The organism is Brevundimonas sp. RM1 (genome assembly GCF_052907225.1).
In genome coordinates, this window is record NZ_JBRERY010000004.1 from 166088 (window position 1) to 219996 (window position 53909).

Annotated in this window: 59 protein-coding genes (1 of these 59 cut by a window edge); 29 read left to right on the forward strand and 30 right to left on the reverse strand. The window is 66.6% G+C overall.

The annotated features are described in order from the left end of the window. Window positions 1–89 precede the first annotated feature (89 nt). Window positions 90–395 (forward strand): SCP2 sterol-binding domain-containing protein, encoded by a 306-nt coding sequence (locus ACU5AP_RS06340; protein WP_024354161.1) that lies wholly within the window; start codon window positions 90–92, stop codon window positions 393–395. A 76-nt stretch (window positions 396–471) separates the two neighbouring features. After that, a complete protein-coding gene (locus tag ACU5AP_RS06345; RefSeq protein WP_128720203.1) occupies window positions 472–1674 on the forward strand; it encodes an acyl-CoA dehydrogenase family protein in 1203 nt (400 codons plus the stop codon). 13 nt (window positions 1675–1687) lie between these two features. Here the strand turns inward: ACU5AP_RS06345 and ACU5AP_RS06350 are convergent, their stop codons facing one another. Both ACU5AP_RS06350 and ACU5AP_RS06355 read right to left on the reverse strand, forming a co-directional pair. Beyond that, window positions 1688–1888: a hypothetical protein gene (locus tag ACU5AP_RS06350; RefSeq protein WP_046654165.1), complete on the reverse strand. Its 201-nt coding sequence runs from the start codon at window positions 1886–1888 to the stop codon at window positions 1688–1690. A 59-nt stretch (window positions 1889–1947) separates the two neighbouring features. Continuing rightward, window positions 1948–2559, reverse strand: a complete 612-nt coding sequence (locus ACU5AP_RS06355) for a sigma-70 family RNA polymerase sigma factor (protein WP_223850864.1) — start codon at window positions 2557–2559, stop codon at window positions 1948–1950. Window positions 2560–2755: 196 nt separating this feature from the next. On the opposite strand from ACU5AP_RS06355, the gene egtB reads away from it, so the two are divergent. Next, on the forward strand, window positions 2756–4921 hold the full coding sequence (egtB, locus tag ACU5AP_RS06360) for an ergothioneine biosynthesis protein EgtB (RefSeq protein ID WP_128720202.1): 2166 nt from the start codon (window positions 2756–2758) through the stop codon (window positions 4919–4921). Between the two features lie 77 nt (window positions 4922–4998). Here the strand turns inward: egtB and ACU5AP_RS06365 are convergent, their stop codons facing one another. Further along, the gene (locus ACU5AP_RS06365; protein ID WP_003165326.1) at window positions 4999–5232 is read right to left on the reverse strand and encodes a general stress protein; all 234 of its coding nucleotides are present in this window, start codon (window positions 5230–5232) and stop codon (window positions 4999–5001) included. Between the two features lie 185 nt (window positions 5233–5417). On the opposite strand from ACU5AP_RS06365, the gene ACU5AP_RS06370 reads away from it, so the two are divergent. Next, window positions 5418–5714 carry a hypothetical protein gene (locus ACU5AP_RS06370; RefSeq protein WP_003165325.1) on the forward strand — a complete coding sequence of 99 codons (297 nt, stop codon included), beginning with the start codon at window positions 5418–5420 and terminating at the stop codon, window positions 5712–5714. Window position 5715: 1 nt separating this feature from the next. Here the strand turns inward: ACU5AP_RS06370 and ACU5AP_RS06375 are convergent, their stop codons facing one another. Next, window positions 5716–6417, reverse strand: coding sequence for an MBL fold metallo-hydrolase (locus tag ACU5AP_RS06375; protein ID WP_446680971.1), 702 nt, complete (start codon window positions 6415–6417; stop codon window positions 5716–5718). A gap of 172 nt (window positions 6418–6589) precedes the next feature. Here ACU5AP_RS06375 and tig point away from each other — a divergent pair, with 172 nt between their 5' ends. From tig to ACU5AP_RS06395, 4 genes are all read left to right on the forward strand, one after another. Continuing rightward, the gene (gene tig / locus ACU5AP_RS06380; protein WP_003165323.1) at window positions 6590–7933 is read left to right on the forward strand and encodes a trigger factor; all 1344 of its coding nucleotides are present in this window, start codon (window positions 6590–6592) and stop codon (window positions 7931–7933) included. 102 nt (window positions 7934–8035) lie between these two features. Next, window positions 8036–8941 carry a hypothetical protein gene (locus ACU5AP_RS06385; protein ID WP_128720199.1) on the forward strand — a complete coding sequence of 302 codons (906 nt, stop codon included), beginning with the start codon at window positions 8036–8038 and terminating at the stop codon, window positions 8939–8941. A gap of 112 nt (window positions 8942–9053) precedes the next feature. Next, window positions 9054–9695: an ATP-dependent Clp protease proteolytic subunit gene (locus ACU5AP_RS06390; RefSeq protein WP_003165321.1), complete on the forward strand. Its 642-nt coding sequence runs from the start codon at window positions 9054–9056 to the stop codon at window positions 9693–9695. Between the two features lie 105 nt (window positions 9696–9800). Next, window positions 9801–10343 carry a cytochrome b gene (locus ACU5AP_RS06395; RefSeq protein WP_128720198.1) on the forward strand — a complete coding sequence of 181 codons (543 nt, stop codon included), beginning with the start codon at window positions 9801–9803 and terminating at the stop codon, window positions 10341–10343. Between the two features lie 47 nt (window positions 10344–10390). Here ACU5AP_RS06395 and ACU5AP_RS06400 read toward each other — a convergent pair whose 3' ends face one another. From ACU5AP_RS06400 to ACU5AP_RS06410, 3 genes are all read right to left on the reverse strand, one after another. Beyond that, entirely contained in the window at window positions 10391–12490 is a 2100-nt protein-coding gene (locus ACU5AP_RS06400) for a DNA topoisomerase IV subunit B (protein WP_076222672.1), read from the reverse strand. Between the two features lie 88 nt (window positions 12491–12578). Next, window positions 12579–13826, reverse strand: a complete 1248-nt coding sequence (locus ACU5AP_RS06405) for an O-antigen ligase family protein (RefSeq protein WP_312991102.1) — start codon at window positions 13824–13826, stop codon at window positions 12579–12581. Beyond that, window positions 13823–16159, reverse strand: coding sequence for an ATP-dependent helicase (locus ACU5AP_RS06410; protein WP_128116644.1), 2337 nt, complete (start codon window positions 16157–16159; stop codon window positions 13823–13825). The genes ACU5AP_RS06405 and ACU5AP_RS06410 overlap by 4 nt, the downstream gene beginning before the upstream one ends. Before the next feature lie 174 nt (window positions 16160–16333). On the opposite strand from ACU5AP_RS06410, the gene ACU5AP_RS06415 reads away from it, so the two are divergent. The 3 genes from ACU5AP_RS06415 to ACU5AP_RS06425 are packed head-to-tail and all read left to right on the forward strand — an operon-like array spanning window position 16334 to window position 17191. Beyond that, the gene (locus ACU5AP_RS06415) at window positions 16334–16531 is read left to right on the forward strand and encodes a hypothetical protein (protein ID WP_003165316.1); all 198 of its coding nucleotides are present in this window, start codon (window positions 16334–16336) and stop codon (window positions 16529–16531) included. Further along, complete coding sequence (locus tag ACU5AP_RS06420) at window positions 16528–16839, forward strand: hypothetical protein (protein WP_164917947.1); 312 nt, start codon at window positions 16528–16530, stop codon at window positions 16837–16839. Before ACU5AP_RS06415 ends, ACU5AP_RS06420 begins: the two co-directional genes overlap by 4 nt. Window positions 16840–16843: 4 nt before the next feature. Beyond that, window positions 16844–17191 carry a DUF488 domain-containing protein gene (locus ACU5AP_RS06425; RefSeq protein WP_003165314.1) on the forward strand — a complete coding sequence of 116 codons (348 nt, stop codon included), beginning with the start codon at window positions 16844–16846 and terminating at the stop codon, window positions 17189–17191. Window positions 17192–17215: 24 nt separating this feature from the next. On the opposite strand, the gene ACU5AP_RS06430 is transcribed toward ACU5AP_RS06425, so the two are convergent. The 3 genes from ACU5AP_RS06430 to ACU5AP_RS06440 are packed head-to-tail and all read right to left on the reverse strand — an operon-like array spanning window position 17216 to window position 18519. Continuing rightward, on the reverse strand, window positions 17216–17947 hold the full coding sequence (locus ACU5AP_RS06430) for an SIMPL domain-containing protein (RefSeq protein ID WP_003165313.1): 732 nt from the start codon (window positions 17945–17947) through the stop codon (window positions 17216–17218). Next, a complete protein-coding gene (locus ACU5AP_RS06435) occupies window positions 17944–18183 on the reverse strand; it encodes a ribbon-helix-helix domain-containing protein (RefSeq protein WP_040345615.1) in 240 nt (79 codons plus the stop codon). Before ACU5AP_RS06435 ends, ACU5AP_RS06430 begins: the two co-directional genes overlap by 4 nt. A gap of 3 nt (window positions 18184–18186) precedes the next feature. After that, entirely contained in the window at window positions 18187–18519 is a 333-nt protein-coding gene (locus ACU5AP_RS06440) for a YbaY family lipoprotein (protein ID WP_446680972.1), read from the reverse strand. A 209-nt stretch (window positions 18520–18728) separates the two neighbouring features. Between ACU5AP_RS06440 and ACU5AP_RS06445 the strand changes: the two genes are divergently transcribed. Next, window positions 18729–19673 (forward strand): DMT family transporter, encoded by a 945-nt coding sequence (locus ACU5AP_RS06445; RefSeq protein WP_232464007.1) that lies wholly within the window; start codon window positions 18729–18731, stop codon window positions 19671–19673. Here ACU5AP_RS06445 and sseA read toward each other — a convergent pair whose 3' ends face one another. Next, window positions 19674–20519, reverse strand: a complete 846-nt coding sequence (gene sseA, locus ACU5AP_RS06450) for a 3-mercaptopyruvate sulfurtransferase (RefSeq protein WP_128720195.1) — start codon at window positions 20517–20519, stop codon at window positions 19674–19676. It lies immediately after the preceding gene. Window positions 20520–20643: 124 nt separating this feature from the next. On the opposite strand from sseA, the gene kdsA reads away from it, so the two are divergent. From kdsA to ACU5AP_RS06470, 4 genes are read left to right on the forward strand one after another with little or no spacing between them, the layout of a single operon-like run. Then, a complete protein-coding gene (gene kdsA / locus ACU5AP_RS06455; protein WP_223850863.1) occupies window positions 20644–21546 on the forward strand; it encodes a 3-deoxy-8-phosphooctulonate synthase in 903 nt (300 codons plus the stop codon). An 18-nt stretch (window positions 21547–21564) separates the two neighbouring features. Beyond that, window positions 21565–23025: a D-glycero-beta-D-manno-heptose 1-phosphate adenylyltransferase gene (gene rfaE2 / locus ACU5AP_RS06460; protein ID WP_128720194.1), complete on the forward strand. Its 1461-nt coding sequence runs from the start codon at window positions 21565–21567 to the stop codon at window positions 23023–23025. After that, window positions 23022–24023 carry an ADP-glyceromanno-heptose 6-epimerase gene (gene rfaD / locus ACU5AP_RS06465; RefSeq protein ID WP_446680973.1) on the forward strand — a complete coding sequence of 334 codons (1002 nt, stop codon included), beginning with the start codon at window positions 23022–23024 and terminating at the stop codon, window positions 24021–24023. The genes rfaE2 and rfaD overlap by 4 nt, the downstream gene beginning before the upstream one ends. Further along, entirely contained in the window at window positions 24023–25132 is a 1110-nt protein-coding gene (locus ACU5AP_RS06470; protein WP_128720193.1) for a DUF3089 domain-containing protein, read from the forward strand. The genes rfaD and ACU5AP_RS06470 overlap by 1 nt, the downstream gene beginning before the upstream one ends. A 21-nt stretch (window positions 25133–25153) precedes the next feature. On the opposite strand, the gene ACU5AP_RS06475 is transcribed toward ACU5AP_RS06470, so the two are convergent. From ACU5AP_RS06475 to ACU5AP_RS06505, 7 genes are all read right to left on the reverse strand, one after another. Beyond that, window positions 25154–25531 carry a response regulator gene (locus ACU5AP_RS06475; protein ID WP_040345610.1) on the reverse strand — a complete coding sequence of 126 codons (378 nt, stop codon included), beginning with the start codon at window positions 25529–25531 and terminating at the stop codon, window positions 25154–25156. After that, the gene (locus tag ACU5AP_RS06480; protein ID WP_223850861.1) at window positions 25528–27033 is read right to left on the reverse strand and encodes an HWE histidine kinase domain-containing protein; all 1506 of its coding nucleotides are present in this window, start codon (window positions 27031–27033) and stop codon (window positions 25528–25530) included. The genes ACU5AP_RS06475 and ACU5AP_RS06480 overlap by 4 nt, the downstream gene beginning before the upstream one ends. Before the next feature lie 94 nt (window positions 27034–27127). Continuing rightward, on the reverse strand, window positions 27128–28255 hold the full coding sequence (locus tag ACU5AP_RS06485; protein WP_128720191.1) for an endo-1,4-beta-xylanase: 1128 nt from the start codon (window positions 28253–28255) through the stop codon (window positions 27128–27130). Window positions 28256–28413: 158 nt separating this feature from the next. After that, the gene (gene bcsS / locus ACU5AP_RS06490; protein ID WP_081461886.1) at window positions 28414–29139 is read right to left on the reverse strand and encodes a cellulose biosynthesis protein BcsS; all 726 of its coding nucleotides are present in this window, start codon (window positions 29137–29139) and stop codon (window positions 28414–28416) included. A 92-nt stretch (window positions 29140–29231) separates the two neighbouring features. Beyond that, window positions 29232–30413 (reverse strand): NAD-dependent epimerase/dehydratase family protein, encoded by a 1182-nt coding sequence (locus ACU5AP_RS06495; protein ID WP_312120000.1) that lies wholly within the window; start codon window positions 30411–30413, stop codon window positions 29232–29234. After that, window positions 30379–31824: a glycosyltransferase family 2 protein gene (locus tag ACU5AP_RS06500; RefSeq protein ID WP_040345609.1), complete on the reverse strand. Its 1446-nt coding sequence runs from the start codon at window positions 31822–31824 to the stop codon at window positions 30379–30381. Before ACU5AP_RS06500 ends, ACU5AP_RS06495 begins: the two co-directional genes overlap by 35 nt. Window positions 31825–31903: 79 nt before the next feature. Then, window positions 31904–32932, reverse strand: coding sequence for a UDP-glucuronic acid decarboxylase family protein (locus ACU5AP_RS06505; protein WP_046654134.1), 1029 nt, complete (start codon window positions 32930–32932; stop codon window positions 31904–31906). 395 nt (window positions 32933–33327) lie between these two features. Between ACU5AP_RS06505 and ACU5AP_RS06510 the strand changes: the two genes are divergently transcribed. Further along, window positions 33328–33666 (forward strand): DUF2834 domain-containing protein, encoded by a 339-nt coding sequence (locus tag ACU5AP_RS06510; protein WP_317984215.1) that lies wholly within the window; start codon window positions 33328–33330, stop codon window positions 33664–33666. 112 nt (window positions 33667–33778) lie between these two features. Here the strand turns inward: ACU5AP_RS06510 and ACU5AP_RS06515 are convergent, their stop codons facing one another. From ACU5AP_RS06515 to ACU5AP_RS06525, 3 genes are read right to left on the reverse strand one after another with little or no spacing between them, the layout of a single operon-like run. Next, the gene (locus tag ACU5AP_RS06515; RefSeq protein WP_128720188.1) at window positions 33779–34468 is read right to left on the reverse strand and encodes a VIT1/CCC1 transporter family protein; all 690 of its coding nucleotides are present in this window, start codon (window positions 34466–34468) and stop codon (window positions 33779–33781) included. Window positions 34469–34502: 34 nt separating this feature from the next. Then, entirely contained in the window at window positions 34503–34703 is a 201-nt protein-coding gene (locus ACU5AP_RS06520) for a DUF2842 domain-containing protein (protein WP_138141303.1), read from the reverse strand. Beyond that, entirely contained in the window at window positions 34703–34954 is a 252-nt protein-coding gene (locus ACU5AP_RS06525) for a hypothetical protein (RefSeq protein ID WP_003165294.1), read from the reverse strand. Before ACU5AP_RS06525 ends, ACU5AP_RS06520 begins: the two co-directional genes overlap by 1 nt. A 141-nt stretch (window positions 34955–35095) precedes the next feature. Between ACU5AP_RS06525 and ACU5AP_RS06530 the strand changes: the two genes are divergently transcribed. Beyond that, a complete protein-coding gene (locus tag ACU5AP_RS06530; RefSeq protein ID WP_088409804.1) occupies window positions 35096–36151 on the forward strand; it encodes a COX15/CtaA family protein in 1056 nt (351 codons plus the stop codon). A 60-nt stretch (window positions 36152–36211) separates the two neighbouring features. Here ACU5AP_RS06530 and cobS read toward each other — a convergent pair whose 3' ends face one another. Then, entirely contained in the window at window positions 36212–37222 is a 1011-nt protein-coding gene (gene cobS / locus ACU5AP_RS06535) for a cobaltochelatase subunit CobS (protein ID WP_181409289.1), read from the reverse strand. A gap of 75 nt (window positions 37223–37297) precedes the next feature. Continuing rightward, window positions 37298–37726, reverse strand: a complete 429-nt coding sequence (locus ACU5AP_RS06540; RefSeq protein WP_088409803.1) for an organic hydroperoxide resistance protein — start codon at window positions 37724–37726, stop codon at window positions 37298–37300. Between the two features lie 142 nt (window positions 37727–37868). Between ACU5AP_RS06540 and ACU5AP_RS06545 the strand changes: the two genes are divergently transcribed. Then, window positions 37869–38141, forward strand: coding sequence for a hypothetical protein (locus ACU5AP_RS06545; protein WP_003165290.1), 273 nt, complete (start codon window positions 37869–37871; stop codon window positions 38139–38141). Here ACU5AP_RS06545 and ACU5AP_RS06550 read toward each other — a convergent pair. Beyond that, a complete protein-coding gene (locus ACU5AP_RS06550; RefSeq protein ID WP_003165289.1) occupies window positions 38101–38775 on the reverse strand; it encodes a J domain-containing protein in 675 nt (224 codons plus the stop codon). The two genes, ACU5AP_RS06545 and ACU5AP_RS06550, sit on opposite strands and share 41 nt — an antisense overlap. Window positions 38776–38819: 44 nt before the next feature. On the opposite strand from ACU5AP_RS06550, the gene ACU5AP_RS06555 reads away from it, so the two are divergent. The 6 genes from ACU5AP_RS06555 (at window position 38820) to ACU5AP_RS06580 (ending at window position 46803) form a co-directional block, all read left to right on the forward strand. Beyond that, window positions 38820–39119, forward strand: coding sequence for a BolA family protein (locus tag ACU5AP_RS06555; protein ID WP_128720184.1), 300 nt, complete (start codon window positions 38820–38822; stop codon window positions 39117–39119). A gap of 146 nt (window positions 39120–39265) precedes the next feature. Next, window positions 39266–41053, forward strand: a complete 1788-nt coding sequence (locus ACU5AP_RS06560) for a response regulator (RefSeq protein ID WP_446680974.1) — start codon at window positions 39266–39268, stop codon at window positions 41051–41053. A 76-nt stretch (window positions 41054–41129) separates the two neighbouring features. Further along, a complete protein-coding gene (locus ACU5AP_RS06565) occupies window positions 41130–42827 on the forward strand; it encodes a cisplatin damage response ATP-dependent DNA ligase (RefSeq protein ID WP_128720182.1) in 1698 nt (565 codons plus the stop codon). Window positions 42828–42877: 50 nt separating this feature from the next. Beyond that, window positions 42878–43852 carry a mechanosensitive ion channel family protein gene (locus ACU5AP_RS06570; protein WP_003165284.1) on the forward strand — a complete coding sequence of 325 codons (975 nt, stop codon included), beginning with the start codon at window positions 42878–42880 and terminating at the stop codon, window positions 43850–43852. 3 nt (window positions 43853–43855) lie between these two features. After that, entirely contained in the window at window positions 43856–44872 is a 1017-nt protein-coding gene (locus tag ACU5AP_RS06575; RefSeq protein WP_128720181.1) for a threonine aldolase family protein, read from the forward strand. A gap of 50 nt (window positions 44873–44922) precedes the next feature. Continuing rightward, the gene (locus ACU5AP_RS06580; protein WP_191001971.1) at window positions 44923–46803 is read left to right on the forward strand and encodes an ABCB family ABC transporter ATP-binding protein/permease; all 1881 of its coding nucleotides are present in this window, start codon (window positions 44923–44925) and stop codon (window positions 46801–46803) included. Here ACU5AP_RS06580 and ACU5AP_RS06585 read toward each other — a convergent pair. The 4 genes from ACU5AP_RS06585 to ACU5AP_RS06600 all read right to left on the reverse strand — a co-directional run bounded on the left by ACU5AP_RS06585 (window position 46800) and on the right by ACU5AP_RS06600 (window position 49886). Then, window positions 46800–47279, reverse strand: a complete 480-nt coding sequence (locus ACU5AP_RS06585; protein WP_003165281.1) for a general secretion pathway protein GspK — start codon at window positions 47277–47279, stop codon at window positions 46800–46802. The two genes, ACU5AP_RS06580 and ACU5AP_RS06585, sit on opposite strands and share 4 nt — an antisense overlap. Then, window positions 47276–47851: a response regulator gene (locus ACU5AP_RS06590; protein ID WP_003165280.1), complete on the reverse strand. Its 576-nt coding sequence runs from the start codon at window positions 47849–47851 to the stop codon at window positions 47276–47278. Before ACU5AP_RS06590 ends, ACU5AP_RS06585 begins: the two co-directional genes overlap by 4 nt. A 96-nt stretch (window positions 47852–47947) precedes the next feature. Continuing rightward, window positions 47948–48898 carry an acetyl-CoA carboxylase carboxyltransferase subunit alpha gene (locus tag ACU5AP_RS06595; protein ID WP_046654116.1) on the reverse strand — a complete coding sequence of 317 codons (951 nt, stop codon included), beginning with the start codon at window positions 48896–48898 and terminating at the stop codon, window positions 47948–47950. An 85-nt stretch (window positions 48899–48983) separates the two neighbouring features. Next, window positions 48984–49886 carry a site-specific tyrosine recombinase XerD gene (locus tag ACU5AP_RS06600; RefSeq protein WP_128720180.1) on the reverse strand — a complete coding sequence of 301 codons (903 nt, stop codon included), beginning with the start codon at window positions 49884–49886 and terminating at the stop codon, window positions 48984–48986. Window positions 49887–49954: 68 nt separating this feature from the next. Between ACU5AP_RS06600 and ACU5AP_RS06605 the strand changes: the two genes are divergently transcribed. Genes ACU5AP_RS06605 through ACU5AP_RS06615 form a run of 3 tightly spaced genes read left to right on the forward strand, consistent with a single transcriptional unit; the run spans window position 49955 to window position 52211 of the window. Further along, window positions 49955–50524: a shikimate kinase gene (locus ACU5AP_RS06605; protein ID WP_003165277.1), complete on the forward strand. Its 570-nt coding sequence runs from the start codon at window positions 49955–49957 to the stop codon at window positions 50522–50524. Beyond that, window positions 50521–51627 (forward strand): 3-dehydroquinate synthase, encoded by a 1107-nt coding sequence (gene aroB, locus ACU5AP_RS06610; RefSeq protein ID WP_128720179.1) that lies wholly within the window; start codon window positions 50521–50523, stop codon window positions 51625–51627. The genes ACU5AP_RS06605 and aroB overlap by 4 nt, the downstream gene beginning before the upstream one ends. After that, complete coding sequence (locus tag ACU5AP_RS06615; RefSeq protein ID WP_128720178.1) at window positions 51624–52211, forward strand: GNAT family N-acetyltransferase; 588 nt, start codon at window positions 51624–51626, stop codon at window positions 52209–52211. The genes aroB and ACU5AP_RS06615 overlap by 4 nt, the downstream gene beginning before the upstream one ends. Here ACU5AP_RS06615 and ACU5AP_RS06620 read toward each other — a convergent pair. Both ACU5AP_RS06620 and tadA read right to left on the reverse strand, forming a co-directional pair. Next, window positions 52208–52621: an MliC family protein gene (locus tag ACU5AP_RS06620; RefSeq protein ID WP_046654111.1), complete on the reverse strand. Its 414-nt coding sequence runs from the start codon at window positions 52619–52621 to the stop codon at window positions 52208–52210. The two genes, ACU5AP_RS06615 and ACU5AP_RS06620, sit on opposite strands and share 4 nt — an antisense overlap. Before the next feature lie 30 nt (window positions 52622–52651). Further along, a complete protein-coding gene (gene tadA, locus ACU5AP_RS06625) occupies window positions 52652–53122 on the reverse strand; it encodes a tRNA adenosine(34) deaminase TadA (protein ID WP_088409794.1) in 471 nt (156 codons plus the stop codon). A gap of 12 nt (window positions 53123–53134) precedes the next feature. Here tadA and ACU5AP_RS06630 point away from each other — a divergent pair, with 12 nt between their 5' ends. Beyond that, window positions 53135–53909, forward strand: the 5' portion of a protein-coding gene (locus ACU5AP_RS06630) for a pseudouridine synthase (protein WP_128720177.1). Its footprint extends 728 nt past the window's final position; only the first 775 of its 1503 coding nucleotides appear in the window; the start codon lies at window positions 53135–53137; its stop codon lies beyond the right edge, outside the window.

The window sequence follows — 53909 nt, forward strand, 5'->3', positions numbered from 1 at the left end:
TCCTGGCCTGACCTTCCCTTGCGTGATCTTGGCGCCGCCCGGCGCGCGGGTTAGGCGTGTGGTTCAACTTCTCAACGGGAGAGACGCACATGGCCGATCTGGCCCTCGCCACCGACAAGATCCGCGCCGCCGTCGGCGAAAACTCGGGTCTGGGCAAGACCGTGAAGCTGGACTTCGGCGATGACGGCAAGATCTTCATCGACGGCGCCTCGGCTCCGAACACCGTCAGCAACGACGACAAGCCGGCTGACGCCACCGTCTCGATCAAGTGGGACGACTTCGTCGCCCTGGCCGAGGGCCGTCTGGACCCGATGATGGCCTTCATGCAGGGCAAGCTGAAGATCGCGGGCGACATGATGATCGCCCAGAAGCTGGCGCCGCTGCTCAAGGGCTGACGGCGGGCTGAGGCTTGATGTTCGACGGCGCGGCTCCGACGGGGCCGCGCCGTTTTCATTTCGGGAGAGGCGTAAGATGGATTTCCGGCTGAGCGAGCGGGGCGAACACTGGCGCGAACGGGTGCGCCGTTTCATGGAGGCGGAGGTTCTGCCGCGCGAGGCGGAGTATCGCGCCCAGGTCCGCGCCGATCCCAAGCGCCAGCCGCCGGTGATGGAGACGTTGAAGGCCAGGGCCAGGGCCGAGGGCCTGTGGAACATGTTCCTGCCGGGCGAGCACGGGGCGGGGCTGTCGAACCTGGAATACGCGCCCATCGCCGAGCTGATGGGCCGAGCGCTGTGGTCGGCAGAGGCGTTCAACTGCAACGCGCCCGACACGGGCAATATGGAAGTCCTGCATATGTACGGCGACGCCGCCCAGCAGGAGCGGTGGCTCAAGCCCCTGATGGCCGGCGAAATCCGTTCGGCCTTCCTGATGACCGAGCCCGAGGTCGCCTCGTCCGACGCCACCAACATCCAGACCCGGATCGAGCGCGACGGCGACCACTATGTCGTCAACGGCCGCAAATGGTGGTCGACCAATATGGCGCACCCGAACGTCGCCGTGACCATCGTCATGGGCAAGACTGATCCCGACGCCGCCGTTCACCAGCAGCAGAGCCAGATCATCGTCCCGGTCGACACGCCCGGCTTTCGTGTCGAGCGGATGCTGTCGGTCTTCGGCTATGACGAAGCGCCGATCGGCCACGCCGAGGTGGTGCTGGAGAACGTCCGCGTTCCCGCCTCCAACCTGATCGCGGGCGAGGGGCGCGGCTTCGAGATCGCCCAGGGCCGCCTGGGGCCGGGCCGCATCCACCACTGCATGCGGACCATCGGCGCGGCCGAAAAGGCGCTGGAGCTGATGGTCGACCGCCTGCTCAGCCGGACCGCCTTCCGCAAGACCATCGCCGAGCATTCGGTGTGGGAGCAGCGTGTGGCCGAGGCGCGCACCAATATCGAGATGTGCCGTCTGCTGGTGCTGAAGGCCGCCTGGATGATGGACGAAGTCGGGGCCAAGGGCGCCAAGTCCGAAATCGCCCAGATCAAGGTCGCCGCGCCGCGCATGGCGCTGAAGGTCATCGACGACGCGATCCAGGCGTTCGGCGGGGCGGGGGTGTCGGGCGACACGCCGCTGGCCGAGCTCTACGCCATGGTGCGGACCCTGCGCATCGCCGACGGTCCGGACGAGGTGCACAACCGCACCATCGCCCGGCTGGAGTACGCCGCGCGGGCAGGACGCTAGGCTGTCGCTCGGCTCATAACTCGTCGCTGGGCGGACGCTTGTGGTGATGGTGGACCGAGGGCGAACTGAAGTCGCCGTCTACGATGTCGCCCAGATAGAGGTTGGAGCTGGCCTTGCTGGGCGGCGGCGGGGTGCGGCCGAACAGCCAATCCATGAGGCCGCGCTTGTCTGTGCGCGTGGGTTCGGGGGCGGGGGGGCGTCGCGGAGTCATCATGACGGACTCTCCTGAGATCGGGAATTGAACCCCTTCGCGGGTTCCTCCGTTCCACCCGCCTAGCTGTCGTCGCCCTCATTATTTTCTGCGCCGTCGAGCGGGAGTTCGTGCGCCAGAAGCAGGGCCAGGCGACGGCGGGCTCGGTTGACCCGGCTCTTGACCGTGCCCACGGCGCAGCCGGCGATGTCGGCCGCCTCCTGATAGGAGAGCCCCGCCGCGCCGACCATGATGATGGCCTCACGGTGTTCGGGCGGCAGGGTGTTCAGCGCATGTTGCAGCGCCGTCAACTCGGCGGTCCATTCCTGGTTGGCTTCTGAGGTCAGGCTCGCGGCGTGGCGGCCTTCCTCGTCGGCGACTTCGCGTCGGCGGCGGGCGGCGCCGGTGTACCAGCTGTTCCTCAGAATGGTGAACAGCCAGGCTCGCAGATTGGTCCCCGTCTCGAACCGCGCCCGGTGGGCCCAGGCCTTGACCAGGGTCTCCTGAACCAGATCGTCGGCGTCCGCGCGGTTGCGCGCCAGCGAAAAGCCGAAGGCCCGCAGCGCCGGTATCTGGCAGGCCAGCATGGCGCGCCAATTGGCCGGATCGGCCAGGTCCGGCGCCCGATCGATCGGGGGCGATGATGGCGGGGGCTCGATGGCGTTCGGCCCCTCGGGCATGCGGAGCTGGGGCATGCGTAGGGATCCTGAAAAACCTGCGCCGTGTCGGCGGTTGGACCGAATCAGAACGCCGCCTGGCTGCGACTGTTCCTGTGGAACGGGACGGTGAAGGCGCGCGCAGACGGGTTCTGGCCATGCGGAACCGCCTCGTCTCAGGCCGCATTCCTACGGGGTGACCACAGCGAACACTCACCCAGGGGCAGGCGGAAACATGGCCGGAACGCAGCGCAGACCGGCGTGCGCCGCCGGGGATTTGGAACGCTATCGTCGCGTGCGCGCGGTGATGCCTGCTCTGGCCGCCGCGCTGTCAGCCGAAGACCTGCAGGCCCAGTCGATGGCCCACGCCAGTCCAGGCAAGTGGCATCTCGGTCATGTTAGCTGGTTCTTCGAGACCATGCTGTTGGACAGGCCGGGCTATGAGCCATTCGATTCTCGGCTGAAGGAGGTCTTCAACTCCTATTATGAGGCGCTCGGCGAGCGCATTGGTCGAGACGAGCGGGGCCTGATGACGCGCCCCTCGCTGGCCGAGGTCATGGCCTATCGCGCCGAGGTCGACCGGCGGATGGAGGCGCGCCTGGCCGACGCCTCAGCGCCGATGGAGGGATTGGAGCGCTACCTGTTCGAGTTGGGCCTGAACCATGAGCAGCAACACCAGGAACTGTTCCTGATGGATCTGCTGCATCTGATGTCCCGCTCGCCGCTGGACCCGGCGGCCTATGATGTCGAGCCGCGCGCGGCGCCCTTGCAACCAGCGCGCGGCGGCTGGCAGGCGTTCGAGGGCGGTCTGATCGAGACGGGGGCCTCGGTCGAAGGGTTCGCCTTCGACAATGAACGGCCCGCGCATCGCATCTGGCTGGAGCCGTTCGCCCTGGCCGCCGATCTGACGACCAACGGCGACTGGTTGGCTTTCATGGATGACGGCGGCTACGCGCGGCCTGACCTGTGGCTGAGCGACGGCTGGGCCACGGTTCAGTCGCGTGGGTGGACCGCGCCCCTCTACTGGCGTCGAGCGGAAGGGCAGGGCTGGACGGTCATGACCCTGACGGGGCGACGGCCGGTCGACCCGGCCGCGCCCGTGCGCCATGTCAGCTTCTACGAGGCCGACGCCTTCGCACGGTGGTCGGGCCGGCGCCTGCCCACCGAGGCGGAATGGGAGCACGCCGCCCGCAGCCGTCCCGACGCCTTCTCCAACCTGGACAATGAGGCGTGGCAGTGGACCGCCAGCGCCTATGGCCCTTACCCCGGCTTTCGTCCGACCGAGGGCGCGGCGGCCGAGTACAACGGCAAGTTCATGGCCAATCAGATGGTGCTGCGCGGCGGCGCCTTCGCCACGGCGCCGGGACATGCGCGGCCGACCTATCGCAACTTCTTCTACCCGGATCAGCGATGGGCCTTTGCGGGCGTCCGTCTCGCCGCCGACGCTGGCGAGTGCGCCAGGTACGACGAGACCGACGACGAACACGAGGCCTTCCGCCGCGACCTGATCGCAGGCCTGGCGTCATCGCCGAAGAGTCTGCCGCCCAAATGGTTCTATGACGCCCGCGGGTCCGAGTTGTTCGAGGCCATCACCCGCCTGCCGGAATACTATCCGACCCGGCAGGAAGCGGCCCTGTTGCGCCGGGTCGCCCCGTACTGGGCCGAACGCTTCGGCGCCGACGCCGTGCTGGTCGAGCTCGGCTCCGGCGCCAGCGAGAAGACGCGCATCGTACTGGACGCCGCTCCTGATCTGGCGGCCTACGTTCCCATCGACATCAGTCCCACGGCGCTGGAAGAAGCGGCGGTCCGCCTAAGGCAGGCCTATCCGGCTCTGAAGGTGCTGCCGATCGTCGGCGACTTCGAGCATCTGGGCGTGCTGCCGTCCGAGGCAGGGCAGGGGCGGCGCGTCGGCTTCTTCCCCGGCTCGACCATCGGCAATCTGGCGCCGGAGACGGCGGAGGCCCTGTTGCGCGACATGCGCGACATGCTGGGACCGGACGCCCTGTTCATTCTGGGCGTCGATCTGATCAAAGAACCCTCGACCCTGATCGCCGCCTATGACGACGCCGAGGGGGTGACGGCCCGTTTCAATCTGAATGTTCTGATGCGGGCCAATCGCGACCTGGGCGCGGACTTCGACCTGGACGCCTTTGCTCATCGCGCCGTCTGGAATGAGGCTGAAGCGCGGATGGAGATGCATCTGGAGGCCCGTCGCCTCATGACGGTGCGGCTGGGCAAGCTGGTCTTCCGTTTGGCGCAGGGCGAGACGATCCACACGGAGAACTCGCGGAAATATGACGAGGCCCGCGTGCGCGCTCTGGCCGAGGCCGCCGGCTGGCGCGTCGAAGCCTTCGAGGTCAGCGACGCTCCGCGCGTGGCCTTGGCCCTTCTGGCCTGCTGACCGCAACCTTCTGTCAGGCAAAGAAAAACGGCGAGGTTTCCCACGCCGTCGAAGAGTTCTGAAGTCGATCGCGAGGATCAGCGTTTCGGCGGCGCCGTATCCTGCCCGGACTTGTTCCGTGCGCCGTGGGACGCTTCGCCGCCCTTGCGTCCGGCCTGGGCCGCGAGGGAGCGATCCTGAGAGAAGCTGCGCTTCTCGCTGGGGACGCTGGCGCCGCCCTTGCGGGCGATTTCGCGCTGACGTTCCGGGTCCATCGAGGCGAAGCCTCGCTTGGAAACACCGGAGCCGCGGGTGGGCTGACCTTCGGCCATTTCAGATGTTCCTTTCGTAGACGGTGGCGCTTGCGCAAAAGAACCCGGCGCCGGCGCGGAGGTTCCGAGAAAGGATTAAAACCCTGTTCGACAAATGGGGGCTGCGTGCGTCGTCCGGCTGCGGAACCGCGACGATTCCGGCGGGTTCATCGAGGCTCTGAGTGCAGAATTCAGGAGTTCAGCTCATGCCGGTTTCCAATGACCCGATCGCCCGCGCCGACAACGCGCCTTCGCCTGAGGACATCACCGAGGGCCGCTCGACGCGCAGCGACCGCCTTGAAGGGGCCGCCGATGAGATTCTGGCGGCGGGCGCCCGGCCGCGCCCCCTGCGTCAGGCGGTGCGCGAGGATGCGGCCGAGGTGCGCGACTGGGCGCGCCGTCACGGCTCGGAAGCCTGCGAGGCGATTCGCGACGAGCCGATCCGCATGACGCTCTATGCCCTGGGGATCGGCGTCCTGATCGGCCTTCTGGCTGCGCGTTGAACTAGGCTGGCCCGGAGGCGGGTCGGGCGATGGGCGCCGCCTTCATCGCCTGATCCGAGACGAACGGATTGGTCCTTCGCTCGGCCCCGAAGGTCGAATGCGGTCCGTGTCCCGGGACGAAGGTGACGTCATCGCCCAGCGGCCACAGCTTGGTGGTGATCGCCGTCAGTAGGGCCTGATGATCGCTGCGCGGGAAGTCGGTGCGGCCGACCGAACCCTGGAACAGCACGTCGCCGACCTGTGCGAAGCGGGCCTCGCGGTTGAAGAAGATCACGTGGCCCGGCGTGTGGCCGGGGCAGTGGAAGACCTCCCACCTCGTCTCGCCCAGCGTCAGCACGTCGCCGTCGTCCAGCCACCGCGTGGGGGTGAAGCTGCGGGCCTCGGGCAGGCCGTATTTCTGACCCTGCGTGGGAATCAGATCGATCCAGAACTGGTCCTCAGGGTGCGGACCCACGATGTCGAGGCCGGTCTTTTCCTGCATCTCGGCGGCGGCGCCGGCATGGTCCAGATGGCCGTGCGTGATCCAGATGGCGTCCAGCGTCAGACCGCGCCGCGCGACCTCGCCCAGAATGGCGTCGACCGAACCGCCGGGATCGATGACGGCGGTCTTTTTCGTCTGCGTGCACCAGACCGTCGTGCAGTTCTGCTGAAGCGGCGTAACGGGCGTGACGAAGACGCCGATGGGGGCTGAAGGCTGGCTCATGGGCCATCAGATAGCGGGCCGATGCCCACAAAGGAACCGCGTTGCGTTGACGTTTCGGCCCCTTCTCGACATAAGGGCGGGCTCCGAGGCGCCGCTCCCGAAAGGGGCGGCCCTGTTGCTTTATCCACCGCGCGCCTTCGTGGCGTCGCCACAGAGCGTCAGATACCCGACCATGCAAGTCGTCGAAAAGTCGAACGAAGGCCTCAGCCGCGTGATCGCGGTGACCATTCCCGCCGCCGAGCTGAATGAGAAGCTCGAAGCCCGCATTAAGGAAATGGCTCCCCAGATGAAGCTGAAGGGCTTCCGTCCGGGCAAGGTGCCGGCCTCGCACGTCAAGAAGACCTTCGGCCGTGACTTCATGGGCGAAATCATCAACGCCTCGCTGAACGAAACCAGCCAGGGCGCCCTGGAAGAGCTGAAGATCCGCCCGGCCGCGCCGGCCGAGATGAAGCTGACCTCGGACATGGACAAGGTCATCGCCGGTCAGGAAGACCTGGCCTATGAAATGTCGCTGGAAGTCATGCCGGAATTCACCCCGGTCGACCCCAAGACCCTGAAGCTGACCCGCCCGACCTATGAGGCCTCGGACGAGGATCTGGACGAGGCGCTGAAGGAACTGGCGTCGCAAGCCAAGTCCTACGAGGACAAGAAGGGCAAGACGGTCAAGGCCGCCGACGGCGACCAGCTGACCATCGACTTCCTGGGCAAGATCGACGGCGAGGCCTTCGACGGCGGCGCCGCCACCGACGCTGACCTGGTGATCGGCTCGGGCCGCTTCATCCCCGGCTTCGAAGAGCAGCTGAAAGGCGCCAAGGTCGGTGAAGAGAAGACCATCGAGGTCACCTTCCCGGAAGAGTACCAGGCCAAGCATCTGGCCGGTAAGGCCGCGACCTTCGACGTCACCGTCAAGGCCATCAAGGCCGAGGTCGAATCCAAGATCGACGACGAGTTCGCCAAGCGCATCGGCCTGGAGTCGCTGGACCAGCTGAAGGAACTGCTGAAGTCCAACCTGAACCAGCAATACGCCGGCGCCACCCGCTTCAAGCTGAAGCGCGCCCTGCTGGACGTGCTGGACGAAGGCCACGACTTCCCGCTGCCGCCGAAGATGGTCGACGCCGAGTTCGAAGGCATCTGGGCTCAGGTTTCGGCCGACAAGGACGCCGGCCAGCTACCGGAAGACGACGCCAAGAAGTCGGAAGACGAACTGAAGGCCGAGTACAAGAAGATCGCCGAGCGCCGCGTGCGCCTGGGCCTGGTCCTGGCCGAGATCGGCCGCGCCAACAACGTCGGCGTCTCGGATCAGGAACTGTCGAACGCCATCATGGCCGAAGCCCGCAACTACCCGGGCCAGGAGCGCATGGTGCTGGACTTCTACCGCCAGAACCCGAACGCCGCCGCCCAGCTGCGCGCGCCGATCTATGAAGAGAAGGTCGTCGACCTGATCGTCTCGGTCGCTGAGGTGAAGGACGAAGCCATCTCGAAGGAAGAGCTGCTGAAGGAAGAAGACGAGGGCTGATTGCCCCGTCTTACGGATCGGTAACTGTTGTTATCCCGGCTGGTCCGGCAAAAGGGAAGGGTCCGCTTCAGCGGACCCTTTTTTGATTCAGGATTCAGGTTGATGGCGTTTTGGACGATGATGGCCTTTGCGGTCGGCCTCACGGGTTCCGAGCTCTCGCAGGCGCAACCCCAGATGACTTCTGACCCGGATACGGTTCAGGTTGAAGATGTCGAGGTGGTCGCCACCCTCCGCGACGCCCAGTTGCGCGCACGCGTCGATACCTTCATCGAAAGCAATATGGCGCCGCCGGCTGGACGCCCCCTGGCGCGCTGGAGCAAGCCGGTTTGTGTGGCTACAGCGTATGTGGCGCCTCGGTATGCCCAGGCGATTATCGATCGTATCGCCTTGCGCATCATCGAGGCAGGAGGCGATGTCGCCGAGCCTGGCTGTAAGGTAGACGTGATGGTCGTCGGTACTGATGACGGTGCTGGCATGGCCAAAGCTCTGGTGAAGGACGATCCACGAGGATATCGTCCAGCTCGCGGATCTACCGACCGAGGAAGTGCTGCGTTGAACCGTTTCCAGGACGGAGTCGCTCCTGTCCGATGGTGGCATGTCAGCCTTCCGGTTAATGTCGATACGGGCGATCTGGCCGTGCGTCTCGATGGGGAGGACTACCCGGTAAACGCTGTACGGGAGGCGTCTCGTCTCCGCACTAATGTACGTGACGATCTGGCGCGCGTAGTTGTGATCGTAGATTTCAGCAAGACAAGCGCTGTTCGAATGAGCGCCTTGGCCGACTATGTGGCTTTTATTGCCTTGGCTCAGGTGAATCCGGATGGCAATCCTGCTGGGCAGGACACCATACTGAATCTATTTAACCGTCCGACAGAATTTACTGAGATGACGCGTTGGGATCGAGATTATCTCGCGGCCCTTTATAGGGCGCCCCCCAATCGATTCACCTTGCAAGCGCAGACTCGCGGTATCGCTGACGAAGTGGTTCGAGGGCGTCAGGATCGTTAAGCTGACTGAGGCAGCTGTCTTTGAGCCTTACGTCTTGCGTAGGCTGGAAGCGAACGCGATATGCTGAAGTGAAGGGGCGCGACTCAAGCGCGCCATGAATCCGAGAGACCCTATGCGCGATCCGATCGACTACATCTCCAACAACCTGGTGCCGATGGTGGTGGAGCAATCCAGCCGCGGCGAACGGTCGTTCGACATCTTTTCGCGCCTGCTGCGCGAGCGGATCATCTTCCTGACCGGTCCGTTCGAGGACGGCATGGCCTCGCTGATCTGCGCCCAGCTGCTGTTCCTGGAATCGGAGAACCCGAAGAAGGAGATCAGCATGTACATCAACAGCCCCGGCGGTCAGGTGACCTCGGCGCTCGCGATCTACGACACCATGCAGTACATCAAGTCGCCGGTCTCGACCGTGGTCATGGGCATGGCCGCCTCGGCCGGATCGCTGATCCTGACGGCGGGCGAAGCAGGCCAGCGCATCGCCCTGCCGAACGCGCGGGTCATGGTGCACCAGCCCTCGGGCGGCTTCCGCGGCACGGCCTCGGACATTGAGCGCCACGCCGAGGACATCATCGCCACCAAGCGCCGTCTGAACGAAATCTACGTCCAGCACACCGGCCGCACCTATGAAGAGGTCGAGCGCACCCTGGACCGCGACCACTTCATGACCGCCGAGGAAGCCAAGGCCTGGGGCATCGTCGACCACGTCTATGACAAGCGCACCCAGGCCGACGACGACGGCGTCAAGGCTCCCTAAGCCTTAGCCCGGCTTCGGCTGCGACAATTTGCGAGGCGGGATCTGGCGGCCGATTCCGCCTCGAATCGTGTTTGAGACTCGTTATCAGCAAAGGGGGCGCGCTTCATGGCGACGCAGTGGAGAGACGACGGCTTCCGGTATGGCGCCGTCACGCGCGGGCTGCATTGGGTCATGGCTCTGCTGCTGGCGTGGCAGTTTGCGGGCATGGCCGTGAAGGAGATCGTCGGCAAGGCGGCGATCACCGCCTTCTGGGTCGGCACGCACAAGGGGATCGGCGTCATCCTGCTGACTCTGATCGTGGCGCGCGCCCTGTGGGGCCTGTACAACATGAAGACGCGCCCGGAGCACGGCGGCGGCTTCTGGGGCCTGGCCGCCAAGCTCGGACATCTGGCGCTCTACGCCTTGATGTTGATCGTTCCGGCGTTGGCTCTGCTGCGGCAGTATGGATCGGGCAAGCCGCTGGACGTGTTCGGCGTGCGCCTGATCGAGGGCGGCTGGGCCGAGGTGCCGTGGATGACCGCGCCCGCTAACGCCGCCCACGGCCTGCTGGCCTGGGTGCTGCTGGCCGCCATCGCGGGCCATATCCTGATGGTGCTGGTCCACCGCTTCATCTGGAAGGACGACACCGTCGGCCGGATGGTCGGCTAGGGTGGTTCAGTCCGCCGTCGCCGAGAGGGCGACGGCGGAAGACGTCATCAGACGTCCAGGTCGGCCTGGGCGAAGCGGGCGTTTTCCTGGATGAAGTTGTAGCGGGCCTCAGCCTTGCGGCCCATCAGGCGTTCGACCAGATCCTCGATCTCTTCCTCGCTGTCGGGCAGGGCGATGCGGGCCAGAGTCCGCTTTTTCGGGTCCATGGTGGTCTCTTTCAGCTGAGAGGCCATCATTTCGCCTAGACCCTTGAACCGGCCGATCTCGGTCTTCTTGCCCTTGAAGGTCGTGGCCAGCAGCTCGTCGCGGTGCGCGTCGTCGCGGGCGTATTCCGACAGCGGACCCGCCGAAATCCGGTAGAGCGGCGGCAGGGCCATATACAGCCGCCCCTGACGGATCAGGTCCGGCATGGAGCGATAGAAGAAGGTGATCAGCAGGGCTGCGATGTGGGCGCCGTCGACGTCGGCGTCGGTCATGATGACCACGCGCTCATAGCGCAGGTCGTCGACGCTGAAGCGGCTGCCCGCCTGCACGCCCAGCGCCAGCATCAGATCGGTCAGTTCGACGTTGGCGCGCAACTTGTCCGCCGTGGCCGAGGCGACGTTCAGGATCTTGCCGCGCAGGGGCAGGATGGCCTGGGTCGTGCGGTCGCGCGCCTGCTTGGCCGAGCCGCCGGCCGAGTCGCCTTCGACGATGAACAGTTCGGTGCCCTCGGCGGCTTGCCGTGAGCAGTCCGACAGCTTGCCGGGCAGACGCAGCTTGCGGGTGGCGGCGGCGCGCTGGACTTCCTTGTCCTTGCGGCGACGCAGGCGGTCCTCGGCGCGGTCGATGACGAAGCCGAGCAGGGCGTTGGCCTGTTTCGGGCTTTCGGTCAGCCAGTGGTCGAAGGGGTCGCGCAGCAACTGTTCCGTCAGGCGCTGTCCCTCGGGCGAGGACAGGCGGTCCTTGGTCTGGCCCTGGAATTCCGGGTTGCGAATGAAGACCGAGATCAGGGCGCCCGCATTGGCGATGACGTCTTCGGCCGTGATCTGGGCGGCGCGCTTCTCGTTGATCAGCTCGCCATAGGCCTTCAGCCCCTTGACCAGGGCGGCGCGGAAACCCGCTTCGTGCGTGCCGCCGTCGGGGGTCGAGACGGTGTTGCAGTAGGAGGCGATGAAGCTGTCGGCGTCGCCGAAGCCGATCGGCGACCAGGTGACGGCCCATTCCAGCGCGCCGGCTTCGCCCTTGCGCTCTACACGTCCGGCGAAGACGGGGGTGACGGTCTCCAGTTCGCCCACGCGCTCGGCCAGGGCGTCGGCCAGGCCGCCGGGGAAGTGCAGCGTCGCCTGGGCGGGCGTCTGGTCGGTGATGCGCTCCGGCGCGCAGGTCCAGCGGATCTCGACGCCGCGGAACAGATAGGCCTTGGCCCGCGTCATGCGGAACAGGCGCGCGGGCTTGAAGGTCGCGCCGACGCCGAAAATCTGCTCGTCCGGCTTGAACCGGATCAGGGTGCCCTTCTTCTTCGAGGGACCGACCTGCTGGATCGGCGCCTGCACATGGCCGCGGCTGAAGGACTGGCGCCACTCGAAGCCGTCGCGCCAGACGGTGACGTCCAGGCTTTCCGACAGGGCGTTGACGACCGAAACGCCGACGCCGTGCAGGCCGCCCGAGGTCTCATAGGCCTTGCCCGAGAATTTGCCGCCCGAGTGCAGCACGGTCATGACGACTTCCAGCGCCGACTTGCCGGGGTGCTTGGGGTGGGGGTCGACCGGAATGCCGCGCCCGTCGTCGCGTACCGACAGATACCCCTCGGCGTCCAGATCGACGGTGATCAGCTTGGCGTGCTTGGCGACGGCTTCGTCCATCGCGTTGTCCAGCACTTCGGCGAACAGGTGGTGCAGGGCGCGCTCGTCCGTGCCGCCAATGTACATGCCGGGGCGTTTGCGAACGGGCTCAAGTCCCTCCAGCACCTCGATCGAGGAGGCGGAATAGCCGGTGGCGGCCGCCGTCGCGGCGCTGGCGTGGGACGTCAGCTCGACCTTGGGCTGATGCACGGGGGCCGGCGCCGGCTGGGGCGCGACCGGAGGCGTCGCCGCAGCGGGTGCGGGCGCAGGGGCGGCGGGCTTGGCCGGTTCGGCGTCGTCGAGATTGGAAAACAGGTCGTCCATCAGGGCATTTTGCGGCGATTCGGGGCAGGGTCTGGTAGGCTTCGAAGAGGGCGGGGGCAAGGCCCGCGTCAGTTCGGCGGATCAGGGATCAGGGCGCTCGGTCCGGGATCAGATTACGCGCCATCAGCGCCATGAACAGGGTCCACGGCAAATCCTGGTGCCTCATCAGCACGCTTTCCGACAGGCTCAGCAGCAGGAAGGCCGCCAGCCAGGCCAGGCTCCAGTATCCCTCGCGCCGTCCCAGGCCGGTCAGGCGGATCAGAACGACCGCCGAGGTCACGGCGACGACGGCGCCGACCAGGCCGACGCCCGCCCAGCCCAACTCAGCGCGCAGGTCCAGCCAGCCCTGGTGTGCGGACGGCACGCGCCAGCCTGTCTCATGCCGGATCCACTCCATCGGCTCCGAGTCCGGCAGCCAGAAGGCGCTGTAGCCATAGCCCAGCCAGGGCCTGCGCTCGGTCATGCGGGCGATGGCGTCCCAGATTTCGGTGCGGCCGGTCAGGCTGGGATCCTTGCCGAGCAGGGCCAGGATTTCGACAGAGAACTCGCTCCATGCCCACAGGCCGCCGACCACGGCCGCGCCCATGCACCAGACGGCGACGACGCCGAACACCGGCCCCATACGTCGGATCAGCCGACACAGCAGAACCAGGCCGCCGCCCAGCATGGCCATGATCAGGGCGGTCTTGGATTGCGACCCCAGCAGGGCCAGGGTGCAGACCGCCAGGGCGGCCAGCGCCAGACGGCGGTCACGCTGGTCCGTCTGCGCGGCCAGCAGGGCCGAAGCGGCGATCAGGCCGAGCGTCATGACCATGCCCAGCTGGTTCTTCTCGTACCAGACGCCCCGCCACAGGCCGGCGTTGGCCGCATGGTGGACGCCGAACCCTGGAAAGACGAAGACGGCGATCAGGCTGCATAGCCCCAACGCCAGAAACGTCGCCGTCAGCATCCGGGGCAGGGCGATCCCGCGAAAGACCGCGCCCAGATAGACGGCGAAGACCCCGGTCAGCCCGAGGGCCAACACCCGCCGCTCGGTCACATCCGGCGCCTGGGACCACAGGCTGGACGCCAGCGCCAGGACGACCATCAGCAACAAGGGGATGAAGGCGGGCCAGGCCGCCGCCATTCGCCGAGCGCGAAAACCGACCAGTCCCAGGATCACCAGATAGATCGGCGGCCAGACCAGCCGCAGCACTGGGGTCTCTTCCTGGTTCGGCGCGAAGATCGGGCCGAGCAGGGCGCCGGACAACAGGGCTAGGATCAGGCCTGCCGCCGCCTGTTCCCACAGGGTGGGGGCGTCGGGATCATGACGTGAAGGGGCGATCGCCCCTCTCACGCCTTCTCCACGAAGGTGTCGATGACCTTCTTCTCGCCCGCTTTATCGAAACTCACGACCAGCTTGTTGCCCTCCACCGCGCGCACCTGACCATAGCCGAACTTCTGGTGGAAGACGCGGTCGCCGCGCGACCAGCCGGACGCCGCCTTGGGATCGGCGGTGGCGATCAGGCGGCCTTCGCCCTCGATCACGGCGCGGCGGGCATAGGCGGGCTTGGGCGTCTGGGCGGCGGTATAGGTCTGGGCGCGTTTCCAGCCGGGGCTGGAATAGCTGCCGCCGAAGGAGGGGGCGTCGTCCCAGCGGCTCTTGGCCTCCTTCATGCCGCTTGAGGCGCCGTAATAGCCGGTGTCCGACTGGGGCTCGACGTGGGCGATCGGCAGTTCATCGACGAAGCGACTGGGCAGCTGAGAGGTCCAGCGGCCATAGACCATGCGGTTGGCGGCGAAGCTGATGCGCGCGTCCTGCTTGGCGCGGGTGACGCCGACGTAGGCCAGGCGGCGTTCCTCCTCGAGGCCCTTCACGCCCTTCTCGTCGATGCTGCGCTGGCTGGGGAAGACGCCTTCCTCCCAGCCCGGCAGGAAGACCAGCGGGAACTCCAGCCCCTTGGCGCCGTGCAGCGTCATGATCTGCACCGAGCCCGATCCGTCGGCGTTCTCGTCGCGGCGCTCCAGGTCCATGACCAGCGAAACATGCTCCAGATAGGCCTGCAGCGTCTCGAAAGACTGCATCGACTGGGTCAGTTCCTTCAGGTTGTCCAGCCGCGTCTGGCCGCTGGTGCGGTCGGCCTTCTGCATGGCGGTGTATCCGCTCTCGTCCAGCAGGGTCTCCGTCACCTGCCAGTGGGGCGTGCCCATGGCCATCAGGTCGCGCCAGCGGTCCAGATCGCGCACGAAGTTGGCCAGCGGCGTGCGGGTGCGCGCCTGAAGCTCGTCCGTCGTAATCAGGTGGCGCACCGCCCGCATGGCCGAGACGCCGTTCTCGCGCGCGATGTGCAGGATCTTCTGGACGCTGGTGTCGCCGATGCCGCGTTTGGGAACGTTGACGATGCGCTCGAACGCCAGGTCGTCGTCCTCGGACTGGATCAGCCGCAGATAGGCGTGGGCGTCGCGGATCTCCGCCCGCTCGAAGAAGCGCGGCCCGCCGATGACGACATAGGGAATGGCCAGCATCAGGAAGCGTTCTTCAAACGCCCGCATCTGAAATGACGCGCGAACAAGAACAGCCATATCCTTGTAATTCATGCCCTGCTTGCGCGCGGTTTCGATCTCGTCGGCGATCAGGCGGGCCTCGGCCTCGCCATCCCAGACGCCGCGCACGCGCACCTTGTCGCCGCTGTCGTCCTCGGTCCACAGGGTCTTGCCCAGCCGGTCCTGATTGGCCGCGATCAGGGCCGAGGCCGCCCCCAGAATGTGCTTGGTCGAGCGATAGTTGCGCTCCAGCCGGATGACCTTGGCGCCGGGGAAGTCACGCTCGAAGCGCAGGATGTTGTCCACCTCGGCCCCGCGCCAGCCGTAGATCGACTGATCGTCGTCGCCGACGCAGCAGACATTGCCGGTTGAGGAGGTCAGCAGCCGCAACCACAGATACTGGGCGACGTTGGTGTCCTGATATTCGTCCACCAGGATGTAGCGGAACCGGCGGCGATATTCCTCCGCCAGATCAGCATGTTTCGACAGGATGGTGATGTTGTGCAGCAGCAGGTCGCCAAAGTCGCAGGCGTTCAGCGTCGCCAGCCGCGCCTGATAGGCGGCGTACAGCGCCGGGCCCTTGCCGTTGGCGAAGTCCTCGCCCGGCGGCAGCTTGTCGGGCGTCCAGCCGCGGTTCTTCCAGTGGTCGATCATATGGGCCAGCGACTTGGGCGTGAACCGCTTGGTGTCGATGTTGGCCGCTTCCAGAAGCTGCTTCAGCAGCCGTTCCTGATCGTCGGTGTCCAGGATGGTGAAGCTGGACTTCAACCCGACCAGTTCCGCATGGCGACGCAGGATCTGCGCCGCGACCGAGTGGAAGGTGCCCAGCCAGCGTAAGCCTTCGGACGACGGGCCGATCAGATGGCCGATCCGCTCGCGCATCTCGCGCGCGGCCTTGTTGGTGAAGGTGACGACCAGCAGCTCCCACGGCTTGGCCCGGCCCGTCGCCAGGATGTGCGCCAGGCGCGTGGTCAGGACGCGCGTCTTGCCCGTGCCGGCGCCCGCCAGCACCAGCACCGGCCCCTCGGTCGTCTCCACCGCCTCGCGCTGCTCGGGGTTCAGGCCCGACAGATAGTCGGCCGCCGGCCCTTGCGGAGTCTGGGCGCGGGCGAGGTCGGAAATGCGGGGAGCGGGCAGGTCGGTCACAGGGGCGGATACTCAGGCGGCGGGACAGGCGGGCGAGCCGCCGGAATCTGAATGGGAGAACATAAGCAGCACAGCGACCAAAGTCAGGCCTATTCGCACACGGCGCTTCCGGAACCGCGCAGTCAGAGCGTCGTTCTCGCACACGACAGGGTCAGCAAAGGGAAGGGATGCCTTATGGCGGAAAACTCAAGCGGCGGCGGCAACGCCGGTCTCGCCTTCATCGTCGGCGGTTTGGTCGTGGTTGTGGCTGTCCTGGCCTGGTTCCTTCTGGGCCGAGGCGGGGCGTCGGACACCAAGAATGTCGATGTCGAGGTCAAGCTGCCTGAAGTCTCGGCGCCGGCTGCGCCGAGCGGTCCTGAGGCCGCGTCATGACCGATCCCAATATCCCGCCTGAGCGCGTCGTCCATCAGACTACCGTCAACAACGCCCCGGCGCCGCGAAAGGGCGGCGGGGCGGGTTTGGCCTTCATCGTCGGGGGCCTTCTCGTCGCCGTGGCGGTGATCGCCTGGTTCGTGTTCGCCGGAGGAAGGGCGCCGGCGCCGTCAACGCCCGAATTGAACGTCGACATCAATGTGCCGACGCCGCGCCTGCCTGAGGTTCCAGACCGCCCGGCTCCGCCCGAATTGCCGCGCCCCTCTGAACCGCCCCAGGTGGCCGCGCCCGAACCACAGGGCGGATGAGGCCGTGAAGGTCGCCTTGAAGCGCGTCTATGAACCGCCGTCCGATGCGGATGGGACGCGCATCCTGGTCGACCGCCTCTGGCCGCGTGGTCTCAGCAAGGACAAGGCCCGCGTGGACCTATGGCTCAAGCAGATCGCGCCGACAACGGAGCTGCGGCAGTGGTTCGGCCATGATCCGGCGAAATGGACGGAGTTCCAGCACCGCTATCGCGCGGAGTTGGAGGCCAACGGCGATGTCGTATCCGAACTGAAGGCCGCGCTCGCCGATGGCCCGGCGACCCTGGTCTATGGGGCCAGGGACGAAGAGCACAACGACGCCGTCGTGCTGGCGGCCTATCTGACGGACCCCTGACCGGGCGGGCGCATTGGCGCGGGCCTATTTCAGTCGATAGCTGATCGTCGTGACGACCCGGACCTTCTTGTTCGGCGTGCTGGCTTCGTCGCCCGTGCCGTCGCGCGACAGGATCTCGAACGAGCCCTGTCCCGCCGTCTTGATCGGCCCCAGCGGCGCGCCGGAATCCTTGGCGAACTGCTCGGCGCCGCTGCGGGCGGCGGCCGTGGCCTCGGCGATCATGGCCGGGCGCACGTCGTTCAGCTTGGTGAAGATGTAGGAGGGACCGTTGAAGTCCTGCAGCACCACGCCCTGCCGCACCAGATCGTTCAGGTTGCGGGTGGTGGTCTGGACCCGGTCCACGTCGGTGGTGCGCACGATCACGGTCTGGGTCAGGATGAAGCGCGGCCCGCCGGTCTGGCTGGCGTATTCGCGCGATCGGGTGTCGGCCACGCCCAGCTGACCCAGGTCCACGGCGTCGTCGGGATAGCCCTGCGCCTTCAGAAACTGGCGCACGATGGCCAGGTCGCCGTCGATGCGCGCCTGCACTTCGGACAGTACGTCGCCTGAGGTTGTGAAACGGATCGGCAGGACGGCCAGATCGGCCTTCACGTCCTTTTCCGCCAGGCCGCGCACGGTGACGGAGCGGTCGCCCGCGCGGGCGTTGACCACGCCCTGACCGATCAGGGCGCCGCCGCCGATCAGGCCCACGGCCACCAGTCCGCCGAAGACGGCGGCGGGGATCAGGCGATTGTTGTCGATGCGAGCGTCGCTCATGGCGTCTTCTCTTCTGCGAAACTGCGGTCGCCGCCGGTCCACTGCAGGGCCAGGATGCGGCAGGCGGAGGCCAGGGGGCGGCGGCCCCGCCAGGCGTCGATGCGGATCAGCAGGCCGGACCGGCTCAACGCCAGTTCGGCCGCGATGGCGTCCAGCACGGCCCAGAACTCAGGCTCCAGCGCCACCGAGGTGGCGTGGCCGGACAGCAGCACCGATCGTTTGGCGAGGCCGCTCAAGGCTTAGCGCACGCCCACCATGACGATGTCGGCGCTGTTCGAGGCGCCGTTGGTCAGCACAGCGTAGTTGGTGTCGGTGGTGAAGCGCAGGGCGCCGGAGGCGTCGCGGATTTCAGCACGTGCGGCATAGCGGTGGCGGGCGTCGATCTTGTCGCTGGGCATCGAAAGGGTGACGGCGTAGGGCGGGGCGCGACCGTTCAGGGGCTGGCGCACCTCGGCCATGGTGCGGGACGGCGCGTCCATCAGGCTGACGTCCTCGACCTTGACCGTCAGGACATGGCCGGGCGGCAGCATGATGCGTTCGCGATAGGTGGCGGTGACCTGGACTTCAGTCATAGAGGCTTCCGGCATGGAGGAGCAGGCGGCGGCCAAAAGGACCGGGGCCAGAGCGAGGGGGGCGAGGAATGAGCGCATCGGCGTCTCCTTTGTGCGCGGCTAGCTTAGCAGAACGCGCCAGCGTCACATAAGGCTGCAACAGTAGAGAGACGGCGGGGACAAAGCGGTGCTATCGGAAGTTCCCGTTTCGTTTCGACCGAGTCGCCGGCGTGTCACAGTCTGAAGCTCCCCAATCCGAAACCGCGTCGTCGCGCCTGTCTTCACCCGCTGTGTTGGCCATCGGCGGCGTCGGGGTCTGCGCCCTGATCTGGGGCACGACCTGGTACGCCATCACCTTCCAGCTGGGCGCCGTCGATCCGGTGATTTCGGTGGTGCTGCGCTTCGGCATCGCTTCGGCCTTGCTGGCCCTGATCGTCAAGGCGACGGGCGGTCGGCTGGCTCTGACGCGCGGCCAGCATCTGGCGGCGCTGGGGCAGGGGCTGTTCTCCTTCGCCATCAGCTACGCCTTCGTCTACGCCTCGGAGGAGAAGATCGCCTCGGCCGTGGTGGCGGTGATCTTTGCGGCGCTGGCCTTCCTGAACCTGATCCTGTTCCGCGTCGCCTCGGGCCAGAAGGCCGCCGCCGCCGCCTGGCTGGGCGCGGGGCTGGGCGTGGTCGGCGTCGGCGTCCTGTCGGCGGGCGAGGTGATGGGCGCAGGCCTGGGCGTCCACGCGGTCGCGGGCGTCAGCTTCGCCGTGATCGCCGTCGTCGCCTCGGCCTTCGGCAACTGGTTCGCCTGGAAGGGGCAGCAGGCGGGTTCGCAGGTGCTGCCGTCCACCGCCTGGGCCATGGCCTACGGTACGGGGACGCTGGCGCTCTACGCCCTGGTCACGGGCGTCTCCTGGTCGGTGGCGTGGAGCCCGGCCTATGTGATCTCGCTGCTGTATCTGGCGGTGTTCGGCTCGGTCATCGCCTTCGGTCTTTATTTCACCATCGCGCGGGCGAGGGGGTATGCGACCGCCAGCTATATCTCGGCCCTGACGCCGCCGATCGCCATGCTGGTGTCGGTGATGTTCGAAGGGGCGCGCTTCGGCGTGCTGGCCTTCGTCGGACTGGCTCTGGTTCTGGCCGGGCAGGTGTTTCTGATCCGCGCGCCCAAACGCTCGGCGGCCTGATCAGGCCTCGCCCGTTACGACCGGCGCGTCGGGACGCGCCCCCCATTCCGCCCACGATCCGTCATAGAGGCGCGACGGACGCCCCAGCACGGCCAGCCCCAGCGTCAGGACCGCCGCCGTCACGCCGGAGCCGCAGCTGGTGATGACGGGCCGCTCCAGATCGACGCCCGCGGCGCGGAAGGCGTCGTCCAGCGCCTGAGCCTGCTTCAGCGTCCCGTCCGCATTCAGCAGGCTGGAAAAGGGCAGGTTCAGCGCCCCCGGCATATGGCCGGCTCGCACGCCGGGGCGCGGCTCGGCGGCTTCCCCCCGGAAACGCGGCGCCCCACGTGCATCGACCACCTGAAGACCGTCCGCCAGCGCGGCGCGCACCTGATCGAAGTCCGTCACGGCGTCGGCGTCGAACCGCGCCTCAAACTTCGCGGGGACGGGAGCCTCGGCCGCGCCGCCTTGCAGAGGCCGCCCCTCGGCTTTCCATTTGGGCAGGCCGCCGTCCAGCACGCGCACCCGCTTGGCCCCCATCGTCCGCAGCGTCCACCAGACCCGCGCCGCCGAGAACAGCCCTTGCGCGTCATAGACCACGATGTCGTCGCTCTCCGTGACGCCCAGCGCGCCCATCGTCTCGGCGAAGATGTCCGGCGACGGCAGCATGTGCGGATAGGGGCTTTCCCGATCCGACACGGCGTCCAGATCGAAGAAGACGCCGCCCGGCAGCCGCTCGCGCTCGAAATCCGCCCGCGCATCGCGCCCGTCCAGCCACCAGCTGGCGTCGATGATTCTCAGGTCCGGCGCGCCTAGCCGCGACGCCAGGGCTGCGGTTGAGATCAGGGGCGTGTCGGTGTGGGTCATTTCGTCAGACTATCATGATCGTGCGGCCGGTGGTCAGGGCCTGAGTCGCCGGATAAGTTGCGGAATCATAGCTGCGACGCCACCTGTCCGACTTAAAGTCGCGGCATAGGCCCGCGAACCACAGTTGAAACCAGTCGAAAGCGCCGCCGTGACCTCTCCGAACGCCGTCATCACCCTGTCCGAAGGCCTCAAGAAACCCGTCGTCATCGGCGGCGGCGCCCGCATCGTCTTCATCGCCGGCCCGTGCCAGATGGAAAGCCGCCAGCATGCGCTGGAGACCGCCCATGCGTTGAAGGAGATCGGCGAGCGGCTGAACCTCGGCATCATCTACAAGACCAGCTTCGACAAGGCGAACCGCACCAGCGCCACGGCTGCGCGCGGCATCGGTCTGAAGGACGCCCTGCCGATCTTCGCCGAAATCCGTGAAGTCACCGGCCTGCCGACCCTGACCGACATCCACTCAGAGGCGCAGTGCGCGGGCGTGGCCGAGGCCGTCGACGTGCTGCAGATCCCGGCCTTCCTGTCGCGTCAGACCGACTTGCTGCTGGCCGCCGCCGCCACGGGCAAGGCGATCAACATCAAGAAGGGGCAGTTCCTGGCCCCCTGGGACATGAAGAACGTCATCGCCAAGGTCACGGGCGCGGGCAATCCCAACGTCATGGCCTGCGAGCGCGGCGCCAGCTTCGGCTACAACACCCTGGTCAGCGACATGCGCGCCCTGCCGATCCTGCGTGAGATCGGCTGCCCCGTCGTCTTCGACGCGACCCACAGCGTCCAGCAGCCGGGCGGGCAGGGCACCTCCTCGGGCGGTCAGCGCGAGTTCGTGCCGGTGCTGGCCCGCGCCGCCGTCTCGGTCGGCGTCGACGCCGTCTTCATGGAGACGCACGAAGATCCGGACAACGCCCCCTCGGACGGCCCCAACATGGTGCCGCTGAGTCAGTTCGAGGCGCTGGCCGCTGAACTGATCGCCTTCGACGATCTGGCCATCAAGCTCGGCCACAAGGGGCCGATGGCGAAGACGGCGTGAATCCGCTAGTTCGGCGTCATGGCTGAACGTTCTCTTGATCTCGGCGCCCTGCAGTCCCTGCTGGAGCGCGTGCGTGACCTGAAGGTCGCCTGCGTCGGCGATCTGATGCTGGATCGCTATGTCTATGGCGAGGTCAGCCGTATCTCGCCCGAGGCGCCGATCCCCGTCCTGCGCGCGCGCCGCACCGTGGCCATGCCCGGCGGCGTGGGCAATGTCGCCCGCAACGTCGCGGCTCTGGGCGGTCGGGCCCGTCTGGGCGCGGTCGCGGGCCATGACCCGGCGGGCGCCGAGCTAGCCGATCTGATCGCCGCCGAGGACCGGATCGAGGACGCCCTGATCCGGCCCGAGGGCGCCGCCACCATCGTCAAGACGCGCTTCGTCGCCGCCGGCCAGCAACTGCTGCGTCTGGACGACGAGGCCGCGACCCATTCCGGCTATGCCGACAAGGCGGTGTTCCGGGGCGCGGGCGCCATCCTGCTGTCCGACTACGCCAAGGGCGTGGTGGACGACGGCGCCATCCAGGCGGCGCTGTGGGCCGGGGCCGAATACGGCGCGCCGGTCATCGTCGATCCCAAGGGCCGCGACTTCGCCCGCTATGGCGCGGTCGACGTCATCAAGCCGAACGCCAGCGAACTAGCGGGCGCCACCGGCCTGCCGACCGAGACCGACGAACAGGTCGAGGCGGCGCTGGCCGCCCTGCTGGCCGCTACCACGGCCAAGGCCGTCATCGTCACCCGCGCGGGCAAGGGCATGACGCTAGCGCGGCGTGGTGGCGGCGTCACCCACTTCCCCGGCCGGGCGCGTGAAGTGTTCGACGTGTCCGGCGCGGGCGACACCTGCCTCGCGGCGCTGGGCCTCGCTTTGGGCACCGGCGCGACGCTGGAGCAGGCGGTGCAGTTCGCCATCCTCGCGTCGGGCGTAGTGGTGGGCAAGAGCGGCACCGCCGTCGTCACGCCCGCCGAACTGATCGAGGCCGAGATGAGCCAGCACGCGGCTCTCGCCCAGTCCAAGGTCACTCCGCTGGACGAACTGGCCGATCAGGTCGAGGCGTGGAAGCGTCAGGGCCTGAAGGTCGGCTTCACCAACGGCTGCTTCGACATCCTGCACCGCGGCCACGTCGCCTATCTGAGCCAGGCGCGCGGCTGGTGCGACCGGCTGGTCGTGGCGCTGAACACTGACGCCTCGGTGCGGCGCCTGAAGGGGGAGGGACGCCCCGTCAATGATCTGGACAGCCGCGCCGCCGTCATCGGCGGTCTGGCCAGCGTCGACCGCGTTACCGCCTTCGACGACCCGACGCCCATCACCCTGATCGAGCGGCTGAAACCCGATGTGTTGATCAAGGGCTCGGACTACACCAAGGACAAGGTCGTCGGCGCCGCCGAGGTCGAAAGCTGGGGCGGCGAGGTCCGTCTGGCCGACTTCGCCGACGGCTATTCCACGACGAAGACGATCGAGAAGATGACTGGAGCTCCTGAATGACGCCTCGCATGATCGTTGTGACCGGCGGCGCGGGCTTCATCGGCTCCAACATCGTCGCCCGCCTGTGCGAGAGCGGCGCTTGGGACGTGGTCGTCTGTGACCGGCTGGAGACGGCCGACCTCGCCAAGTGGAAGAACATCGCCAAACACCCCATCGCCGACCTGTGGGCGCCCGAAGAGCTGTTCGACCAGCTGGAGCGTCACGCCGAGCGCATCGAGGCGGTGATTCACATGGGCGCCATCTCCTCGACGACCGAGCCGGACGCCGACCTGATCCTGCGCACCAACTTCAGCCTGTCGCGCGACATCTGGGACTGGTGCGCGGTGCGTAACGTGCGGATGATCTACGCCTCCTCGGCGGCCACCTACGGCGACGGCGAGGCCGGGTTCGAGGATCGCGACGATCCTGAGAGCCTGAATGCGCTGCGCCCGCTAAACGCCTATGGCTATTCGAAATATCTGTTCGACCAGTATGCCGTGCGTCAGGCCGATCGCGACGAGGCGCCGCCCCAGTGGGCCGGGCTGAAGTTCTTCAACGTCTATGGCCCGAACGAGGGCCACAAGGGCGGCATGAAGTCGGTCGTCGCCCAGATCTGGCCCAAGGTTCAGGCGGGCGAGACGGTCAGCCTGTTCCGCTCGCACAACCCGAACTATCCCGACGGCGGCCAGCTGCGCGACTTCGTCTTTGTCGACGACGTGGTCGGCATTATCCTGTGGCTGCTGGAGAACGAGGCTGTCTCGGGCGTATTCAACGCCGGATCGGGTCAGGCGCGTTCCTTCGCCGATCTGGCCCGCGCCACCTTCGCGGCGGCGGGCAAGGAGCCGTCCATCGCCTATAGCGACATGCCCGAGGCGATCCGCGATCGCTATCAGTACTTCACCGAGGCCAGCATGGATCGCATCCGCGCCCTCGGCTACGGCGGCCAGTCGACGCCGCTGGAGGAAGGCGTGCGCCGTTACGTCCAGGACTTCCTGGCCCAGCCGGACCCGTACCGCTGATGCGCTCCAAGCTGACCTTTCGACAGTGGGTCGGCTACACGGGCTTCGCGCTCGTCCTGTTGCTGACGGCGGCGGTGGCCGTGTGGCGCGGCGACATTTTGCGCGCGGGGTTGGACCCTCAGATTCCGTTCCAGACCTATGAGCCCCCGGCCGCGCCCGACTATGACGATAAGAGCGCCTGGGCGCTGCTGAACGCCCGTGCGCCGGGCGCGGGGGCGGCCCATGTCTTCTTCGTCCACTCCACCACCTACGACGGCGGCAGCGACTGGAACGGGGCCATCGACGACCGCCGCGCCCTGACCAAACTGCGGACCGTCGTCCTACCCAACTACGCCGGGCCGTTCGCCTCGGCAGGCGACGTCAGCGCGCCCCTGTATCGCCAGGCCAGCCTCTACAGCCGCCTGACGCTGCGCGAGGACGCGCGCGAAGCGCGGGCTTTCGCCTATGGCGACATCGAGGCCGCCTTCGACCGCTGGCTGGCGTTGCGACCGGACGGTCCGATCGTTCTGGTCGGGGTGGAGCAGGGCGCTGATCTAGTCGACCGTCTGCTGCATGATCAGGTGGCCAGGGACGCTTCGCTCAAGGCGCGTCTGGTCGCCGCCTATCTCGTCGAGGGTGTGACGCCGGTCAGCCGTTTCACCCACACGCCCTTGTGCCGCACAGACGATGAAACCGGCTGCGCCCTGTCCTGGCGCGCGGTCGAGGAGAACGGCGAGGGCGAGGCCAAGCGGGTCATTCGCCGCGCCCTGACCTGGAACGATCGCGGCGCCCTGGTCGAGGCCGCGGACGCGCCCATCGCCTGCGTCAACCCGGTGACAGGATCAGTCGACGCGCCCGTGTCCGAGGCGCGTGAGAGCCGAGGCGCCACCAACGCCACCAATCTGGAATGGGGCGCGCGGCCCGCATTTCAGCGCCGCCTGGTCGCGGCCGAATGCCGGGAGGGCATCCTGTGGCGCTCGCGCCTGAGCTCGGAATCCTTCCGCACGCCGGTGTCTTGGGCCGATCAGCGCCGGATCCCGGCCTACAACCTGTTCTACGCCGACATCGAGGCGGACGTGCTGCGTCGCCTCAAGGCCTGGGAAGACGCTCATGCAGCCGCGGCCGCCTGAATGAGCTTTGGGCGGCCGCAGTCAGGCCATGCTCATGTTCAAAGCGGCCATCAGGGCGTCGCGGATGGCGGCGTCGGTGAAGGGCTTCTGCACCGTGGGATTGCCGCGCCAGTGCTCGGGCAGTCCGCTTTCGCCATAGCCGGTCGAGAAGACGAAGGGGACGCCCCGCGCCTTCAGCGCCTCGGCGATGGGAAACACCTCCTGGCCCGCCACATTGACGTCCAGCAGGGCGGCGTCGAGATCGGTCTCGCCGGTCACGACGCGCAGGCCGTCGCCGACATTCGATTCTGGGCCGATGACGGTGCATCCCATGTCGCTGAGAATGGTCTCCAGCAGCATGGCGACCAGGGACTCGTCCTCGACGATCAGCACGCGGCGGCCTGAAAGCACGTCGGTCATAGGGTTTCCGTTTCTAGGGGCAGGCTGATCTCGGCGCAGAAGCCTTCGGGCGGATAGGAGAGCTGCACCGTCCCATGCAGGTCATGGCGCACGTTGCGCTCGATCAGGCGGGTGCCGAAACCGCGCCGTTCCGGCTCGGGGATGGGTTCGCCGCCGGCTTCGCGCCAGGTGATGTGCAGGCGCGGCGACTTCTGGTCGCTGATGGCCCAGTCGACCATGACGCGGCCGTCGCCGCAGGCCAGGGCGCCGTATTTGGCGGCGTTGGTGGCCAGCTCGTGGAAGATCATGCCCAGCGACACCGCGCGCGCCGGCGACAGGGCGACGTGCGGCCCGTTCATGGTCAGTCGCCCGATGCCGTGGGCCTGGGTCTCGTGCTCCAGCACGGCGCGCAGGTCGGCGCCTTCCCAATGGCTGCGGGTCAGCAGGTCGTGGGTGTGCGACAGGGCCAGGATGCGAGACTGGAAGGCGGCGGCGAAGGAGCTGGGATCCTGGTGCGTGCGCGCGGTCTGCATGGCGATGGACTGGACCGTAGCCAGGGTGTTCTTCACCCGGTGGTTCAGCTCGTCGATCATCAGCTTCTGGCGCTCGGCGGCCAGCACCACGTCGGTCACGTCGTGGCCCTGGACGAAGATGCCGACGATCTTTCCCTCGTCGCCGCGAATGGGCTGATAGGCGAAGTCGATGTAGCGATGGTCCAGCGGACCGTCCTGCGCGTGCCGCAGGGCGAAGGCGCGCTGGCGGCCATAAACCGGCTCGCCCGTCTCATAGACGTCGTTGAGGAAATCCAGATGGCCCTGGTCGCTCAGTTCGGGCAGGGCGTCGCGTACCGGCTGGCCCAGAATGTCGCGATGGCTGACCAGTCGATAGCAGGCTTCATTGCAGAACTGGATCATGTGGTCGGGGCCGTTCAGCACCGCGACGAAGCCCGGCGCATTCATCAGCATGTCGGTGAGCTGCTTGCGTTCGGCTTCGAGGCGCTGGTTGTTAGCTTCGATCTTCACGGCCCGTCGGAACACCTCATCGCCCACCATGGCGTCCAGAGCGGATGACTGGCCCGCCCCGTCGACCGTCTTTTGGCGCAGACGTAGAAGCTCGGTCACATCGCTGGTGTGCTGCAGGATATGCGTGACCTGACCGTCTTCATTTTTGATCGGCGTATGGGTGCAGCTCCAGAACCGATCATCGAAGACCGGCTCTCCGTCGGGGCCGGGCGTGAGAACGGGATAGTGCAGGACCGCCAGATGATCCGGTTCGCCCGTGGCCAACACCTTGTCGAAAGAGGCGCGCAGCCGGCGGCTTTCCTCTTCGCTGTCGGGAGCGTCGCCCGGCGCGAACATTTCCATGACGTGATGGCCGATCAGGTCGTCGCGTCGGCGTTGAGTGACGTCCAGATAGGCCTGGTTCATGCCGGCGAAACGCAGGTCGCGATCCAGCAGCATATAGGGGTTGGGAGAGGAGTCGAACGCCGCCACCAGATCGATTGTTTTGGCGAGCTTCCGCAAATCCAACCCCCTATCACTGCGTCCCTAACGCGGGATAAGCGGAAAGGGTGCCCGTTTCCTGGCCTGAAAATGCAGCAAAAGTAAAGGTTGGGAGCTAGGCGCTCAGGCGCAACGCCTCAGATAGGGCGTGGTACATCGGTTTGGGCCGGTAATCGACGTCATAAGGCAGGCCGCGGTTCGGCGGAGCGTCCGCATACTGACGTTGCGGGGGCTCGGACAGCCAGGAGTGGCGATCGCTCAGGCCCCAGGTGACGACGCCGCGGACCTGGGTGAAGGCCAGCATGGTCTCTAGATAGCGGCGCGTCTCATCGGCGACCTTCTGATCGCGCGCGGCCGCCGTGCCGTGGAAGCTGGATTCCTTCACGTCCAGTTCGGTGATCGTGATCTCCAGCCCCAGATCGACCAACTGCTGCGTCATGTCGCGCAGGCCGTCGGCCGCCAGCGGTCCCTTGGACAGGTCTAGGTGCGCCTGAACGCCGATGCCGTTCAGCGGCGTGCCCGAGGCGCGCAGCCGTCGCGCCAGCGCGACAATGGCCTTGCGCCGGGCCTGGTCCACGGGATTGTCGTATTCAAAACCGTAGTCGTTGACGACCAGATGAGCCTTGGGCGCGAGCGCGCGCGCCTCTTCCAGCACGCGCTCGATATAGGTCGGGCCGAAGGCGCGGTGGAAGACGTTGCGTCTCAGGCCGCCCGCCCCGCCCTGGGTGTCGATCGGCTCGTTGATGACGTCCCAGTCGGCGATGCGGTCGCCGTATCGCTTGAGCACGCGCTCCAGGTGCCCGGACATCAGCGACCAGTCTCGACGCCGCAGCATCTCCTGCCTGGCCCAGTCGGGCGTGCCCTGATCCCACAGCAGGGTGTGGCCGCGCACCTGCATGCCGTGGCTTTGCGAGAAGTCGAGCAGATCGTCGACCGGGGCGAAGTTGAACTCGCCCTTGCGCCATTCCAGGGAGTTCCACTTCAGATGGATTTCAGGCGTCAGCACCTGACAGTCGCGCAGGACCGCGCCGCGCAGTTCGGCGTTCTGACGCAGTTGTTCGGCTCGGACGGCGGCGCCGAAATATCGGCCCTGCGCGCTGGCGGCGTCGGCGAGGGTGGCGGTCTTCACAGGCGGAGGATCCAGCGGAAGGCCTTCGCGCACAGGACGCCACGCCGCCAGTCCAAGGGCGGGCGCAAGCGCGGCGGCGCCGATGAAGGCTCGTCTGGTGGGTCGCGGCAGCATTCGGCTGCACCTCCTCAGGAACGCGAGAAGGCTGCCTTACTACGCCTAACTTCTCGTTAAGGCGCAATCTTAAGAGGCGTCAGGGACGGGAAGTTGGGCGCGAAAACGGTGTTTCCATGAGCTGAGCCGGTAATCGTTCGCTCTTCCGGCTCTTCGTTCTAGAAGCTTCGATAGAAACCGAGCCGAACATAGGCCTGCGAACTGCGTTGATCGCCGTCGCTCAGGCCCACAGAAACTTGGATTTCTGACTTGTCGTTCAGCTTGAACCCGGCCACGGGACCGATGTGATAGGCGTTGTAGTTGGTGTCGCCTTCGGCCGCGACCTCCATGCCCAGGCGCACGCGGCCGGATGAGCCGACCTGATGGGTCAGGCTGGCCAGGGCGTTGTAATCGTCCAGTTCGAAACCGTAGGAGCCGTACCAGTCGACCCGCCAGGGGCCGGAGACATGGCCGCCGTCCAGGGAGACGATGACGCCGCCCTGGCCGCCGTCGCGCCGATTGCCGGGATCGGCGGGGCTGAGGTCGGTATCGACATAGCGATAGCCGATGCCGACGCTGCCCCAGGTCGGGCCGTTGCCGAAACGATAGATCAGCTCCGCCTGGGCGCCGGTGAAGTCGGCGGCGATCTCATTCGGACCCGAGTTGTAGTCGTAGCTGCCGGTGTAGACCGAGCCGCGCACCGCAAAACCCTTCGAATCGACCGAGCCGGGCAGGCCGATCGTCGCTCCGGCATAGGCGCTGTCGGCGACGTCCAACTGGCCGCCCGCGAACACGGTCACATCGCTTTGCGCCGAGGCCGGCCCGACCCAGGCGACGCCCGCGCAGACGAGGGCCGCCGCCGCTGGTGCGGCCAGGGAAGTCATCGGGCGTCGACGGTGAGGCATGGGTCAGTTCCTTGCGAAGTATCGAACGCGCCAGATGCTGGCGACGCCGGCGGAGACACTACAAAACGCATACAGAACAGGCGGGAAATCTGTCAGACGACCAACCTTCCCCTGGACAGTTGTTCCAGACTTTCTGCGCTTCGGTCAATGGGGGCGCGGGTGTGCGACACCCAGGAAATCAACTCCTCCATGCCCTCGTCCATCGACCGCCGAGGCGTGAAGCCGAAGGTGCGCTCGATCTTGGAGATGTCGCCGAAGCAGTGACGGATATCCCCGACCCGATAACGGTTCAGCACTTCCGGTGCGATGTTCTTGCCCAGCAGCCGTGCCAGGACGCCTGCGATCTCGTTGATGGAGACAGGCGCGCCGCTGCCGACATTGAACACGTCCCAAATCTCGCGGTCGTCATCCAGCACCGTGGCGAAGGCCTCGGCCACATCCTGCACATGGACGAAGTCGCGCATCTGCCGCCCGTCCTCGAACACCAGCGGCGGCTGATCGTTCATCAGCCGCGAGATGAAGATGGCCGCCACGCCCGTATAGGGATTGCTCAGGGCCTGGCGCGAGCCATAGGCGTTGAACAGCCGCAGGGCCACGGTGGGGATGCGCAGGGCCCGGCCGACCGACAGGAACATCTCCTCATGGTCGCGCTTGTTCACCGCATAGATGGAGTTGGGCTGCAGCAGCTTCTCTTCCGGCGTGGGGCAGGGCTCCAGCGGTTCGCCGTCGACCATCAGATCCCAATGACGCGCCTCCAGCTGGGCGTGCGGGCGGATGTCGGTGGTCACATGGGCGCCGGTCGAAGGACGGACGTAGTCCCCCTCGCCATAGATCGACATGGACGAGGCGACGGCGATCCGCTCGACCGTGTGCGGGCGCTGGGACAGGGTCTCCAGCATGACGGCCGCCGCCATGACGTTGTTGCGGGTGTAGTCGACGATGTTGGTCATGCTCTGACCCACGCCGACCGAGGCGGCGAGGTGGGCCAGGTGGGTCACGCCGTTCAGCGCCGCCTCGAACACCCCGTCTTCCAACAGGTCGCCCTTGATGCGGCGCGCCCGTGCGTCGAGGTAGACGGGCCACCCGTCCGCATCCATTTCGGCGTCGCCGTGAACCTGGGGCGACAGACTGTCCAGGACCGTCACGCGATAGCCGCGCGCCAGCATGGCGTCGACCAGGTGCGAGCCGATGAAGCCCGCCCCGCCGGTGATGAGAATGTGCTTGTCCATGACCGTCTGCTTAGTGCTGGTGATGACGAAGGGCGCCGAACTCATCCAGCTTGGTGCGGACGAGGGTGTTGTTGGCGTCGATCTTCTCGGTTCGTTGCCAGGCCAGGCCGCTGTCCCGCACATACATGACGAAGCCCAGCGTCAGCGGGATGATCCAGACGCACCACCAGACCATGATGAAGATCGGATTGACCATCAGCATGTAGCCGATGCGCGCGCCTGCGCCGTCCAGCACCAGGTCGGTCCGCCGCCACGTCTTGATGTAGAGGCCGATCATCAGGATCGAGAAGGCGACGATGTTGAAGATCGACAGGATCACCAGCCACAGCGGCAGGAAATCGTCGCCCTGAAAGAACCGCCAGGCCGCCCAGACGCCCAGGGGGATGCCCAGGGTGTTCACCCACATGGACATGCAGGGCAGGAAGTTCATCCACACGCGGACCCGTTCGCCGAAGCTGAAGTCCATCTCCTTCAGCGGCGTCGTCAGGCTCTGGAAGAAGCCGGCGACCCAGCGTTTCCTCTGGGTGATCCCTTCGCGGAAGGTCTCGGGCACCTCTTCGATCAGCGAGCCTTCGATGATGCCCAGCGTCCGGCCGTTCTTCCAGAAGCGCTGGCCGACCTCGGGGTCTTCGATGGCGATCCAGGGGTGGAAGCTTCCCAGTTCGATCAGGTCGTCGACCTTGAAGAACAGGCCCTTGCCCAGCACCCAGTAGGGTTGCTTCGGATCGGACAGGTGGCCGTATTTGGCGCCGTCCCACGTCATGTGGTCGAAGGCGTGGAAGGCGGCGGCCAGGCTGGCGTTCAGATTGCCCGCCACATTGCGGGCCTGCAGCACGTCGAACCGGCGAAGACCGATGGCGGCCGCCTTGAAGTGGTCGGCCGGCGGGCAGCTGTCGGCGTCGATGTAGTCGATCGTCAGCCCGCTCTTGTCCTTATAGGTCTCGGCTACATGATAGGTGGCGTAGATCAGCTGGCGCGTCTTCTTGGGCGGCAGATCCTTGACCCCGGCGCGCTTGCCGCTGTGCCACCAATAGGCCTTCGGATTCCGGTCCCAGGCGTTCCACACCATGTCCCAGCTGGCGTCGCTGGTCGGCGGCACCGCCAGGATCTCGACGAAGGGATAGGCCCGGCTCAGCCGCTGCAGGCTGGCGATGGTCTCGGCGTCGTTGCTGTTGGGGATGGCCAGGACGCGATAGCGGTCGGCGGGGTAGTCCAGCTTGGCCAGAGACGTGAACGTCGTCTCCATCGTGCTCTCCAGCTCCCGCAGCACGGGATACAGCAGGACGATAAAGGGATAGTCCGCCTCGCTGGCCGGCAGGGGCTCGCTCATGTCCACGCGCTCGACGCGCAGCGAGCGGAAGTACATCTCCAGCAGGAAGCTGCCGAGATAGAGGATCTGGGAAAGAGCGAACAACCAGACCAGCAGGGTCGCCCAGTTCGGATCTTGAGTGTTCATCACGCCGCTCGCCCAGTTATTTTGCCCAATAAGTCGGTGGTGGTTGCTCTGTCCCGTGGTGTTTCGTCGGTCCGCCGTCTCACGACGCGGCGGCGCCGCGCTGGGCGACCCTCTCGCCCTGAAGCTCGGCGGTGAAATAGGCGATGGTCTGTTTGAGCCCGTCCTGCAGCGGCACCTGGGGCGACCAGTGCAGGTGGGTCAGCGCCCTGGAGATGTCGGGCTTGCGACGGCGCGGATCGTCGATCGGCAGCGGGTGATAGACCAATCGCGAGCGCGACCCTGCCAGGGCGATGACCTGATGAGCCAGCTCATTGACCGTGATCTCGCTCGGATTGCCGATGTTGACCGGTCCGTCGATATCCTCGTCCGTGTCCATCAGGCGGACGAACCCTTCGATCAGGTCGTCAACGAAGCAGAAGGAGCGCGTCTGCTCGCCCGTGCCGTAGATGGTGATGTCGTTGCCGACCAGAGCCTGGACGATGAAGTTCGACACCACCCGCCCGTCGTCGGGGTGCATTCGCGGTCCATAGGTGTTGAAGATGCGGACGATCCGCGTGGTCAGGCCGTGCTGCTGGCCGAAGTCCGTCACCAGGGTCTCGGCGAACCGCTTGCCTTCGTCGTAGCAGGAGCGAGGGCCCACTGTGTTGACGTTGCCGCGATAGCTCTCCACCTGCGGGTGGATTTCCGGGTCGCCATAGATTTCCGAGGTCGAGGCCTGAAAGAAGCGTGCGCCGTCCGCCGCCGCACGCTTCAGCAGGTTCAGCGTGCCGATCGAGCAGGTCATGGCCGTCTTCACCCGATCATATTGGTAGTGAACCGGGGAGGCGGGGCAGGCCAGATTGTAGATCTGATCGAAGCGGCCCAGCGCGTCGTCCAGCGGCTCATTGATGTCCTGCGCCACCAGGTGGAAGCGATCCGAACTCATCAGATGAGCGACGTTCGCGTGCCGACCCGTATGGAAATTATCAATGCAGGTCACATGATGGCCGGCGTCAACCAGTCGCCCGCATAGATGCGATCCCAGAAAACCGGCACCGCCTGATACGGCGATCCGCTTGGTGGTTTTGGCGTCGTTCTGCGGCGCATAAGAAAAGCGATCGTCTGTCATCGCCTTCAGCCTTGATGGTTGTTTACAATTGCTTGAACAACGCTACCTGCATACTGTATTCGCGTGACAGGGGAGATTTCATGATCCCTGAGTCTGTCGGCATTGGCGTTAACCGTTTGTTAAGAATTGGGTTCCATTTCGGCACTGCATAGGCGCCAAATTTCTGCCCGAATCTATCGGTCTACGCGCCAAAAACGGCGTGGCGCGGGGATGGCAGGCCCGACGAACGTTGTGCAGCGGTTGGGATCGCCGGGCCTGGGGCTTCGCCTCTCGTCTTGAGGCGCCGCATGTAATCATCTCACGCGGCGCGGCGTCATCTTTGCGGAAATACTAGGCCTCTCCCGCATTGCGTTCCCGTACATGCTGACTGGTTCGAAGGGCCGTTTGACGCTAAGGTGACGCTTCTGATTGCAAGGGAGAGCGATGTGACCGTCAGACGTTTCTATCTGGCCATGGCTGTGATCGGCGCCATCGTCCCTTGGCTGTTCTTCGGCGCGTTCTTTTTCGAGAACGGGCCGGATGTTCTGTTGTTCTTGAAGTCCCTGTTCGCGAACGGCGCCGCCGGCGGGTTTTCCGCGGACGTCCTGATCTCGATAGCGGTCTTCCTGGTGTGGTCCTGGCGGGATGCGTCCAGAAACCATGTCAGCCGCTGGTGGCTGGTGCTCCCAGCGAGTTGCCTGGTCGGGCTCTCGCTTTCCCTGCCGCTGTATCTCTATTTGCGCGAGCGACCTTGAACGGGTTCATGCGAACGGATCGGCCGCCAAGGCGCCCATCGCCGTTGAAGGGCCGCCTTGCAGGCTTAAGCAAGTAGAGGGTGCGGCGCCGTTCGAGAACTGTGGCGTGGATTTAGGCGACGACGCCGAACAGGCGACCGACGCCTGCCGTTATGCCCATGGCGAGCGCGCCCCAGAAGACCACGCGCGCGACTGAGGGGCCGATGGGCGCGCCTCCGGCCTTTGCGCCCAAGGCTCCTAGCAGAGCCAGGCCTAGCAACGCCGATCCTGCGACCCATAGAGCCAGACCGGCCAAGGGCGCCAAGGCGGCCACGACCAGGGGCAGGGCGGCTCCGGCCGAGAAGGTCACGGCCGAAGTGATCGCCGCCTGGATAGGACGGGCGGTGGTGATTTCGGATATGCCCAACTCATCGCGGGCGTGGGCGCCGAGAGCGTCGTGCGCCATCATCTGTTTCGCGACCTCTGTCGCCAGATCGGGCGTGACGCCGCGAGCGGCGTAGATCCCGGCCAATTCCCGCACCTCGGCCTCGTGATCCCTGGCCAGTTCGGAAGTTTCGCGTGCGAGATCGGCCTTTTCAGTGTCGGACTGGGAACTGACTGAGACGTATTCGCCTGCGGCCATGGACATGGCGCCGGCGGCCAGACCCGCGACCCCCGCGATCAGAACTGCGCCTTGGCTGGACGCCGCTGCCGCCACCCCTACGATCAGGCTCGCGGTCGAGACCAAGCCGTCATTGGCGCCGAGCACCGCCGCTCTGAGCCAGCCTATGCGCTCGACCCGGTGGGTTTCCCTGTGAGGCATGCTCTCTTCTCCCGACGACCGCTGAAGCCAAAGCCTATTTAGGCTCACGCTCGGCCCAGCGCAGCAGAGGAATGAGCGGCACGCCCCAGCCGATCCCCGCCACGGCGAAGAAGATCAGGTCGATCCACCAGGCGTCCGGCAGATGGTCATGAAGGGTCACGGCGCCCCACACCCAGAAAGCCAGGAAAAAGACGACGGCCAGGGTGGCGACGAAGCGGCGGGCGCGAGGAGGCATCAGCGCTTGCTCCGGAACAGGAAGAAGGCGACCAGGCCCAGGACAACGGCGGCAAAGGCCCAGGGCAGCCATTCCCAGTCGGACAGAGTGGCCACGGCGAACACCCGCACGGCCAGGAAGGCGCCGCAGGCGCCGCTGACCAGGGCGACCAGAATGGTCCCGCCCAGGCCGCGCCGCCCGGTCAGCAGGTCGGCGATCCAGGCCAGGCCCAGGGCCCCGGCCAAGGCGATGGCGATCTCGACATATTGCACCGCTTGGCGCTCCCCTTGAATGTTGTGCGACGCTTTGGCGTAGAAACCGACTCGATCTTGCCTCGCGGGAGGGGCATATCCCTCGGTTCCGCCGCCTGTGAAAGAGGCGGCAAGCATATCGGGGCGAACGGCAGGCGTCGAATGAAGCGTTTTGGTGAATTGGACCACAGCCGCGCGGTGGCGCTGTGGCTGTTTTTCTGCGCGACCTTGGTGTTCGCGATGGTGGTGGTCGGGGGCGCGACGCGACTGACCGGCTCGGGCCTGTCGATCACGGAATGGAAACCCATCATGGGCGCCCTGCCGCCGATGAACCACGCCGACTGGGTCGAGGCGTTCGACAAGTACAAGGCCATTCCTCAGTACGTCGAGGTCAACGCCGGCATGAGCATGGCCGAGTTCCAGTACATCTTCTGGTGGGAATGGGCGCACCGTTTGCTGGGGCGGCTGATCGGCGTGGTCTTCGCCGTGCCCTTCGTCCTGTTCCTGGCCTTCCGCGCCATGCCGCGTCGTCTGATCGGACGCTGTGCGATCCTGCTGGCCCTGGGCGGCCTGCAGGGGCTGATCGGCTGGTGGATGGTGTCCAGCGGCCTGGCTGAGCGCATCGATGTGGCCCCGGAGCGGCTGACGACCCACCTGGGCCTGGCCTTTCTGATCTTCGCCGGCCTGATCTGGACGGGGCTAGAGGCCTGGTCGGGTTCGGACTTCACGCGCGCGCCGCGCGGCTGGAGCTGGGGCGCGGGCCTGCTGCTGGGCGGCGTCTTCTTCCAGTGCCTGCTCGGCGGTCTGGTGGCCGGGGCCAAGGCGGGCATGATCTACACCGACTGGCCGATGATGAACGGCGCCCTGTTCCCGCCGGTCGAGTGGGGGCAGGGGGCGCTGGCCTTCCTGCACGATCAAGGGCTGGTGCAGTTGAACCACCGGATCGGCGCCTATCTGCTGCTGTTCGCGGGTACCTTCTATGCGGTCCAGGCTCTGCGCGGGCGTTTAGGCGAGGGGCTAGGCGCTTCGGCCCTGGTTCTGGCGGGCGCGCTGTGGCTGCAGGCGGGACTGGGCGTCCTGACGCTTATCCATGCCGTGCCGGTGACGCTCGGCGTGCTGCACCAGGCTGTGGCGGCGCTGGTGCTGGCGACGGCCACGGTGAACCTGTGGCTGGTGCGGCGTTCACGTCCGAGGATGTTCGTCTCGGGACTTCGCTAAGAAAAAGGCCGCCTTCCGGATCGGGAAGGCGGCCTTCTCAATTGCGCGAGGGGGAACCCTTTAGCCGATCTTCACCCGGGTGGCGGATTCCGGCAGGTCTTCGCCGAAGGCGCGCTGATAGAATTCGGCGATGGTCGGCCGCTCCAGCTCGTCGCACTTGTTCAGGAAGGTCAGGCGGAAGCTCAGGGCCACGTCGCCGTCGAAGATGATGGCGTTCTGGGCCCAGGTGATGACCGTGCGGGGCGACATGACCGTCGAGATGTCGCCGTTCATGAAGGCGTTGCGGGTCATGTCAGCGACGCGGACCATGGCGGCGATGCGGCGCTTGCCCTCGGCGTCGTTCCACTCCGGCACCTTGGCGGCGACGATTTCGGCCTCGACGTCGTGGTCGAGATAGTTGAGCGTCGTGACGATGTTCCAGCGGTCCAACTGCGCCTGGTTGATCTGCTGGGCGCCGTGGTACAGGCCCGTGGTGTCGCCTAGGCCGACCGTGTTCGAGGTGGCGAACAGGCGGAACCACTTGTTCGGGCGGATGACGCGGTTCTGGTCCAGCAGGGTCAGGCGGCCCTGCGCCTCCAGTACCCGCTGGATGACGAACATGACGTCGGGGCGGCCCGCGTCATATTCGTCGAACACCAGGGCGACCGGGCGCTGCAGCGCCCAGGGCAGGATGCCCTCGCGGAATTCGGTGATCTGCTTGCCTTCCTTCAGGACGATGGCGTCCTTGCCGATCAGGTCGATGCGGCTGACGTGGGCGTCCAGGTTGACGCGAACCATGGGCCAGTTCAGGCGGGCGGCGACCTGCTCGATGTGGGTCGACTTGCCGGTGCCGTGATAGCCCTGAACCATCACGCGGCGGTCGTAGGCGAAGCCCGCGCAGATGGCGAGCGTCGTCTGGGGATCGAAGCGATAGGATTCGTCGATCTCGGGCACGTGGCTGTCGCGCGTTTCGAAGGCGGGCACGACCATGTCGGAGTCGATGCCGAACGCTTCCTTCAGCGTGACCTTGCGGTGCGGTTCAAGGATGACGAGCGGATCGGGGGAGGCGTCGAGCGGAGAGGTCATGGCCATCCACCTAGCGCCCTCGCGCGCGCGGCTCAACACGCGCGAGGGGCCGGATGGATTATTCGCCCTGGGCCGGTCGCTCTATTCCGCCGACAGGTCCACGTCGACGTTGCCGCGCGTGGCGTTGGAATAGGGGCAGACCTGGTGCGCCTTCTGGATCAGGTCGTCGATCACCGCGCGATCCAGGCCATGGCCCGACACCCGCAGGGTCACGTCGAGATTGAAGCCTTCGCCGCGCGTGTTCTGGCCGAAACCGATCCCGGCCGCGACCTTGGTGTCGGGGCCGACCGGCGTGCCCGCCTTGCCTGAGACCAGCCGCAGGGCGCCGAGGTAACAAGCGGCGTAACCCGTGGCGAAAAGCTGCTCTGGGTTGGTTCCATCGCCGCCCTTGCCGCCCATTTCGGTGGGAACGGACAGGCGCACGTCGATCTTGCCGTCGTCAGTGGCCGATCGGCCTTCGTCGCGACCTCCGCCAGAGGCTGTGGCGTGGGCGCGGTACAAGACTTCCATCTGTGGACTCCTTATCCCCAGCCTGGGGATCAAATGGGGAATGACACGGAGGCAACGCCCGTCAGAAACAACGGTTCTGTGATTCGGGAAATCGGCAAGAGGGTGTTAATAATTGGGCATCGCTCCCGTCGGGGGAGAGGACATGGAAACGCACACGCAATATTTTTGCTATGTTTATGATGCGCCCGGAAGGACGCCCCAGATGTTCCCCTTGGAGGCCGACAGCTTCACCGAGGCGATTCAGGAAACACAGCGCATGATGCTGGACGAATCCGGGGCCGAGGTCTTTGCGGAAATCTGGGATTCCTCGGCCGTCGGTCAGGCCATGATCCGCGTTGACGCCTTGCCGGGTGAAGGCGGTCTGTTGCGATCGCTCAGGCGTGCCCGGCCTTTTTCAAGGTTTTCCAGGCCTTGATGACGCTCTGAAGCTTGGCTTCCGCGCCACGGTCGCCGCCGTTGGTGTCGGGGTGAAAGCGCTTGAGCATCTCGTGATAGCGAGCCTTAATGGCCGCCTTGTCGGCGCCGGGCTCCAGGCCAAGGTCGGCCAGGGCGGTGCGTTCAAGGCGTCCCATTCCATGATGGGGATCGTTCTGGACGGGGGCGTCGCCGTTCACCCTGCGACCGAACAGGCCGAAGCTGTCGCGCCACGAACCGGCGCCTGAGTTATTGGCCGTGCCGAACTTCGCAGCGAAGGCGGCGGCCTCGCGCGTCTGCGGGCCCGCCTTCATCTGCCAGGTGGGGCGGCCGCCGGTCATGGCCTCGTTTTCCTGAGCGGCGCGAATCTGGCCCTCGTTCATGCCCGCGTAGAAGTTCCAGCTCTTGTTGTACTGGCCCGCGTGCACTTGGCAGAAGTTGTAGAACTCGTTGAGTTGCTCACGCGACTTCGGCGCGCGCGCCGTGGCCGGACGCGTGCAGTCGGCCCAGTCGCAGGGTTTCTCGCCCGGCTTGAGACGCAGGACATCCTCCGCCGCTTCCTGTTCCTCGTCGGGACGCGGCGGCTTCACCCGAATGTCGGTGAAGCGAGGCTTGTATTGAAAAGACGCAGACATCGCCCGAAGTGTAAGGCCGAATTGGACAGCTTCAAGGAGTTCCCATGTCTGACGGCCCGATCGCGACGGTTATGCGCGAAAAACTGACTGCGGCCTTCGCTCCGGTGCGTCTGGATCTGGAAGACGACAGCTGGAAACACGCCGGTCATCACCACGAGGGCGGAATTGACGGCCGCGACAACGGCGAGAGCCATTTTCAGCTGACTATCGTTTCAGAGGCCTTCACGGGGCAAAATCGCGTGCAGCGCCAACGGGCGATCAACGCGGTGTTGAAGGCGGAGCTGGCCGGGCCTGTTCACGCGCTTTCGATCCGGGCGCAGACGCCGCAGGAAGCTCAATCTTGATACCCACAGACGTGCAAGAAATTCGGATTACGTAGTTATCCGCATTCATATCGTCTTAGAACCTTTCCCCTTAGCGTCCGCACCCGAAGCATTTTGCAGCGGGCGGGGGCGTCGCGATGGTTGGATCTGACGGGTTCACAAAGGGGATGGAAGGGGCGCAAGCGCCGGGCGAAGCGGCCCAGGCCCTGACCGCCATCCTGCAGACTCACTATCTGCGCTATCTCATCATCGTCAGCTGGGCGCTGGGCTTGATCGCGACGGTCGGCCTGGCGCACGGTCTGGTTTGGTTCGTGGCCACCCTGGCGGCGGGCGCCCTGCGCGGGGAAGTCGAAAAGCGAGTCAGCCAAAGAGCAGGCAGCGGCTGGGGCCTGGTGTTCCCGGCTGTGGCCACGGCCACCACGGCGGTCTGGGCCGTGGCGCCGCTGCTGGCCTGGTTCTCGTCGTCGATGTTCGGGCGTGAACTGGCTATCGCCTTTTTGATGTCGGGCTATGTGCTGGTCTTCGCCCAACTGCGGAATTCGCCGCGACAGGCTATTTTGATCTCCTCCCCTTATGGCGCGGCGGCTGCGATCATCGCCGTCAATCTGCTGGGCGATCCGGTCTTCTGGCCCTTTGTGGCCTTGGCGCCGTTCACGGCGGCCAGCCTGTTCGTACTGGTGACGATGACCATGCTGCGCGAGGAGCGCATCCGCGCCTTCCAGGAACATCAGGCTCATCTGATCGAGGAACTCGAAGCCGCCCGCGACAAGGCCGACGCGGCCAATGAGGCGAAATCCAACTTCCTGGGCGTCATCTCCCACGAGTTGCGCACGCCGATGAACGGCGTGTTGGGCGCGGCGCAATTGCTTAGCGCCACTCGGCTGGAAGGGGCGCAGCGTGAGTATCTGGCCATTATCCGTAACTCCGGCGACAATCTGCTGAGCCTGCTGAATGACATCCTCGACATGACGAAGATCGAGGCAGGGCGCATGAATTTCGAAGCGGTGGACGTGAATCTGGAGGATTTGCATCGTCGCATCGTCGGCCCGTTCGAAGCACAGGCTGAAGCGAAGGGCCTGAATTTCGTCGCGGAATTCGAGGGCGATGTGCCTGCCGTGGTGCGGGGGGATCCTTTGCGCGTCTGTCAGGTCGTACAGAACCTTCTGTCCAACGCCGTCAAGTTCACGGATCAGGGGACGGTGCGGTTCGTGACACGCGGGCGTCGTGTCTCGGAACGTCGGGTGGCCTTTGAGTTCGTCGTGATTGACAGCGGCTCGGGTATTTCCGACGACGATATGGATCAACTGTTCCAGCCCTTTACTCAGGTGGACGCGTCCTCGACGCGCCGGTTCGGCGGAACGGGTCTGGGGCTGACGATTTCGCGTCGCCTGGCCAATATCATGGGCGGAGAAATTTCCGTGACCTCGAGTCTGGGCGAAGGATCGACCTTCACCTTTGTCGTCGAAGGAGAAGTGGTGACCTGGCGCGCCGCCGAGGCCGCGGCCGTCGCAGAAGGCGATGTCGTTGCCGGCGACGGCATGGAAGTGCTGGTGGTCGAGGATCACCCCGTCAACCGTATGATCCTTGAGGCTTGGATGGCGTCCACGGGATGGCGCACCAGCATGGCCGAGAATGGGCGGGAAGCGGTGGACGCCGCCCGCGACCAGCGGTTCGATCTGATCATCATGGACGTCAACATGCCGGTTATGGATGGACTGGCTGCGACGCGCCTGATCCGCGAAGACGGGGGCGTCAACGCTGAGACGCCCATCATCTTCCTGTCGGCCTCTGCGCGGAACGAAGACCATGAGGCGGGTCTGGCGGCGGGTGCTGACGCCTATCTGAACAAGCCGATCGATTTCCGAAGTCTTTCGGCCCTGATGGTTCACGCTCAAGGCGGGCGAGCCGCGTTGCGTCGCCTTGCGGAGCAGGGCAACGAGGCGGCGGCCGCTTGATCCGGCAAGCGGAAGTCTAGGGAAACCTATGGCTTCTAGGCCGTTGTGCGGGGGCGCCTGAAGAGCTGGAGCCCGATTGCGTCCCTTCGCTGAACTGTTGGATCGCCTGTCGCTGACGACTTCGCGCAATGCGAAGCTGATTTTGTTACGCGATTATCTGAAGGCGACGTCGGATCCCGATCGTGGCTGGGCCTTGGCGGCGTTGACCGGCGATCTGAGCTTCGCCACGGCCAAGCCCGCCATGATCCGCAAGGCGGTTGAGGCGCGGGTGGACCCGGTCTTGTTCGGCTGGTCCTATGACTATGTCGGCGACTTGGCGGAGACGACGGCGCTGATCTGGCCGCGCGATCCGATGCACCGCGCCAATCGCGAGCCGGAATTGGGCGAGGTGGTGGACGCCCTTATGCGGGCCGATCGCGCGGAAGCGCCGTCTCTGATTGAAGGTTGGCTGGACGCGCTTGAGCCCAAGGGGCGTTGGGCCTTGCTGAAATTGGTGACCGGCGGGTTGCGGGTCGGTCTGTCGGCGCGGCTGGCGCGTACGGCCGTGGCCATGATGCGTCCGGCGACCGTGATCGACCCGCCCAGCCCGTATGGCCGTGAGGCGACGGAAAGCCTGCCGCCCATCACCGTCGGCGATATTGAGGAAATCTGGCACGCTCTGAGGCCGCCCTATGAGGATCTGTTCGCCTGGGTGGAGGGGCTGGCGGAGCAGCCCAGCGCGGATGCGCCCGGCCGGTTTCGCCCGGTCATGCTGGCGACGGCTCTGGACGAAGGGCTGGACCTGCCGCGCCTGGACCCCGCTGATTTCTTCGCTGAATGGAAGTGGGACGGCATTCGCGTCCAGGCGGTGCGCGAGGGCGGTCAGACGCGCCTCTATTCCCGCACGGGCGACGAGATTTCAGCCGCCTTTCCCGATGTGGCGGCGGGGTTGCGCTTTGAGGGAGCGGTGGACGGCGAGCTGCTGGTGATCCGCGACGGAGTGGTGGCGCCCTTCGGCGACCTGCAACAGCGGCTGAACCGCAAGACGGCGAGCGCCCGACTAATTCAGGACTATCCGGCGGGCATCTTGGCTTATGATTTGTTGGCCGAAGGGGCGACCGATCTGCGCCAACTGCCCCTGACCGAGCGGCGGGAGCGGTTGGAGCGACTGGCGGCCGAGCATGACGGAGAGCGGTTGGGCCTGTCGCCTCTGCTGGAATTCACAGATTGGGACGATCTGGCGGCCTTGCGCGCCGATCCGCCTGTGGGCGCCGCCGCCGAAGGGTTGATGCTGAAGCGTCGTGACAGCCTTTATGTGGCGGGTCGCCCCAAGGGGCCGTGGTTCAAGTGGAAGCGCGATCCGCACGTCATTGACGCCGTGTTGATGTACGCCCAGCGCGGGCATGGCAAACGCTCCGGCTACTACTCTGACTACACCTTCGGGGTCTGGACGGAGGAGGGGACGCTGACGCCCGTCGGCAAGGCCTATTTCGGCTTCACCGACGAAGAGTTGAAGCAGATCGACAAGTTCGTCCGCGATCACACGACGGATCGCTTCGGCCCTGTTCGCGCCGTCCGCGCCGAGCGTGATTTCGGCCTGGTGCTGGAGATCGCCTTCGAGGGATTGCAGCGCTCCACGCGGCACAAGTCGGGGGTGGCCATGCGCTTTCCGCGCGTCAGCCGCATCCGCTGGGACAAGCCAGCGCGGGAGGCCGACGCCCTGGACTCCGTTCTGGACCTGCTGGACGCCATCGAACGCGGCGGCGGGCGGGTCAACGCCGGTGAAAAAGCTTGACCGGCGGGGCTTCCAATCGGCTGCATAGGCGTTAGACCCGGCTCATGCTCATGAATTTCCTGCATACCCCTGCCGTCCTCGCCGAGCCCCTGGCTCAGGTGGTGGCCGCTGGCGAGCAGAGGTTGACCGTCGACGCGACCATCCTGGCCAAGGCCATGGATATGCTGGGCGATTTCGCCATCAACCTGACGGTGGCGGCGATCATCTTCGCCCTGACCTTGGTGGCGGCGCGCTGGGCGTCGGGGGCTGCGCGCAAGCTGCTGGGCCGCACCAAGGCCGTTAGGCGCGATCCGACGGTGCTGGCCTTTATGGTTCAGATCGTGCGGGTGGTGGTCATCATCATCGGCATGATCGCCGTGCTGCAGCGGCTGGGCGTGCAGACGACCTCCATCATCGCCGTTTTGGGTGCCGCCTCCCTGGCGGTCGGCCTGGCGTTGCAGGGCACGCTGTCGAACGTGGCGGCGGGGGTGATGCTGCTGGTCCTGCGCCCCTATCGCGTCGGCGAGGTCATCGATGTGGGCGGCGCCTCGGGCACGGTGCAGAAGCTGGACCTGTTCACCACCCAACTGACGAACGCCAACAACCACAAGATCGTCATTCCGAACTCCAAGGTGCTGAGCGACGTCATCATCAACCTGACGGGCCAGCGGACGCGCCGGATCGAGATCAAGTTCACCGTCGGCTACGGCGAGAATCTGAAGGAGGCGCGCGACGTGCTGGCGGCGGTGGCGCGGCTTCACGACAAGGTGCTGAAGGATCCTGCGCCCTGGACCGGGGTGACGGCCCTGCTGGACAGCGCGGTCGAGATCACTCTGCACGCCTGGGTGAACACTAGCGACTGGTGGCAGACCCAGGCCGATCTGATGCAGTCGGGCAAGGAAGCCCTGGACGAAGCCGGCATCGAGATTCCCTTCCCGCACCAAGTCGAGGTGCCGGCGAAGGACGCCAAGTTCGCGCGGGTCGTCATGGCCCCGATCCAGGACAGTGCGGTCCAGGGCGAGGCCTCGGACCAAGGGAGAGAATGAGCCGTGCGTTTTGATTTCGGTTCCGACAATACGACGGGCATGGCGCCCTCGGCGCTTCAGGCCTTGGTCGCCGCCAACGCCGGGTTTGCGCGGGCTTATGGCGCGGACGAAACCTCGGCGCGCGCCGCCGATTTGATCCGCCAGACGCTGGACGCCGACGCCGAGGTGCGTTTCGTCTTCAGCGGCACTGCGGCCAACGCCATCGGCCTGTCGATGTTGGCGCGACCCTATGAGGCGGTGCTGGCGCATCATGCGGCCCACGTCTGTACAGACGAGACGGGGGCGCCTGGATTCTTCGGCCAGGGCGTCGGCTTGATCGGCCTGCCGGGCTATTCGGGCAAGATCGACCTCGCCGCGCTCTACGCCGCGCTGGAAGAGCCGGTGGTCGGGCATCGTCAACCGCCGGCGGCGCTCAGTGTGACGCAAACGACCGAATACGGCGCCGTTTATTCCGAAGAAGAACTTCGCCACTTGATCGAACCGTCAAAGCGGGCGGGCCTGGGCGTGCACATGGATGGCGCGCGGCTGGCTAACGCTGTGGCGGCGGGCTTTGATCCCAAGGACATTCCGCGCCTGGGCGTCGATGTGCTGTCGTTCGGCGGGGCCAAGGCGGGCGCGCACTGCGTCGAGGCCATGGTGATCTTCGACAAGACGTTGACGCGCCGGATCGACAACCGGCTGAAGCAGGCGGGGCAGACGGCGTCCAAGGGGCGGTTGCTGACTGCGCCGATGCTGGGACTTCTGGAATCCGGCGATTGGCTGACGGGGGCCGCCCACGCCAATCTGATGGCGCAGCGCCTGGCCGACGGCATCGAGGGGCGGACGCCCTTCGTACTGGCCCACCCGGTGGAATCGAACACCGTCTTCGTGCGGATGCCGGACGAGGCGCATCAGGCGCTGAACGCTGCGGGTTGGGCCTGCTATCAATTCGACGATGGTTCTGTGCGGTTCGTCTGCTCCTGGGCGACGGATGAAGCGTCGGTGGATGAGTTGATCGCCGTCGTGGCGAGCCTGGATTGACGTGGCGGGCGCGTTCCGCCTCGGAGGCATGATGGCGGCGGGACGTGACAATGCGCGGTGAACGCTCAGGACGGCGCGGCGACCTCGCAAGCAAGGCCGTGAACGCCGGGACGGATCCTGCGCAACAGGAGGCGCCGCCTACGCTGGAGGCGCTGAAGAATTTGATCGGCGTGGTGGCCCGTTCGGGCGCGCCGCAACTGCCGTGGCGCGTGACGGGGGCTATCCTGCTGACCCTGGCGGGCAAGGGGCTGGGCGTGCTGGCGCCGTTGGTCCTGGGCGCGGCGGTCAATCATCTTGCAGCGGATCAGGGGCCGGCGGCGTCAGTGGGGCTGGGCTTCGCCGCCTTCGCCGTGGGCTGGGCCCTGGTGCGCTTTTTGTCGGCGGCGACGCCGCAGTTGTCAGACGTGGTGTTCGCGCCGGTGCGTGCGGCGGCGCAGCGCAAGACGGCGGCCGAAACCTTTGCCCACGCCCTCAGCCTGTCGCTGGACTTCCACCAGACCAAGCGGTCCGGCGCTCTGTCGCGGGTGATGGACCGGGGCTCGCGCGCGGTCGATTTCCTGCTGCGGATCCTGATGTTCAACCTGGGCCCGACGGTGCTGGAGCTGGTGCTGGCGGCGGCGGTTCTGGGCGGCAAATACGACTGGCGCTTCGGCGCCGTGGCGGTGGCCGTGGTGCTGGTCTATGCGGTCGCGACCTTCTCCATGGCCAACTGGCGGCTGGAGCACCGGCGCGCCATGAACGCCGCCGACAGCGAGGCGGCGGGCCTGTCGGTCGACGCCCTGCTGAACTACGAAACCGTCAAGTCGTTCGGCGCCGAGGGCCGTGCGGCGCAGGCCTATGATGCGTCCCTTGCGACCTATGCGAAGGCGTCGCTGAAGGCGAACACTTCGCTGGCGACTCTGAACCTGATCCAGGGTCTGATCATGAACGTCGGCCTTGGCGTCATGGCGGTCATGGCCGGGTTCGAGGCCGCGGCCGGGCGCATGGGGCCGGGCGATGTGACGGCGGCGGTGCTGATCGTGATCTCCCTCTATGCGCCGCTGAACATTCTGGGCTTTGCGTATCGAGAAATCCGCCAATCCTTCATCGACATGGAGGAGATGCTTAAGGTGACGCGTCAGGCGCCGCAGGTGGCGGACGCGCCCGACGCCATTGATCTGCCGCGTCCTGAAAGCGGGCGAGGCGCCGAAATCGTGTTTGACCATGTCGGTTTCCGGCATGACGCGCGGGCGGCGGGGCTGGACGACGTCAGCTTCGTCACGCCCGCGGGCACCACGACCGCCCTGGTCGGGCCGTCGGGGGCGGGCAAGTCCACCATCGTCAAGCTGGCCTTGCGGCTGCTCGACCCGCAGGAAGGCGCGGTGCTGATCGACGGCTGGGACGCGCGCAGCGTGACACAGGCGTCGCTGCGGGCCGCCGTGGCGCTGGTGCCGCAGGACGTGGCCCTGTTCAACGACACTATCGCCGCCAACATCGCCTTCGCCCGGCCCGATGCGGACGAGGCGGCGATCTGGGCGGCGGCGGAAGCGGCGGAACTGGCCGACTTCATCCGCAACCTGCCCGAAGGCATGGACACGCGCGTCGGCGAGCGGGGTCTGAAGCTGTCGGGCGGCGAGCGTCAGCGGGTCGGCATCGCCCGCGCCCTGCTGGCCGATCCCTGCATCCTGATCTTGGACGAGGCGACCAGCGCGCTGGACAGTCGGACCGAGGCGGCGATCCAGAAGACGCTGCGCAAGGCGCGGACCGGCCGCACGACCCTGGTCGTGGCGCATCGCCTGTCGACCGTGGCCGACGCCGATCAGATTCTGGTGCTGAAGGCGGGCCGCATCGTCGAACGCGGCGCCCATCACGAGTTGGTGGCGCGTCAGGGGGGAGAGTATGCGGCCCTGTGGCGCAAGCAGACGCGCGGCGCGAAGGCCCAGGCCGGTTAGGCTTCGGGCTCTCCGGCGCCGGGAACCTTGGCCTTGAGCACGTCCTTGAGGCTGTCCAGCACCTTGGCGCGGGCGTCGGAGGCTTCGGAAGGCAGCGTCAGCAGCAGGCGCAGGGCTTGAGCGTGGACCGTGACGACGCGCCAGTCAAAGGCTCGGCCCTCGGGCGCGGCGTCGATCAGGTCGCACAGATTGGCCGCGGCTGCGCACAGGTCGTTGAGTTCAAACGGCCCGGCCGCGTCGATCACGGCGCTAGCGTGGCTGTAGGCTTGGTCCAGGGCGGTTTCGTCGATGCCGACGGGAGCGGGCAGGGCCGCCAGGGCCGTGACCTGTTCCTGAATGATCTCTCGGCTGCGGGCCTCCAGCCCGGCCAGATTGGCGCGGGCCTGGTTCAGGGCGACGCCGACGCTGACGCCGCCGGGCTGGTCGACCAACGTCGACAGGCGGCTGCGACGGCGATTGTGCGTGATGACTGTCATAGCTCCACCGCCGCCCTGCGTTCTTTTTCAAAGGCTGTCTTGCGGCGCTCTTCGGCGCGACGCTCGGGGCCGGGCCAGGGCTCGCTGCGGAAGCGGCGGTCGGGGCCGAAATAGTCGCCGACCTCCAGGAAGGGGCGGTTATCCCGCGACACCCAGACGATGCGCTCCAGCAGGACGCCCGCGCTGAACGGCTTGGTGATCAGGAAGTTGGCGCCGCAATCGCGCGCATCCGACACCTTGGAGCGGCGCACGTGGGCGGCGGTCATGATGACAGGCGTATAGGCGTTCGGCTCCAGACCGGAACGGCGCAGCCAGCGCACGAATTCGTATCCGCTCATGCCCGGCATTTCGCAGTCGACCAGGATCAGATCGACTGGATGAGTCTGCAGGATGGAGATGGCATCGGCCGCGCTCTCGCAGGCGTGACGCACCTTCATGCCGAAACCGAGCAGGGCCTGGGCGGTCAGCTCCAGTGAAAAGGGAGAATCGTCGATGACCATCGTCACCGCGCCGTCGAAGTTGAACACCGCGCTTTCGCGCAGGGATTCACCGACCCCGTTCATGCCGCGCATGGGAGCCTGCCGATGCGAGCGGAGGGAAACAGAACGAATCGCATGATGTCAGCTTCGGCGGCGTTGCGACGCCGCGCAATCGCGATCAGCCCTTGATCAACCCAGACGGCCGATGGCGTAGAAGCGGTCGGCGCGCTGTTTCTTGAGCTGCTCAGCGGACAGGCCGGACATGGCCTTCAGCTCTTCTTCCAGAACCTGGCCGACATTGCGGATCGCTTTTTCACGGTCGGCGTGGGCGCCGCCCAGGGGCTCGGGGATCACGCGATCGACGATCTTCAGCTCTATCAGGTCGGGCGCGGTGATCTTCATGGCGTTGGCCGCGTCCTTGGCCCGCGCGCCGTCGCGCCACAGGATGCCCGCCGCGCCTTCCGGCGAGATGACCGAATAGATCGAGTGCTCCAGCATCAGCACGCGGCTGGCGGCGGCGATGGCGATGGCGCCGCCCGAGCCGCCTTCGCCTGTCACCGTGGCGATGGAGGGCACGCCCAGGGTCAGGCCGCGCTCGGTCGAGCGGGCGATGGCCTCGGCCTGTCCTCGCTCTTCGGCGCCTAGGCCCGGATAGGCGCCGGCGGTGTCGACGAAGGTCAGGACCGGCAGGCCGAACTGCTCGGCCATGTCCATCAGGCGGACGGCCTTGCGATAGCCCTCGGGGCGGGCCATGCCGAAGTTGTGGGTGATGCGGGTCTGGGTGTCGTGACCCTTTTCGTGGCCCATGACCACGACCGGCTGGCCGCGGAAGCGAGCCAGACCGCCGAGGATGGCCTGGTCGTCGCCGAACTGACGGTCGCCGTGCAGCTCAACGAAGTCGGTGAACAAGCCGTCGACGTAATCGACGAAGTGCGGACGCTGGGGGTGGCGCGCGACCTGGGTGCGCATCCACGGATCGAGGTTGGCGTAGGCCTTGGTGCGCATGGCGTCGGCCTTCTTGCGCAGGGCGGCGATCTCGGTCTCGAACGACCCGCTGGTCGGCGCCAGAAGCGACAGCTCGGCGATCTTGGCGTCCAGTTCGGCGATCGGCTTTTCGAATTCGAGATAGTGCGTGGCCATAAGGCGTCCGTGAGGAAGAAGCGCGCTTGGCGCTACGGAAGGCGGCGGAACCTAGAGCGCGGAACGCCTCGGAGCAAGCGCGGGTTCAGTCGTCCTTCGCCAAGGGGTGGTTGGCGTGGACCACCTGGGAAAGGCGGTCGACAGCGACGTGGGTGTAGATCTGGGTGGTCGAGATGTCGGCATGCCCCAGCAGGGTCTGCACCACGCGCAGGTCAGCGCCGCCTTCCAGCAGGTGGGTGGCGAAGGCGTGGCGCAGGACGTGGGGGCTGACGCGGGTCGGGTCGATACCGGCCGTGATCGCCGCCTGATCCAGAAGCTGGGCGAAGCGGCGCGGGGTGAGATGGCCGCTCTTGCCGTGCGAGGGGAACAGCCAGGCGCTGTCGGGCGTGTTCGGCTTTCGGGCGGCGTCGCGGGCGTTCAGCCAGGCCTTGATCGCCTCGCGCGCGGGCATGTTCAGCGGGGCCAGCCGCTCCTTGCCGCCCTTGCCGCGCACGATCAGATAGGCGGGGTCGCGGCGAACGGCCTCGACCTTCAGCGCCAGCAGCTCGGACACGCGCAGGCCAGAGGCGTAGGCCATCTCGACCAGGACGATCAGGCGCAGGCCCGCCGTGCTGTCGGCGGCGCCCGCGGCGGTTAGCAGAGCCTCGATCTCGTCGCGGCTGAGGGTCTTGGGCAGGCTGCGGCCCTGCTTGGGCGCGTCCAGCCGGCGCGAAGGATCATCGGCTCGCCAACCCTCGCCCAGGGCGAAGCGATAGAACTGCCGCACGGAGGCGCGGCGGCGGGCGGCTGTGGCGGCGGACAGGCCGCGCCGCGACAGGTCGGCGAACCAGGCTTCCAGCACCTCCTGCGGCGCGTTCACCAGGCCCCCGGCGTCGTTCAGCCAGGTCTCTGCGTCCGCCAGATCGCGGCCATAGGCGGCCAGGGTGTGGGGCGAGGCGTCGCGCTCCACCGCCATCATCTCCAGAAAGGCTTCGATCTGCGGGGTCATGCGGCGCGTCTGGTCATCGCTTCTGGGTGTGAAGCGGGGCGGCGTCTGGTGTAGAGGGTGTACGGACCATGCCTTCTGACGCCTCGCCTGATTCCTTCCCGCTGTCTTCGGTCCGCACCATAGCCCTGGTGGGGCTGATGGGCGTCGGGAAATCGACCGTGGGGCGGCGCCTGGCGGCGCGGCTGGGCCTGCCGTTCGCCGACGGCGATCATGTGATCGAGGAAGCGGCGGGCATGACCGTCAGCGAAATCTTCGCCACGCGCGGCGAAGTCGAGTTCCGGGCGGGCGAAGCGCGGGTCATGAAGCGCTTGCTGGAAGGGCCGCCGATCGTGCTGGCGACCGGGGGCGGGGCGGTGCTCAACCCCGACACCCGCGCCCTGATGAAGCAGCATGCCGTCAGCGTCTGGATGCGTGCGGACCTGAAGGTCATCGCCGAGCGGGTAGGGCGACGCGACACCCGGCCGCTGTTGCGCAATCGCGATCCTCTGACAGCCCTGAACGATTTGGCCAAGGCGCGCTATCCGATCTACGGCGAGGCCGATCTGACGGTCGATGTGGGCGGCGGATCGCACGCCCAGGCCGTTGAGGCCATCTTGAAACAATTGCGCCGCTTCGGACGGCAGGAGACCCAGTCATGACCACGACGATCCCGGTCGCAGGCGGCGCCTTCGCCCCCTATGAGGTCGTCGTCGGGCGCGGTCTGCTGAAGACGGCGGGAGCCGAGGTCGCCGCGTTGAAGCCCACGCGAGCCTTCATCGTCAGCGACGAGACAGTCGCGGCTATCCACGGCGAGACGGTGCGCGCCTCGCTGGAAGGCGCGGGCCTGGCGACCGGAATCGTCACGGTGCCCGCAGGCGAGGCGTCCAAGTCGTTTGAACAGCTTGAGGCGGTGCTGGATCGATTGCTGGCCGAAGGACTGGATCGCAAGAGCCTGGTCGTCGCCCTGGGCGGAGGCGTGGTGGGCGACCTGGCCGGTCTGGCGGCGGCGTTGTTCATGCGCGGGATCGACTTCGTGCAGATTCCAACGACGCTGCTGGCTCAGGTGGATTCCTCGGTCGGCGGCAAGACGGCCATCGACACCCCGCGCGGCAAGAACCTGATCGGCGCCTTCCATCAGCCGCGTCGGGTGCTGGCGGATATCGAAGCCCTGGCCACCCTGCCGGTGCGCCAGGTGCGCTCGGGCTGGGCCGAGGTGCTGAAGCACGGGCTGATCTGCGACGCGGCCTTCTTCGACTGGCTGGGCGGCGAGGGGGCTGCTGGGGCGCAGGGCGACCCTGACGCGCTGGAGCGGGCGGTGATCCGCTCGGTCGAAATCAAGGCCCAGATCGTCGGCGAGGATGAGAAGGAGGCGGGCCGTCGCGCCCTGCTGAACCTGGGCCACACCTTCGGTCACGCCCTGGAGGCAGAGCTGGCGTTTGACGAGACCCTGACCCACGGCGAGGCGGTGGCGTTGGGTTGCGCCATGGCCTTCCGTTATTCGGCGCGGCAGGGGCTTTGCCCGGCGGTTGAGGCCGAGCGGGCCGAGGCGGGCATCCGCGCTGCGGGCCTGCCGACGCGACTTTCGGATGTGGCCCACGCTTTCGCGGCCGACGCCCTGATCGCGCGCATGGCGGGAGACAAGAAGGCCGAGGGCGGGCGCTTGACCCTGATCCTGGCGCGAGCCGTGGGCGACGCCTTCACCGACAAGGACGTGGACGCCGAGGCGGTGCGCGCCTTCCTGATCGAGGAAGGCGCGGCGTGAAACTGTCGCCCGTCGTCCTTGAAGACGCCTTCGTCCGGCTGGAGCCGTTCACCGAGGCGCTGAAGGATGAGGTTCGGGCGGCGCTGGACTGCGACCCGGACGCCTGGAACGGCATGGTCGCCGCCGCCTATGGCGCGCATTTCGACGGCTGGTGGGATGCGGCGCTGAAGGCGATGGCGGCGGGGCCTCGCATCGCCTATGCCGTGCGGCGTCGCAACGACAACACGGTCGTCGGCACGACCAGCCTCTATGAGATCAAGCCCGAGCATCGGCGCCGCGAGATCGGTTCGACCTTTTATCGGCCCGAGGCGCGGGGCGGGCCGATCAACCCGGCGTGCAAGCGCCTGTTGCTGGACTACGCCTTTTCGAACGGGGCGATCCGGGTCGAGATCATCACCGACGCCCTGAACGCCGCCAGCCAGGCCGCCATCCGTAAGCTGGGCGCGAACTTTGAAGGCGTGCTGCGCAAGCACAAGACGACCTGGACCGGCCGGGCGCGGGATACGGCGCAGTTCGCCATCCTGGACGAGGACTGGCCCGACGTGCGGCGACGGCTGGACGAACGGTTGGCGGCCTTCGCCTAGTCGACGGCCCGGCATTCGGTGGGTTCGCGGTCGGCGGCGGTCCATGTGGCCATTACGCCCTTGCCGCGCAGCTCATAGCCCGAGGCGCGATACCAGATGCCGTCGGCGGCGCGTTCCTGAAACAGATCCACCGCCTCGCCGCTGGAGTTGCGCACGGTCGCCATCTGGCGCGGGTTGTCGAAGTCGACCGACAGGCGTTCGGAGTTGTTGCACAGATAGACGGCGTGCACGACGCGGTTCAGGGCGCGGTCCTGAAGCTCGGCGCCGGTGCGGCGGCGCGCGGTCTGGGCTTCGACGGCGCGTTCGCGCACGGCGTCACCGTCAGTCGGGGCCTCGCGCGGTTCCTGGCCGCAGGCGGACAACAGCACCAGGACGGAGACGATGGTCGGCCAGAGGATACGGGTCGGCAAGAGGAGCCTCTCAAGGTCAAGCTTGGAAACTCAACGCCCGGCGTCGCTCAGCGTTCCTGATCGTGATTTCCGGCGTGAGCGGAAGAAGCTGCGCAGCATTTCAGCGGCCGGATCAGCCATGACGCCGCGCTCGGTCCGGGGCCGCCAGTGACAGGTCGGCTGGTCGAAGAAACGCCCGCCGTGGATCACGGCGCCGCCCTTGGGATCGTCCGCGCCCCAAACCACGCGGCCGATGCGGGCGTGGCTGATGGCGCCCGCGCACATGGCGCACGGCTCTAGGGTGACATAGAGAGTCAGGTCCGTAAGGCGATAATTCTGCAACTTCGCCGCGGCATCGCGCAGGGCGACGATCTCGGCATGGGCGGTCGGATCATGGGCCGTGATGGGCCCGTTTTGCCCGCGCCCAAGCACTTCGCCGGTGTTTTCGTCCACGATCACGGCCCCGACCGGCACCTCGCCAGCCTCAGCCGCCGCTTGCGCCAGATCGAGCGCCATGCTCATGAACCGCTCATCATGGATCGCCATCCCAAAGACAACGACAAGAAGCCCCGCTCCCGTCAAGACGACGGCGCGCGCGGTCCCCGCAATTTCGCCGATAAAGGCCCGCGAAAGCCCTTCGACAAGGGCGCAAAGCCGGGCGGCAAGCCTCGCGACCGCGCCGGGGGCAAGTCGAGCGACAAGTCCGCGCCCGAGGCCAAGGGCCCCGAACGCACCGAACGAATCGCCAAGGCCATGGCCCGCGCGGGCATCGCCTCGCGTCGTGAGGTCGAACGGCTGATCGGTCTGGGCAAGGTGGCGGTGAACGGCCGCATCCTGGCCACGCCCGCTGTACTGGTGACGCGCGATGACAAGATCACCGTCGACGGCAAGCCGATCGGCGCGGCCCAGGCGACGCGCGTTTGGCGCTATCATAAGCCCGCAGGCCTGATCACCAGCCACAACGATCCGGCTGGCCGCCCTACCGTGTTCGACGCCCTGCCCAGCGGCCTTCCGCGCGTGATTTCGGTCGGCCGCCTCGATCTGGCGACTGAAGGCCTGCTGCTGCTGACCAACGACGGCGAACTCAGCCGGGCGCTGGAACTGCCGGAAACGGCCCTGGTGCGCCAGTATCGCGCCCGTGCGCGCGGCCGCATCACCCAGGAGCAGTTGGACAAGCTGAAGGACGGCGTGGTCGTCGACGGCGTGCGCTACGGCCCCGTGGAAGCCACCATCGACAAGGCCAAGGAAAAGACTGAGGGTGAAAAGTCGTCGGCCAACCTGTGGCTCAGCGTCTCGATCACCGAGGGCA

Coding starts and splice junctions, on each gene's coding strand:
- ACU5AP_RS06340 (WP_024354161.1), top strand. CDS start 90: ATGGCCGATCTGGCCCTCGCCACCGACAAGATCCGCGCCGCCGTCGGC.
- ACU5AP_RS06345 (WP_128720203.1), top strand. CDS start 472: ATGGATTTCCGGCTGAGCGAGCGGGGCGAACACTGGCGCGAACGGGTG.
- ACU5AP_RS06350 (WP_046654165.1), bottom strand. CDS start 1,888: ATGATGACTCCGCGACGCCCCCCCGCCCCCGAACCCACGCGCACAGAC.
- ACU5AP_RS06355 (WP_223850864.1), bottom strand. CDS start 2,559: ATGCCCCAGCTCCGCATGCCCGAGGGGCCGAACGCCATCGAGCCCCCG.
- egtB (WP_128720202.1), top strand. CDS start 2,756: ATGGCCGGAACGCAGCGCAGACCGGCGTGCGCCGCCGGGGATTTGGAA.
- ACU5AP_RS06365 (WP_003165326.1), bottom strand. CDS start 5,232: ATGGCCGAAGGTCAGCCCACCCGCGGCTCCGGTGTTTCCAAGCGAGGC.
- ACU5AP_RS06370 (WP_003165325.1), top strand. CDS start 5,418: ATGCCGGTTTCCAATGACCCGATCGCCCGCGCCGACAACGCGCCTTCG.
- ACU5AP_RS06375 (WP_446680971.1), bottom strand. CDS start 6,417: ATGAGCCAGCCTTCAGCCCCCATCGGCGTCTTCGTCACGCCCGTTACG.
- tig (WP_003165323.1), top strand. CDS start 6,590: ATGCAAGTCGTCGAAAAGTCGAACGAAGGCCTCAGCCGCGTGATCGCG.
- ACU5AP_RS06385 (WP_128720199.1), top strand. CDS start 8,036: ATGGCGTTTTGGACGATGATGGCCTTTGCGGTCGGCCTCACGGGTTCC.
- ACU5AP_RS06390 (WP_003165321.1), top strand. CDS start 9,054: ATGCGCGATCCGATCGACTACATCTCCAACAACCTGGTGCCGATGGTG.
- ACU5AP_RS06395 (WP_128720198.1), top strand. CDS start 9,801: ATGGCGACGCAGTGGAGAGACGACGGCTTCCGGTATGGCGCCGTCACG.
- ACU5AP_RS06400 (WP_076222672.1), bottom strand. CDS start 12,490: ATGGACGACCTGTTTTCCAATCTCGACGACGCCGAACCGGCCAAGCCC.
- ACU5AP_RS06415 (WP_003165316.1), top strand. CDS start 16,334: ATGGCGGAAAACTCAAGCGGCGGCGGCAACGCCGGTCTCGCCTTCATC.
- ACU5AP_RS06420 (WP_164917947.1), top strand. CDS start 16,528: ATGACCGATCCCAATATCCCGCCTGAGCGCGTCGTCCATCAGACTACC.
- ACU5AP_RS06430 (WP_003165313.1), bottom strand. CDS start 17,947: ATGAGCGACGCTCGCATCGACAACAATCGCCTGATCCCCGCCGCCGTC.
- ACU5AP_RS06440 (WP_446680972.1), bottom strand. CDS start 18,519: ATGACTGAAGTCCAGGTCACCGCCACCTATCGCGAACGCATCATGCTG.
- sseA (WP_128720195.1), bottom strand. CDS start 20,519: ATGACCCACACCGACACGCCCCTGATCTCAACCGCAGCCCTGGCGTCG.
- rfaE2 (WP_128720194.1), top strand. CDS start 21,565: ATGGCTGAACGTTCTCTTGATCTCGGCGCCCTGCAGTCCCTGCTGGAG.
- rfaD (WP_446680973.1), top strand. CDS start 23,022: ATGACGCCTCGCATGATCGTTGTGACCGGCGGCGCGGGCTTCATCGGC.
- ACU5AP_RS06470 (WP_128720193.1), top strand. CDS start 24,023: ATGCGCTCCAAGCTGACCTTTCGACAGTGGGTCGGCTACACGGGCTTC.
- ACU5AP_RS06475 (WP_040345610.1), bottom strand. CDS start 25,531: ATGACCGACGTGCTTTCAGGCCGCCGCGTGCTGATCGTCGAGGACGAG.
- ACU5AP_RS06485 (WP_128720191.1), bottom strand. CDS start 28,255: ATGCTGCCGCGACCCACCAGACGAGCCTTCATCGGCGCCGCCGCGCTT.
- bcsS (WP_081461886.1), bottom strand. CDS start 29,139: ATGCCTCACCGTCGACGCCCGATGACTTCCCTGGCCGCACCAGCGGCG.
- ACU5AP_RS06495 (WP_312120000.1), bottom strand. CDS start 30,413: ATGAGTTCGGCGCCCTTCGTCATCACCAGCACTAAGCAGACGGTCATG.
- ACU5AP_RS06500 (WP_040345609.1), bottom strand. CDS start 31,824: ATGAACACTCAAGATCCGAACTGGGCGACCCTGCTGGTCTGGTTGTTC.
- ACU5AP_RS06505 (WP_046654134.1), bottom strand. CDS start 32,932: ATGACAGACGATCGCTTTTCTTATGCGCCGCAGAACGACGCCAAAACC.
- ACU5AP_RS06515 (WP_128720188.1), bottom strand. CDS start 34,468: ATGCCTCACAGGGAAACCCACCGGGTCGAGCGCATAGGCTGGCTCAGA.
- ACU5AP_RS06520 (WP_138141303.1), bottom strand. CDS start 34,703: ATGCCTCCTCGCGCCCGCCGCTTCGTCGCCACCCTGGCCGTCGTCTTT.
- ACU5AP_RS06530 (WP_088409804.1), top strand. CDS start 35,096: ATGAAGCGTTTTGGTGAATTGGACCACAGCCGCGCGGTGGCGCTGTGG.
- cobS (WP_181409289.1), bottom strand. CDS start 37,222: ATGGCCATGACCTCTCCGCTCGACGCCTCCCCCGATCCGCTCGTCATC.
- ACU5AP_RS06540 (WP_088409803.1), bottom strand. CDS start 37,726: ATGGAAGTCTTGTACCGCGCCCACGCCACAGCCTCTGGCGGAGGTCGC.
- ACU5AP_RS06545 (WP_003165290.1), top strand. CDS start 37,869: ATGGAAACGCACACGCAATATTTTTGCTATGTTTATGATGCGCCCGGA.
- ACU5AP_RS06550 (WP_003165289.1), bottom strand. CDS start 38,775: ATGTCTGCGTCTTTTCAATACAAGCCTCGCTTCACCGACATTCGGGTG.
- ACU5AP_RS06555 (WP_128720184.1), top strand. CDS start 38,820: ATGTCTGACGGCCCGATCGCGACGGTTATGCGCGAAAAACTGACTGCG.
- ACU5AP_RS06560 (WP_446680974.1), top strand. CDS start 39,266: ATGGAAGGGGCGCAAGCGCCGGGCGAAGCGGCCCAGGCCCTGACCGCC.
- ACU5AP_RS06570 (WP_003165284.1), top strand. CDS start 42,878: ATGAATTTCCTGCATACCCCTGCCGTCCTCGCCGAGCCCCTGGCTCAG.
- ACU5AP_RS06580 (WP_191001971.1), top strand. CDS start 44,923: ATGCGCGGTGAACGCTCAGGACGGCGCGGCGACCTCGCAAGCAAGGCC.
- ACU5AP_RS06585 (WP_003165281.1), bottom strand. CDS start 47,279: ATGACAGTCATCACGCACAATCGCCGTCGCAGCCGCCTGTCGACGTTG.
- ACU5AP_RS06590 (WP_003165280.1), bottom strand. CDS start 47,851: ATGCGCGGCATGAACGGGGTCGGTGAATCCCTGCGCGAAAGCGCGGTG.
- ACU5AP_RS06595 (WP_046654116.1), bottom strand. CDS start 48,898: ATGGCCACGCACTATCTCGAATTCGAAAAGCCGATCGCCGAACTGGAC.
- ACU5AP_RS06600 (WP_128720180.1), bottom strand. CDS start 49,886: ATGACCCCGCAGATCGAAGCCTTTCTGGAGATGATGGCGGTGGAGCGC.
- ACU5AP_RS06605 (WP_003165277.1), top strand. CDS start 49,955: ATGCCTTCTGACGCCTCGCCTGATTCCTTCCCGCTGTCTTCGGTCCGC.
- aroB (WP_128720179.1), top strand. CDS start 50,521: ATGACCACGACGATCCCGGTCGCAGGCGGCGCCTTCGCCCCCTATGAG.
- tadA (WP_088409794.1), bottom strand. CDS start 53,122: ATGAGCATGGCGCTCGATCTGGCGCAAGCGGCGGCTGAGGCTGGCGAG.